Source organism: Oceanobacillus sp. J11TS1, assembly GCF_018333215.1.
GTDB lineage: Bacteria > Bacillota > Bacilli > Bacillales > Amphibacillaceae > Oceanobacillus.
Window position 1 is genome coordinate 57,672 of sequence record NZ_BORO01000011.1, and the last position, 57,671, is coordinate 115,342.

Genomic DNA, 57,671 nt, shown 5'->3' on the forward strand with positions numbered 1-57,671 from the left:
CCGGCTGTTATTTGGTTTTGCAGACGGCACCTAATCAATCTAAATACGGAAAGGAGCTATACTAAAATGACAAATTATTTTAATGTAATTAATCCAGCTACAGGGGAATTCATTCAAGAAGTAAAAATAGATAGTGAGGAAGAAATTATACAGGCCATCAAAAAAGGGCATGAAAGTTTTAAAACGTGGTCAAAAATCAATGCGCATGAACGTTCACGATTAATAAAAAAATGGTCAGAAAAAGTAACAGAGAACAAGCAGGAAATAGCGGAAATCATGACAAAAGAAAATGGTAAACCATTAAGTGAATCATTAGGAGAGGTTGACTATTCGGTCTCCTACCTTGATTGGTATGCCGAAGAAGCTAAGCGAATTTACGGAAGAACGATTCCAGCGAATACGGAATCTAAACGAATAACGGTTACAAAAGAACCGATTGGACTTGTTGCAGCAATCACACCATGGAACTTCCCTGCAGCTATGATGGCGAGAAAAGCAGCACCTGCTCTTGCAGCGGGATGTACATTCATCGTTAAACCTGCAACGGAAACACCGTTAACAGGTATGAAATTCATTGACCTGGCTCATGAAGCAGGTATTCCAAAAGACGCTATCCAATATGTAAATGGACGCGGCAGTCTTATTGGCGATATATTCACAAATAGTAAGTACATCCGAAAAATCACGTTTACAGGCTCAACTCCTGTCGGAAAGGAATTAATCAAAAATAGTGCCGACACGATGAAGCATGTCACCATGGAATTAGGCGGTCACGCTCCCCTAATTGTGGCCGAGGATGCAGATCTTGATTATGCAGCGAAACAAACCGTTGGAACGAAATTTAGAAATGCAGGACAAACTTGTGTCTGTGCTAATCGAATTCTTGTTCATGAAAATGTGGTCGATGAATTCACCGAAAAATTTGTTGCTGAAGTAAAGAAACTTAACGTCGGAAACGGTTTGGAAGAAGGAACAGACGTCGGACCAATTATCAATGAAAAAGGTTATGAAAAAATCGTGGAACAAATCAAGAATGCGAAAGAAAATGGAGCGGAAGTCATGATCGGTGATAAGTATGATGCTGATAAAGAAAAAGGATATTTCTTTATTCACCCTACTGTCTTAAAAGAAGTAACTACAGACATGACAATCATGCAGGAAGAAACATTCGGGCCAGTAGCTCCAATTACAACCTTCAAAACGCTTGAAGAGGCAGTTGAACTTGCAAACAGCACTCCATATGGATTGGCAGCTTATTTCTTTACGAATGACTACCGAACAGGAACCTATCTACACGATCATTTGCAGTTTGGCATTATCGGCTGGAATGATGGCGGTCCATCCGCAGCACATGCACCATTTGGCGGTATGAAAGAAAGCGGGCTTGGACGTGAAGGCGGAATAGAAGGTATTGAACCGTATCTAGAAACAAAATATATGTCCATTGGCGGATTTTAATTATTCGCATCAGTCATCTATTAAAAATGGGTCAAAACCAAAATCTATGGTTGATATTAAAGAATAAATATGTTAATTACGTCTAGCTAGAGCGGAGGAAAAACACGGAGACTCCTATGGGAAAGCGCAATGGTCTTCGGTGGGGCGAGTAATCGCAGTCCCAGTGTGAAGACCCCGCAGAAAAAGTGATCTTCTTTTTCGAGGAGGCTGAGCGCAAGCCCATGGAAAGCGTAGTGTTTTTCCGTAGTGGTTGCTCATAACAAATTCAATATAATTTGTTATCCATAGATTTTGGTGAAGAGTCTTAAAAATTAATAAAAAAGAGGGCCAATTCTATAAAAATAGGGTTGGCTCTTTATACCCTACAAATAATTACATAATGAGCCCTATCTAAAACGCTTTTCTTTCAGTCTCAATTCCGCTGTAGAGTTGATTTAATTAATATCACTAGCTCATCTGGTACTATTAAAACTTTAATTCTGGTACTTTTTATCACATAAAAAAATTGTAAAATTAAAATCAAATTGAATATTTAAAACGGTGGATAATATTGTAAACGCATAAATAATTATGTAAGGGGTGTTTAGATGGAAGATAAGAAATTTTCAAAATCCATGACAATGACCGATGTGTTGTTCCTCTCCACAGGAGCCATGCTTGGATGGGGATGGGTTGTCTTATCAGGGGATTGGATCAGTCAAGCTGGTTTCTTAGGAACAGCTATTGCTTTTCTATTAGGTGGTTTGTTAGTTGTCTTTATCGGGCTCACCTACGCCGAACTGGCAGCAGCTATACCTGAAACAGGCGGTGGATTGGTATTCGTCCTCCGGGCCTATAATCAGAAACTTGGTTATTTAGCCGCATGGAGTGTGCTATTTGGATATGTCTCCGTTATTACGTTTGAAGCAGTGGCATTACCCACTGTGATTGATTACGTCATCCCGGTTAATCATCAAGGATACATGTGGTCCTTGAGTGGATTTGATATCTATCTAACCTGGGCATTAATAGGATCTGTGGGTGCAATTTTGCTCTCGTCTCTTAATTATTTCGGAATTAAGCCTGCCACCATTCTACAAAATGTGTTAACGGCTGCTGTTGTACTGATTGGTTTGGTACTTGTCGCCGGCGGGTTTGGAAACGGTGATATTTCAAATCTTCAACCTTTAATGGGAGAAGGAATGGGCGGCGTGATGACCGTACTCATTATGATTCCGTTTCTATTCGTTGGTTTTGATGTCATTCCACAGATTGCATCAGAAGTGAAAGCTCCTCCAAAATTCATTGGCCGCTTTTTAATTATATCAATTATTGTATCGATTATTTTCTATGTATTAATTGGTTTTGGTGTATCTATCGGATTATCACCGGCAGAGCTAGCAACTACAAATCTAGCTACTGCAGATGCAATGGGGAACCTATTTAATAGTCCAATATTTGCCAATATTATTGTTATTGCAGGGGTTGCCGGTATTATTACAAGCTGGAATGCGTTTATTATTGGCGGAAGCCGAATATTGTACGCGATGGCAATTCGAGATATGATTCCAAGGTGGTTCGCTTATATCCATCCAAAATATAATACACCGACTCACGGCATTATCTTTTTAGGATTGCTCGGTTTTTTCGCACCGCTCTTAGGGCACGCTGCCTTAAACTGGTTTGTCAATGCCGGCGGGATTGGTATTGTGATTGGGTATCTCATTGTTTCTATCTCTTTTATGAAATTACGAAAAACAGAACCAGAATTGGAACGACCATATAAAATAAAGTACTGGAAAACGACTGGTATTCTAGCAATTGTACTAAGTGTTTTATTTATTTTATTATATATGCCAGGAATGCCTTCTTCCCTCATCTGGCCAATGGAATGGCTTATCGTAGGAGGTTGGTATCTAATCGGGATTTTACTATATTTTACAGGTTCCAAGAAAAACACAAAGCAAAAGAATCAGGAAAACAAACATAATGCGGTTTTATAATGAGCGTATCGAACGCTGATAGGTACTCTAAAAGGCTTGAATGCGTAGAATGCGCCTTTCATCGATATTCGTTTTAGCATTACCAATTAAATGAACGCAAATGTACTTCCCCTGATAAACGTAAAACTGAAAGGGGAAGTACATTATTGTAGAAACTCTGAGAATCCTTAAAGATGGAGGATTTCTCTATTTTTTTGTTTTTAAAGCTAATTCCTTAACTAATTCAATGTTGAATTTAAAGTTGTTTTTAAATAATACTAGCCGTCATACTGAAGTCAGATGAAAAACATAAGCGTATGAGCCTACTTGAGCATGGTTCAAATAGGTTCATACGCTTTTATTCCCAAGGTCTTATCACTCAACCTTATATCAATGCTAGCTGCTAACTAGCCAACTTTTGTTTCTTTTCTTCTATTTTTTCCTTTTTCCGTACTTCTCTAAACTTGTTTGTTTCTGCCACAATCACACCCGATAATAAACAGAGAGCAATTAAGTTGGGAACAGCCATCAACCCATTGAAAATATCGGCAATATCCCATACCAATTGGACGGATTGAACTGCACCAAACAATATCACAAGACAGAAAATAATTTTATAATAGATCGTATTCCGGTCACCAAAAATATAACCGAAACATTTCTCTCCATAATAAGACCAGCCGAGGATGGTTGAATATGCAAAGAAAATAAGGCCAAACACAACAATATAGTTACCTACACTAGGCAAGAAAAAGTCGAATGCTTCCCCAGTAATCACAGGGGCTGCATCTCCTCCAAATTGTAAATGAAGACCACTCATTACAATAACAAGACCAGTAATCGTACAAACAATCATTGTATCAAGAAATGTTCCTGTCATGGATACCAAAGCTTGTCGTCCAGGGTAATCCGTCTTCGCGGCAGCGGCAGCGATTGGAGCTGAACCAAGGCCGGCTTCATTAGAGAACACCCCACGGGCAATACCATACCGAATTGCTAAACCAATAGCACCACCGCCTACAGCCTCCGGACTAAATGCAGCCTGAAAGATAACCGCAAAAGCTGCAGGAACTTCTGTAATATTCAAAATAACAATAATAAGTCCACCAACTATATAAAATAAAGCCAGAAATGGTACAAATATGGCCGTAACTCTTCCAATTCCTTTAACTCCACCAAGCAAAACCAAAGCAGTAAGTACCATCAATACAAATCCAGTGACCCAAGGATTAACATTAAAAGTAGCTTGTAAAGATCCTGCCACGGTATTCGACTGTGTCATGTTTCCAATTCCAAAGGATGCTAAAAAACCAAACAATGCAAACAAGACAGCTAGCCATTTCCAGCCTAACCCCTTCTCTATATAATACATGGGACCGCCAGAAATTTCGCCTTTATGATTTACGGTACGATATTTAACAGCTAAGATAGCTTCACTATATTTCGTTGCCATTCCAAAAAAAGCAGCCAGCCACATCCAAAATAACGCACCTACACCACCAAGAAGTACAGCTGAAGCAACTCCGGTCATATTACCAATTCCAAGCGTCGCCGCCATAGCTATCATCAGTGATTGGAAATGAGATATATCCCCTTTTTCATTTTTGTCTCCCTTTTTACTTTTAGAAAAGGTTAATTTAAGCGCATAAGGCAGATCTCTTATCTGTAAAAACCCAAGACGCAACGTTAAAAAAATTCCTGTTCCCACAAGCAATATAAGTGTAATTGGTCCCCAGACAATGCCATTAATAGTATCAACTATTTGCTGTATTCTTTCCACTTCCATATCTCCTCCTTTTGTCCAATCTTCGGTTTTCTCACAAAAATAAAATTAAAGTAATTCCATTTTAAATGAATTTCAACCGGAAATCTATTAGAAAATGGAGAAATATTAAATAATAATTCATTAAAAAAATAGAGGTAGAGTAAATGGATAAATTAACCCGCTGTCTATCAACGGAAACAAATCGGGAATAGTCTTGAAAGCTTCCGTATTCGTTCCTACTCGAATTTTAGAGCAAAAAAACTATCACCTTGAAAACAAATGATAGTTTTTCTTAAATTATCGTTTCTTAAACAATAGATTATATGATTTTCTGCCTAACTCTTTTGAGTCCGAATATCCGATTTATTATATTCTTGTCTTAACTACTCAGCAAGCGAATAGATTACTTCACTGCATTCTAAAGAAACACGTTGAGAGCCAAGTATAATTGTCCTGGTATAAACATTATTTCCGGACCCTAGTCGGAGCCGGATATTCGCACTACCTTCCGATGCGCCATTACTGACCCGCATAGTTACCGTAACTTCAGCTTTTCCTGACTCGTCTGCCTCTAAAACTCCAATACTTTGATAACCATAGTTATCCGGCCAGGTTCCGTCTTCATTTTGTATTTGTGAAACAGCCTTCCCGCCATGAAGATAGATTTGCATTTCTGCATTGTCAATAACTTGTCTAGGTTCCAGATTCATCAACGTTATCGTTGCTTCAAATGGAGTACCATCTACAGGAACTGTTTCCGGTGTATCAATAGAATATATGATATCTTTTGGCGGATTTATCTCAGATCCAAAAGCACCATCAGCAAATGTCGACTGATCATACCATAAATAGCCCTCCGCAGGCTCTCTCCATGGTTCACTTTCAGGCTCCGAAGAAGTTTCGGGGATTTCTATATCCAACATTGGAGACAGGTCATCTAAAGGAAGCTCAACTTCAGAAAAAGTCTGATAATCTTCCTGATTTGCCAGCCAATTCACGATATTGACCAACAACAAACCATTATCTGCATCCGTAAAGCCATCATAGGTACGCTTCATCCCTCCATGCTCTTCGTTGCGATACTTTGGTGTGCTGTCCTCTACTGGAGAAGAATCTCCAATAAATGCAGACTTTCCATCTCCTCTTTTCCCTATAGCTACAAACGGACCTTCATCCGTTCCACCGCCAAAATAAACACCCTGATCGACAGCGTTGCTCCACTTATTTTCAGCTTCCGTTAATCCTTCAGGTAAATAAACAATGCCTTTGGCTATTTCTGGATTCATTATAGCCAAAGTTGATCCTGCGTGAATAGTCACTTCACCGACACCTTCCGTTATATCAAATGCTTCTGCAGAAGGAACGATGTCATTACCGATGGTATTATCAATTGCATTATACCGGAACCGGACTCCAAATTCCTCCTTCAGCCAGTCCGTACTTTCCACTCCGTTCATTGCTTCCTGCTCCCCAGTACTCATTCCTTTTGTCGGATCCTCATATGCTCCGCGCCGCCAACCATTCATTATTTCATTCGAGTCCCAGCGATTAAAATTTCGGTCGGCATTATAATGATCAGCGATAAAAAAGACACCTCCCCCATTCTCAGCAAATGTTGCAATTGCTTTTTGTTCAGACGTCTTAAAAGGAATTTGCGCTTCAGGAATAACAAGTACATTGAAATCTTCCAAATTTTCCAGTGTTAAAGGCTCTGTACTTCTGTGCTCTTGAACAACGTATCCTTCTTCTGCCAGGGCGTGAGCAAAATCGGAGAAAGCTCCATCAATTACCCAGTCGGATTGTCCTGCGGTCTGACCATGACTGTTATCAAACAGAACTTTCATCCCATTTGGCTGTTCAGGGTTCAGCGCGGGAGCAGGATCATTGGGTTCTTCTGCCGCCGCAATACTCCAAAATACATAAAACAACCCGAAACACAAGACTAACATCGTCCCTCTCAAGGCATACTTCATTCTACACACACCTCCCTTTTGAATTTGAAAATGATTTCGAGACAACTTTATCATACCAAAACAGTTAATTAATCACATTAAATATTTAAAAATTTAAACAACTTCACCTTTAAGGCAAACACATGACATAAATTGACTTTAAATTTACTTCCTTTTAACAAAGTTTTGTGTATTATTTGACATATTCCATGTTATAATGATGTAGAATTTCGAAATAACAGGTAATTAAAACTATTACCCATATTTTTTACTAGGAGGTTTTATCAATGACGTGGAAGAAAGCAGGCATTTTTCTATTTGCAGCATCTTTATTGTTTTTAGTAGCATGTGGAGATTCAGATGATTCGGCCGACAACGATAAATCATCAGATGGTGATACATACGTACCCGATTCACTGACAGTACAATTCGTTCCATCTCAAAATGCAGAAACTTTAGAGGCGAGAGCAAAACCTTTAGAAGATTTACTGGAGAATGAACTGGGTATCGATGTTACTGTAAGCGTATCCACGAATTATAATACAGTCGTCGAGGCGTTGGCTTCCGAACAGATTGATGTTGGATTCCTGCCGCCAAATGCATATGTGCAAGCACATGACGAATATGGAGCAGCAGATGTTCTGTTACAATCACAGCGTTATGGTGTAAATGAGGATGGTACAAATACAGATGAACTTGTGGACTCTTATTATTCTATATTTATCACAAAATCTGATTCCGATATTGACAGCATAGCTGATTTAGAAGGCAAAACCATCGCCTTCCAGGATATCACTTCTTCGGCTGGATATGTTTGGCCTGCCGCTGCTTTGTTAGACGAAGGAATTGATCCTTTATCGGATGTGAATCCTCTGGTTCTTCAAGGTCATGATGCTGCTGTTACGGCAGTACTTAACGGAGAAGCAGATGCTGCAGCAATCTTCCAAGATGCGCGCAATGTTGTTTTATCTGATTTCCCTGATGTGTTTGAAGATACAAAGGTTATTGGCCATACAGAAGCAATTCCAAACGATACTATCGCTGTACAGACAAATATGGATGAAGAATGGAAAGAAAAAATCCAGCAAGCATTTATTAATATCGGTAAATCAGAAGAAGGCCGGGAAATCGTTCGAGATATATACACGCATGAAGGCTATGTTGAATCCAAGGATTCCAATTTTGATATTGTCCGCGAATATTCCGAGCGCATTCAGGAACAGTAGAAGCAACATGTACTGACTCCTCTCGAAAACCTTTAAATTTATGTCTTCTTAAAGCCGTAAATTTTAAAGCAAATTATTCTATGATGGTTTATCAAGTAAATAAAGCTTTATAGCATCATTCCTAAAAGGATGTCTAAAAGGGTAAATCCTTTTTATTCATCCTTTTTAAAATCTTCATATCTTGTGTATGCGGGATCTGCATACAGTCAGCTTATGGCGACTGATTTCTGATAAGAAAGTTGGGTAAATATGATTGAATTAAATGACGTTTCTAAAGTCTATTCAAATGGTGTCAAAGGATTAGAAGATGTTAATCTAAAAATTGATAAAGGCGAATTTGTATCAATCGTCGGTTTATCAGGCGCTGGTAAATCTACACTGCTTCGTTCGATAAACCGTCTCATTGATATTTCTTCCGGTGATATAAAAATAGATGAAAAGTCAATCACTTCTGCATCGGAAAAGCAGTTGCGGCTAATCCGCAGAGACATCGGAATGATTTTCCAAAGTTTCAATCTTGTAAAGCGTTCCAGCGTACTGCGCAACGTGCTCTCCGGGCGTGTTGCTTATAATAATACTTTACGGACGCTTTTGAATCTATTTCCACAAAAAGATATTGACCTTGCCTTGAAAGCCTTGGAAAGAGTGAACATATTAGATAAAGCCTATACAAGGTCCAGTGAACTGTCAGGCGGACAGCAGCAACGCGTTTCCATTGCCCGCACATTGGCCCAGGAGGCAAAAATAATCCTGGCTGATGAGCCAACAGCATCACTTGATCCAGTAACTACCAAACAGGTAATGGACGATCTTAAAAAGATCAATACAGAAGATGATGTCACGGTTATTATCAACCTGCATTTTGTTGATCTGGCAAAAGAATATTCAACAAGAATCATCGGTCTCCAGGCAGGAAAAGTCGTATTTGATGGCACACCAGAAGAGGCCACGGAAGAAGTTTTTGAAGAAATTTACGGTCGCTCACTTAAAGAAGATGAACTGCTTGGGGAGGAAATTCTATGATGGACACAAAACTGAATGGACCACTCCCGGCAAAGCCTGCAAGGTGGCCATTTTACTTTTTTCTTATTGGTCTGTTTACAATTGTGTTGCTTAGTGCCGTTTATATTGGAGCAAATCCACTTACTTTTATCCAGAACAGCGACAATATGATTGAATTAATCGTCAGCATGTTTCCACCTGCTTGGTCGTATATAGCAACGACAACGCCGGCCATGCTGGAAACGATCCGTATGGCTTTACTCGGAACTACCATCGGGATGATATTTTCTATTCCTATTATGTTCCTGTGCGCACGTAATATTTTCCGGCTTCGCTGGCTGACGGAGTTATCACGAATTGGTTTGAACGTTTTGCGTACCATTCCTGATCTCCTTTTAGCTGCTATTTTTGCTGCAATTCTCGGTTTCTCACCTCTCGCCGGAATTGTCGCCCTATCTATCTTTTCGATTGGGATTATTGCAAAATTGTCCTTTGAAGCAATTGAAAATATTGATAACGGACCGTTGGAATCAATGGCTGCGGTCGGAGCAAATAAACTGCAATGGATTGCTTTCGGGGTTGTCCCGCAAATACTGCCGCATTTTGTTTCCTATGTGCTTTATACATTTGAAATCAACATCCGTGCTGCAGCTATTCTTGGCTTGGTTGGAGCAGGCGGTATTGGTATCTATTACGACCGCGCACTTGGTTTTTTTGCCTACGATCAAGTTTTGGCACTGATTCTGTATACGTTAGTCGTTGTCATTACCATTGATTTAATTAGTTTGAAGATAAGGGAGAAACTGCTATGAGTCAACGTGATCAACTAAAAAAAGCACGAGCCAAAAAGAGAGGAAAACTCGCACTTCTGCTCATCGGTCTTATTGCTCTATACGTCTGGGCAATCTTTGGAATTGAATTCAAAGGTATACAAGAAACAGCCGGACCTGTTACAAAAAATATATTAAAAGGTTTCACCTCGCCAGATTGGAGTTATGTATACAGCCCTAACGGCGAAGATTTAATCAGGGGGCTGCTGGAAACACTGGCCATAGCCATTGCCGGTATTTTCCTGTCTATTTTACTTGCTATTCCTGTCGGACTTTGGGCAGCCAAAAATTTAAGTAAAAACTCCATCACTTCGCAAAGCGGCAAAGGGGTATTGAGTTTTTTTCGTACACTTCCTGATATTATTCTGGCCCTTCTTTTTATTAAAGTAGTCGGGCCCGGTGCATTTGCGGGGATGCTGGCCCTTGGTATTGGAGCCATGGGTATGCTTGGTAAATTATATGCGGAAGAAGTTGAAGCAATGGATCCGGGACCAGTTGAATCGATTGCGGCTGTTGGAGGGAATAAATTGCAGCAGCTTGCTTTTGGGGTACTTCCTCAAGTAATACCCGGTTTTATTTCCGCAACGCTCTATCGCTTTGAAATCAATATGCGTTCTGCAGCTACCTTAGGACTCATTGGTGCAGGAGGAATCGGAACCTCGTTAATTTTTGCCATCCAAGGGCGCAGCTGGGATCGCGTTGGAATCATTATTATTGGCCTTGTTGTAGTTGTGTTAATCGTCGATCTGCTTTCCAGTGCATTGAGAAAGAGAATTACTTAAAAGAAGGTATAGTACCCTCATTCCATCATCGGTTGTTTACTATTTATCCTGATGTAACTGGCTGGGACTGGGACTGCGATTACTCGTCCCATCGAAGGGCTTTTTTAGACTCCCACTTCGAAAAATGAAGAAGCTTGTAAATTCTAAGCGGGAGATTAACAGCCAGTAACGGTCGGATTGGTACAACTAACTACTCTTTTAATGGGGTGAGTAGTCGTTTTCGAGGGACGGGTAGGGATAAAAAGAAAATCCCCAATGAATGAAGTTTTACGTTATGGAATGAAATAAATGGAGCACCTTATACTGGTCCCAATCGCAAAAAAGGAGCGTGTATATTTTTGAAAAAGAAAAAAATTGCTATCTTATTTACAAGTGATGTCCATGGCAAAATTTCACCCTATAACAGTCAGGATAAAAGCTATGATGGAAAAGGATATGCCAAGGTTTCTTCTGTCATAAACACGGTAAGAAAAGAAGAAGAGAATGTCATTGTCATTGAGAATGGAGATATGCTGCAGGGCACGCCGCTTTCTCATTACATGCTTGCGGAAAAAGAAGATAACAGTCAAATCCATCCGGTTATTTCCGCTTGTAATACCATTCAATATGATGCAGCCGTTATCGGCAATCATGAATTCAATTATGGGCAGGACAAGCTAGAAAAGGTTGTGAATGATTCGGATTTCCCCTGGTTATCTGCCAATATCGTTAAAAAAGGAACTACCGATCCTTACTTCGGGACACCGTATCTAATAAAAGAATTTGATGGATTGACTGTTGGTATCCTCGGATTGACAACCAAAAACATTCCTGTTTGGGAGCCGGATCGTCACATTGATCGTTTCGATTTTCTGGATCCAGTGGAAACTGCACAAAATTGGATAAGCCATTTAAAAGATGAGGAACAGGTGGATGTTATCGTTATTGCCTATCACGGCGGTTTTGAATTTGACCCTGTAACAGGACAATATCTTGCCGTTAGCAACGGAGAAAATCAAGGGAACGAGCTGCTGGCAAGCCTGCCTGAACTGGATGTATTAATTGCTGGTCACCAGCATCTGGTCTATCATGCTGTTACAGAAGACGACACAGCGGTTATCCAGTCTGGAACGAAGGGAGAATTCGTCGGTCGTATTGACTTGGTCTTTGAAAAGGAGCAGAAAGAAAACAATTATACATTAGTACACCGTGAAACGTCACTTATACCAGTAAAAGATGCTACAGCAGACGAAAAAATATTAACAGATATCAAAGAAATTGAAAAAGAAGTAGACGACTGGCTTGATGAAACATTAACAACCGTATCTGATCCATCCACGATGCAGATTGAAGATCCGCTGAAGGACGTATGGATAAAGGAACATCCTATGATTGAATGGGTAAATAAAACCTTTTTGAAAATTACTGGTGCAGATATGGCATCCACAGCCTTTTTTCTCACTCAGGGTATGACATTTGGCAATACACTTACCAGGAGGGATATACACACCTTCTATCCGTTTGCCAATACATTAGTCATCATGGAGGCAACTGGAGAAGAAATTCGGGCCTCCCTTGAGTTCAGTGCATCCTTTTTAACATTAGATGCAGATGGTAACCCTGCGGTAAACGAGTCTTGGAAGTATCCTCGCCTCCTCAGCTATAACTATGACATGTGGGAAGGGATTCAATATACTGTTAACCTATGGAAACCACAAGGCGAACGGATTACTTCCCTTACATTTAACGGAGAAGCACTTGATCCAAATAAAAAATACCGCGTCGCAACGAGTAGCTACCGGGCAAGCGGTACAGGCGGCTATGACATGTTTGCTGAAGATAAAATCATCAAAGAATTCCCGTTCGGTATAACCGAAATGCTGATTGAGGAATTGAAAAAAACAGAAGCGTTTATTCCGCAAACTAACCAAAATTGGAAGGTATTGATGTAACATTCTTCTGTTGCATTAAAAATACCGGCTATTTCTATGAATAAATAGGAGGAGCCGGTATTTTTAATAATGTACTGTTATTTTGTATAGAAAATTCTCGCTCTCAAAAGGCTCCAACAATTTCCCTTGCAAGTAATATGAGATGGAGCAAGTGGTTCCCTTTCTTCACTCAAACGTCTGGCCTCAAGTAAATGCATTGAAATATACGTCAATTCATGAAAAATAAAACGGTATTCCCTGCCAGTCCTATTCATTTTGTAAAATCTTCCCTTATCACCTTATAACTTCATCATCTTTATGAAAATCAACGCACAGAAGCTTAAACAATCATTTAAATTTCATCGTGTAAGCCTTCTGAAAAACATCACCAGCTTCTAATTGGTTGATGCCAAATTTTTCTTTTAAATCACCTGTAGCATCCTGTGTATCCGCTATACCGAACCAGGGCTCAATACAAACAAATGGCGCAATTGTATTGTTTTTCTCATTATATTTAGACCAGATTCCTACAAAAGGAAAGCCTTTAAATGCTACCTCCACGCCATGATTTGATTTCGCTGAAACAAGTTCTATATTATCGATATGACTGTATATCAGTGCATCGTTTGCAAACAAATCTGGCTTCAGCGTTATTTCCGACAAATTATGACGGACTCCCTTCTCCTGAATCAGAGCATCCTCCAGACCATACTCCACGACTTCTTTATTTTCAGCAGGCGTAAATTTCAGTTGATAATCCTCCAATATTTCATTTCCCAAAAGCGGAATGCGAAAAGCAGGATGTGCGCCAATTGAAAAATACATCTCTGTGCTATTTCTATTTTCTATTTTCCAATCCACGGAAAGAGAATTCTGGTGAAGAGAGTAGGTGATAATTGCTTTAAATTCATAAGGGTAACTATCTTTAAAACGCCCATTTGACACTATTTCAAAGGAGGCATACTCTAAAGAATGTGCGCTCAACTCAAAATCAACATCCCTTAAAAACCCGTGCTGAGATATCTGATATGTATTCCCGTCAAGCTGGTATTGATCTCCTTTCAATCGGCCGACAATCGGAAACAATACCGGTGAAACGCGTCCCCAGTATGTACTGTCACCTGACCACATATAATCTAATTTATTTTTCTTATGCTGTACAGCCCGTATTTCCGCTCCATTACTTTCTATTTCCACTTTTAACCAATCATTTTCAAGTATTTTTATCAATTTTGCTTCGTCCTTTCTGCAATGAAATATAAGATAGAAAAGTGTTTCTCTAATTTATCTTAATGTGTAAAGGTATGTAGCGTCCAGTTTAGCTATCTGTTGCATGTATTTAAGAAAATATTTCAATTTTTATTACAAACAAACCCTTGATATTCACAGCCATTTATATTTTGTCGTTATTTCCCGGGAAATGTTGAAATTTCCTTCGTTCAAGTAAGATAGACTATAGTCTGTTCTCATACCTTCAACGACACTTTCACTTTATTCATTATGAATAGTATGACTTTTTATTGTTTTTTAAATTCACTTTGACATAAGCTATTTATTTCGGTAAACTAACTATGTAATAAATGGAGAGAATAGGAGAAAAAAAGATCATGAAAAAGAAAACATTTAGAATTACTGGACTACTATTTTTATTAATTGCTATCGTAGGATTAACAGCTTGCGGCAAAGAGAAAACCGTTGTTCTTCAAGCAGAAGATTTTGGAATTAACGCGGAAGTCACTATAGAAGCTAAAGGCGATGAAATGACAAAACAAACTGCAAAACAAGAACTTCCTTATGACCTCTTAGATATTGGATCAAAAGAAGAAGCTGAATCATTGGACGACATGCTTCTCGCCGACCTTGAATCGTATAAAGATATCGAAGGTTACGAATATGGTATAGAATATGGGGAAGACTCTCTAACGTTAACCGAGAGTTTTGATTTTGTAGCAGGAGATATTAAAGAATTAAATACCATCCCGGAAGCTGATTTTCCAGAACTAGAGGATAATGAATATTTAAGCTTAGAAGAAACAATTAAATTGTTTGAAGATGATGGGTTCGAAGTCGTAGAAGAAAAAGAAGAATAAAATATTAACGAAAAAGCCGTACACAGATGTCTATTCACCAACAAGAGAAAACACCTCCTAAAGTCGTTAACAACTTTAGGAGGTGTTTTCTCTTTTATTATTTTAATTGGTCTAATTCTTTTAACAATAAAGAAATCCCCCCCTCAATAATTGCCATTAATAACCCGTATATTTTTCTTCATTTGTCCCACACTAACTACCGTTGTTGATTCACATTCTAAATGGATAGGGATGATAATTAATGATGGATAATCAAAAAGGAATGATCACGTCACTAATTGCTGCAGGAGTAGTTGGTGCAGCAGCCTATGGAATTAGTAAAGGTGTACAAAATGGATCATTTCAAAACATGTCACAAAAGCTTTCCAATTCCATGAATAGCTCCACTATGCAAGACATGGCGAAACCGCTTCAAGATATGCTTACAGGCGGTGGCCAAGCAATGGATCAAAGTAATAGTGGACAGAATCAGAATCAAACACAATCATCTTAGGAAAAATGCAGGAGCATTTATTTTAAGATGATACAAAGGGATGGCACATAGCGTCATCCCTTTTTTAAAAATTTGAAGTGGCGTCAGTTTAAGCAGCAGGAAACAAACCAGCTTCAAACCTTGGGAAATAGAAAAAGTTCATTTTCCTATTTCCATGATTGCAATGCACTCAGCGATTTCTCGATAATCAAATCCTGGTCATTATCTAAAGTCGCTACATGGTAACTTTCTTTTAAAGAGATAATCTCTTTTTGTGCTGACGATATTCCTTCCAGTATCGTTTGGGAATTATCCGGTGGAACCACATGATCTTCATTAGAAACAAAAATAAGTGCCGGACAAGTTATTTTTGCTAAATTTGCTTTTGTTTCTTTCATCAGTTTTTTTATTTCACCAATTGATTTTACAGGTGTTTTATCGTAAGCTAACTCCACTGCACCCTCTTTTTTAATATCTGAGCCGATAGCATCTATGAAACGCGCTTCTTGATTTTCGTCCATTGCGGAAATTTCTACGGCTGCATTAATTAATATTATCCCGGCCAGTGAATGTTTCGCTGCTGTATGAAGTGTTAATGTTCCACCCATTGATAAACCACACATGAAAATCGTATCACATCTTTCTTCAAGCCAGGAATATGCCTCTTCAATAGAGTCTACCCAGTCCTGATATGTGCATTTTTCCATATCCTCAGGAGCTGTACCATGCCCTTTTAATCTCGGACCATAAACGGTATAGCCTGCGTCTGCAAAGGCTTTTCCAATTGGATACATACTCTGTGTCGTACCTGTAAAACCATGAGATACAAGGACACCTACTCGATTCCCTTCAAATTGAAATGGTTCTGCACCTTTTAACACTGGATACTGCTCGTTCATTTACTATTCCTCCTCTTGAAACTGAAATATACTTGTTATTTAAGGATAGAATGAATTAGAGAACCTGACAAGTGATAACGCTTTCTTTTTCAAGTATGAAACAGTTCTATCCCTTCAAAAGCTCTGTTATTTTTTTATCAAGATTATTTTTTAGAGCTGTTAATTCCTGCTTCTCAATAATCTGCCTTTCTGATTCTTTAACCTGATAATTATACAGCAAGCTTTCTATGATTGGATGGATGTTTTCAACTGCTCCTTTCCGCTGTTTATCATTTCTTGTATATTTAGTAAAATATACAAGAAGCCGCTACCGCAAATTTATCTTAAAAGAAAGAGGAATTCTTATGAATATAATACTTCGCCAAGAACAACCACAAGATTATCCAAAAACAGAAACGCTCATTGAACAAGCTTTCCGACATGAAGAAATGAGTGATCAACAAGAACATATTCTAGTGCAGCGTATCCGCAGATCCAATGCTTTTATTCCTGAACTATCTATTGTTGCAGTCAATCAGCAGGATGACGTCATTGGACAAATTCTTTTTTCAAAAATAACAATTGAAAATAACGAGCACACAACGGAATCACTCGCACTTGCGCCTATTGCTATACATCCAGATTACCAGAGGCAAGGTATTGGTTCCAGGTTGATGAGGAAGGGCTTAGACGAAGTGAAAGAGGCTGGATATACGTCTGTCATTGTTCTTGGCCATCTCGATTACTATCCTCGCTTCGGCTTTAAGCCAGCCAGTTTATGGGGAATTGAAGCTCCATTTGACGTCCCAGATGAAGCATTTATGGCGCTGGAATTAGAAAAGGATGCGTTAAGATATGTAAGTGGTATCGTTCAATACTCTGAGGCATTTTCTGAATAACAAACAGCTTAACAAGCCTTCCGGTTAATCCACAAATGGCTATTTACACTGATATCTTATCTTTTAAACAAACGTTTTGAGTCTCAAATCCAGCACAACGTTTAGCGCGGTTAAATAGTCTCGTCCTTTATTCATTCACAATTTCACTTTGACATTAATAAGTTAATTGGATACGCTAACTGTATTATTACATTGGATAGGAACAAGGAATAGAATGAAAAAATCCACGTATTCTATTAACCTATCAACCCTTTTTGACTTTGCTATTTTATTTCGATACGATTACCTTAAACTACAATTCATAGGAATAGGAGAAACCGACCATGTTCAATAAAAAAAACTTTAAACTGACAGGATTTATCCTCCTACTTATATCCTTCTTTGCTTTAGCAGCATGTGGAACCGATCAGGAAACAGAGACCTATAAATTAGAAGAAGACAATAATTCCATAGAAACCACGTTTGTGGCTGAGGATGGAGAAATCATCGAGCAGTCAACCGAAAGCATTACCTCCTATGAAAGTATCAGAGGTATAGAGTCTAAAGAAGATGCAGAGGCTCTCCTTGTCCCTTCTGCAGAGCCCTTACAAGGTATTGAAGGTTTAGAGTACAATCTTGATTTTCAGGATGATCATTTTATCGAAACCATTAAAATCGATTTTACAACTGTTGACACTTCAGAAGTGCCTGGACTTGCCGAGTTACTAGAACAAGAGGAAGAGCACTTAAAACTGGAAGATGCGATAAAGTATCTGGAAGAACAAGGCTTTGAAAAAGTAAATTAGAGAACGAAAGCCGCCTGAATGAAATTCGTTTCCATTCAAGCGGCTTTTTATGGATCCTATAGTAAATAAACTAGCGTTCTCCAGTTACAAAGAAATCACTTTTTCCACCTATTGTTAATTCATGAAAGATATCCTTCAGCTTTTCATCTGTTAATGGTATCTCACGCAGAAAGTGTAACTCCTCCCACTGACAGGTTTTCTCTGCATCATGCGGATTGATGATATAGAGGCTATATTTGCGATCTGTAAAACGGAGCATCCCCAAAACATCATCGGTATGGAACAAAACGGAATCACCGTATTTTAACGTGTCATTTTGCTTTCTTTCCGCAATCCATTTCTGACAATGCCTGAAAATTTCTTGATCAAGGTCCTCCCATGGAAAAAATTTGCGGTTATCCGGATCCTGTTCTCCTGTGACACCAGCTTCATCTCCATAATAAATACAAGGAATTCCCGGAGCAATCAGTAAAAAGCTCAGCGCCAGTTTCAGTCTATCTTTATCTTTTCCTAATAAAGTATAAATTCGTTTGGTATCATGTGTACCGATATTGTTCAAATTATTGAAAAGAACATCCTTTGGATAATTCTCTTGGAGTTGCGTTAACCTGTGGCAAAGCTCTTTTGGAGACTTCTCCAATTGCAGTAAATCTAAAACCGTATTTCGGAAGGGGTAGTTCATTGCTCCGTGCAAATGATTCCCTAAAATATATTGTCTTCGTTCATCATAAGAGATTTTATTCGAAGCATCTTCCCAGACCTCACCAATAAGCACCTTTTCTTGATACTGTTCCAACTTATGGCGAATTCCTGCAATAAAGTCATCCGGCAGCTCATCTGCAACATCCAAACGCCATCCATCCACACCTAGCTTGCTCCATTTATCAATCACACTGCTGTTTCCCTGATAAATATAATCTTGAAATTCTTTGTTTGATTTATCTACTTGGGGCAGGTCATCAATTCCCCACCATGATTTATACTCATCCGGATAATTAATAAATGTAAACCAAGGATAATAAGGGCTGTCTTTGCTTTGATATGCTCCCTTATCTTCTCCATACGAGCCATCGTAATTGAAGTAGATACTATTTTTTCCAACATGGCTAAATACGCCATCCAAAATGACATAAATTCCTTCTGCATGAAGTTCCTCTATCATTTTCTGAAACAAAGCTTCGTCTCCAAGCATTGGATCAATTTTCATATAATCCGCTGTATCATAACGGTGATTGCTTGCTGCTTGAAAAATAGGATTAAGATAAATAGCATTTATCCCTAAGTCCTTTAGATAAGGTATTTTCTGCCGGATTCCTTCTAAATTCCCTCCATAAAAATCCCAGCGGAGAATTTCTCCTTTTAGTCCACGTACATACAGGGGGGTATCTCGCATATCACCATAAAGAAAACTATTTCGCTTTGGAGCATTCACTTTTTTATCCAGATTTCCGTTATAAAAACGATCAGGGAATATTTGATAAAACACAGCTTCTCGATACCAATCCGGTGTTTTTTCTTCCTTTTCAAAGCACGTTAACTGATAAGGAATCACTTCATGCCGCTCTTGGTAAAGCTGCCCCTCCCCTTTAGATGGTGAAGCGCCCCAAAACTGAGTGATTTCCTCGTCATTATCGCCCTTCCATTTCCATGAAAAATAGTAAAAATATAAGCCTTTTCCTTCTTCGAGTGTATAGGTATAGGAGAATCGATTATCTCCTATATCCTTCATTTGGTATTTCTTTTCATGATCCTTACTATTCTCTTTTCGAATAATAAACTGCACTTCGATCAATTGACTCACATGAACATCAATTGAAAATGTAACCTTCTCTCCAGCCAGAACAGCTCCAAATGGCTGTTTATAGTCACTTATCCATGAATTATAATAAACACGATGCATAATACTATCCTTTCTCAGCAACAAGTGAATCTTTTGGTTCAATTTTCCAAATATCCTCTGCATATCGGCGAACCGTCTCATCAGAAGAAAATCGGCCAGCATTGGCAATATTGATTAAACTCATCCTTTGCCAGAAGGTGTGATCCCCATAAGCTTTGTCGATTTCTTCCTGCGCTCGTACATAAGAATCAAAATCGCGAAGTAAGAAATATTCATCATTGTGCTTAATAAGTGAATCAAAAATCTCGCGGCCTTCATAGACAATATTCGGGATGGTTCCGTCAATAAATGCATTTAAAACACGGCGAATGACTGGATTTTCATCATACAGCTGTTGTGCAGAGTATCCTTGGTTCTCATAATATTCATAGACCTCTTTCTCGGTGAGACCAAAGATATAAATATTATCATCGCCAACCGCATCTCGTATTTCCACATTCGCACCATCTAACGTAGCAAGCGTAACTGCACCATTTAGCATTAACTTCATATTACTTGTACCGGAAGCTTCTTTAGATGCTAATGAAATTTGTTCACTGACATCGGCTGCAGGAATAATCTTCTCTGCTAAGGTTACATTGTAATTCTCTAAAAAAATCACTTTGATTCTATCATTGATATCCGGATCATTATTGATTAAATTTGCCGCTTCATTGATACATTTAATAATGACTTTTGCATAATGGTAGCTTGGCGCTGCTTTTGCCCCGAAAATAAATACTCGTTTTTGCATATTGCTGCCTGGATTTTCTTTCAAATCTTGATAAAGCTTCATAATATGCAATAGATTTAATAGCTGCCGTTTATATGCATGCAGTCTTTTAATCTGAACATCAAAGATCGCATCTGTGCCAACCTCTATTCCGGTCGTTTCTGCAATATAATCAGCCAGCGCTTGTTTATTGATTTTCTTTGCCTTAGCTAATCTATCTAAAACAACTTGATCGGATTGATAGTTCATCAGTAATTTTAAATCGCCTGAATCCTGTTTCCAAGTCTTTCCGATCGTTTCATCCAATACGTGTGCCAACGGTTCATTGACAATTTGCAGCCATCTGCGTTGCGCAATTCCATTCGTTTTATTATTAAACCGATCTGGGTAAATAATATAAAAATCATGGAGAACAACAAATTTCAATAAATCCGAATGCAGTTTGGCTACACCGTTTGTACTATGGCTGCCGATAATAGACAGATGCGCCATATGGACCTGCCCATCACGAATAATCCGGGTACGTTCTACTAAGTCATGTGGATGGATTTCCTGCATGGAGCGTACATAGCGCGCATCAATTTCCTCAATAATTTGGTACATACGTGGCAATGTACGTCGCATCAATTCAATCGTCCATTTTTCTAATGCTTCAGCCATTATTGTATGGTTCGTATAACTCATCACTTTGACTGTAATATCCCAGGCCTGCTCCCATGATAAATCTTCTTCATCCACCAAAATACGCATCATTTCTGGAACACATAATGCTGGATGTGTATCATTAATATGGATGGAAACATATTCACTTAATTTCTGAATCGGCTTTTGAATCCTTTTCTTATAACGGCGGATAATACTTTGGATCCCTGCTGACACAAAGAAATATTCCTGTGTTAAACGGATTAACCGCCCATGCTCATTGGAATCATCCGGGTAGAGTACAGCTGTTAAGTCCTCTAATTCTCTGCGTCCTTGAATACTTTGGTATTTATCTTCCTCGAAATCAGGGATTTCTACTGACCATAATCGCAAGGTATTTACAACATTATTCTCATAACCTACCATTGCTGTATCATATGGGACTGCCCGAAGAACACGTTCATTTTCATATATGGGTTTTAATTTTCCATTGTTTGTTTTTGTCAAATAAACATGTCCGCCAACCCGAACATTTACAGCCTTACTTTCTCGACGAACTTCCCAAATATTCCCGCTTTGCAGCCATTCATCCGGAAGTTCCACTTGATACCCATCCACGAATCGCTGTTTAAAAAGCCCATAGTCATACCGAATCCCGTTTCCGTTTCCAGGTAGAGCACAGGAAGCAATCGAATCCATAAAGCAGGAAGCTAGTCTTCCAAGACCGCCATTTCCTAATGCCATATCCTTTTCTACTTCCGCTAGTTTTTCTAAATCAATACCAAGATCAGCTAAAGCTTCTCTTGTCATATCTAATATACCTAAATTCAGCAAGTTACTTTTCAACATCTTTCCTGGTAAAAATTCTATGGAAAAATAATAAACCTGTTTTTTCTTTTTATTTACATAATACTTCCACGTATCTCCCCAAGCGTCAGAATAACGAGCCTTTACTAAAGTCCCTAATGTATAGAAAAGCTCTTGTTCCGTGGCATCCTCCAACTCCATTGCATAATTCTCTCTCAGCCTTTGTTTTAATTCTTTTTTAAACATTTCCTTATCTAAAGCCATGTTATAATCCTCTTTTCCGCATTAGCTAAGTCTTGCGTCCAAATCTTCCTTATACAGAAAACTTGGCAAGCCAAGCCTATAAAGGCGCAGGATTGCCCTCGTTTTGCTTATACTATACTCCTTGAATTCTTCTTGCTTTCTTAAAGTGAAACATTCTACTCGCATTACGCTAAGAGAGCTTTTGAATTTTTGCCCTCCTCCTAAAGAAGCTACCCTTCCACCCAAACGGATACTTTCGTTTGTTTTCCAGACGATAAGAAGATGTTCAAAAATCAATAAAACTAACACCGTGAGGAAAGTAATTCTTCTACACATCGTGCGGGCAATGTAGAAATCACCTTAACACATAAGAAACTCGGCATTGGGAACTCCACGCCAGCTCGAGCTTTTAACACACGATTTTTCTCAGCAGATGAGTAAGCGCGGTTCCAACTGGAGCCCTAGGACATTAACGCCGACGCTGCACCAGGTGTTTTCTTTGGGACGAGTAACTGCCGTCCCACAATGTTGCGAAAGCAGCCGGCTGATCCTTTTTATCCTCTGCTTTGCCCCCGTCTTTCAAGTATATTTCTTTATAAAGTGAAAGGTAATGCTCCGTAGATGTTTCCCAACTAAAATCTTGGGACATGGCATTCTTCATAAGCTCTTTCCATACATCCTTTTCTAACTGATATACATGAATTGCTTTTTTCAATGCTTCCATCATATAGTATGGGGTAAATAACGAGAATCCAAACCCAGTACCTGTTTTTTCAATCGGATTATATGGCTCAACCGTATCCTTTAGTCCTCCAATTTCATGAACTACCGGTAATGTGCCATAGCGCATGGAAATTAGCTGTGATAAGCCGCACGGTTCAAATCTAGAAGGCATTAGGAATATATCGGCACCTGCATAAATTTTTTGTGCAAGTGTGACATCAAAGGTAATGTTTATGGAACATTTATTTGGATACCATTCTGAAATCAATTGGAATTGATGTTCAAATGCCGGGTCCCCTGTCCCCAATAGCACAAACTGAACATCATATTGTAATAGGTTCTCTAACTCTTCAAGAACAAGATGAAATCCTTTTTGGTGTGTTAAACGGCTGACTACCGCAATAATAGGAGCATCTTCTCGGATGGGCAGACCCATTATTTCTTGCAATTCTTTCTTACATTTTTTCTTGCCATTTAGATCAGTTAAAGAATAGGTAGTTTTGAGGGCTGAATCTGATTCTGGATTATTAATCTCGTAGTCTAGTCCATTAACGATACCAGATAGTTTTCCTTTTTCCTGTTGCAGAATCCCCTCTAATCCGCATCCAAATTCGGAAGTTTGAATTTCTCGCGCATAAGAATGACTGACCGTATTTACACGATCAGCATATACAATACCCGCTTTTAGAAAATTAATATCATTTTCATAGCGAATAGTCCCGTCATGATATCTTCTATCGCCAACGCCAAATAGATCAGCTAATACCTCCGGGCTGTATTGACCTTGAAACTCAATATTATGAATGGTTAATACGGTGCGGATTGATTGGTAACTTTCAATCCAGTGATATTTTTCATTTAGGAGAAATGGCACCATTGCCGTATGAAAATCATTTAAGTGGATAATATCTGGAATGTAATCAACGACTTGCATCATTTCAATTAAAGCTAGCTGAAAGAAAGCAAAGCGTTCCCCATCGTCATAATAACCGTACAAATTATCTCGATTAAAATAATATAAATTGTCAATAAAATAATATGCGACATTATTCAATTGTAACCGTTCAATTCCACAAAATTGATTTCTCCAGCCTACATCGACAGAAAAGGAAGCTATATGCTCGCACTGTTCTCTATATGCAGCTGGCATTGTTTTGTGAAGCGGCAGTACAACTGCCACTTCGATGTCTTTTTTTGCTAATTCTTTTGGTAGGGCACCAATCACGTCTCCAAGCCCGCCTGTCTTGAAAAATGGTGCACATTCCGCACTAGCAAACAATAATTTCATGTATTTTTTTCCTCCCTCTCATTCTGTGTGGAAATATAACTTACTATCAACATTTCGCCTTTGACATAATAGCTTTCGGGTATTTGCATCTCCCCTGTATAAATTGGCCTGGTTGCGTGATTTATCTTATCCGTCTATTCCGCTGACTACCGCTTCTTTCGTAATTATATCGTTTGTCACGTGCTGATATTTTTCAATAACTACTGGATTTTCTTTTGTTCCAATAATCTGTACGCCTGGGTCAACAACAATGTTCTTATCCAAGATGGCGTTTTGAATCTTAGCCCCCGCACAAATTTTTGCTGATGGCATAATAATCGAATCGATGATTTCTGTTCCTTTTTCGATCACTGTTCCACGTGAAATGGAAGATCCTACTACCTTCCCTTCAACAATACATCCCGTTGCAAATTGACTATTACTTACTTCAGATGAATCAGAATAGTACGTAGGAACTTCGTTTTTTAACTTGGTATATATTTTTTGATTCGAATAGAGCAACGAACTGAATTTTTGTTGATTCAACATATCGAGCGACGCATTATAGTACGAATTCACATCAAAGATATTGCTTAAATAACCTGTATATTCATAGGTTGAACTTTTTACAGTGTGAATTTTTTTACGCAGAAAATCTTGTAAATCAGCAGGCGCTCCTTCGTGTTGCCCTTCTTTTAATCGCTGTATTAACCATTCTGTCTGTACAATATAAATATCCATGCATAGATTCTCTTGCTCTTCTGTTTGGACATGCTCCATAAACGGACGCACTTCTGTAATACGGCCATTATCTGTCAGCGATAACACGATATCGGATTGACATATCATTTCTGGCTTCACTTTTTTATAGACAACGGTCATTTCATTGTTATGCTGCTGATGAATTTTTAATACTGCTCGCAAATCAATGTTACAAATCATCTTGCTGCTCATATATACCGTATACTCTGATTTGGATTTTTCAAGATAATCAATGAGCGGTCGATAATAGCTTGTATTATGTGCTTTGAGTTTCAAAAAGTCTTGATATAAATGGATGAAGAAACGATTATGCACTCCCTCTAAATTCCACTCTTTTCCTCCGCCAATATGATCAAATACAGATTGCGTTTCCCCTTCGTTAAAAATCATATAAACGGTATTTATATTTGCATTAACAATACTGGAAAGCGGAAAATCAATTAATCTATATTTGCAAGCGAACGGTAACGTTGCTAACGGTCTTTCATTCGTTAAAGGGAGTAAAGCATTATAGCGTTGAATATTTCCTAAAACAGCACAAAGTTTATTAGTCCTCATCCATCGTCACTCCAATCACTTCAGAATATCCTACGACTCCTACCTCTTCCGTTCCATCGATGACCGTATTGTCTCCCACAACGGCATCTTCTCCGATAATCGCTCGGTGAATTGTTACATTTTTGCCGATACTGGCTCCTGGCATAATAAAGCTCTCGGTAATTTTGGTGCCTTCCTTTACCTGTACGTCATTTGATAGAATACTATTCTTAATATGCCCTGCAACATAACATCCATCAACAATTAAAGAGTCCGTTACAGAAGCTGTATCGGTCAAAAAGTTTGGCGGCGAAATGGTATTTTTAGAATAGACACGCCATGACTTATCACGAATATCCAAATTCATATTTGGATCAATAAATTCCATATTCGCTTCCCATAGTGAATCAATCGTTCCGACATCTTTCCAGTAACCGTTAAAACGGTATACAAATACATTCTCTCCACTTTCTAGATAAGCAGGAATAACATGTTTACCAAAGTCCAGCATATGATCATCTTTGGAATAGCTATTTAATAAAACATTTCGCAATCTGTTCCAATCAAATATATAAATCCCCATAGATGCCAGATTACTCTTTGGGTTTTCCGGTTTTTCTTCAAATTCAATAATTCGGTCATTTTCATCTGTATTCATGATCCCAAAACGGGAAGCCTCTTTTTCTGGCACTTCAAGAACTGCAACGGTTAAAGAAGCATCATTCTCCTTATGCGTCTCAAGCATTTCCTCGTAGTCCATTTTGTAAATATGATCTCCAGATAAAACAAGTAAATATTCGGGGTTCATTTCGTCGATATAAGCAATATTCTGATAAATAGCATGTGCTGTGCCTTCAAACCACTTGCCGCCATCTGATCCAGCATATGGCTGCAGAATAGTTACACCAGAATTGATTCCATCCAGCCCCCAGCTTGTCCCATTATCAACATGATTATTTAAAGCAAGCGGCTGATACTGGGTAACTACACCAACATTTTTAATGCCGGAATTGGCACAATTACTCAGTGTGAAGTCAATAATACGATACCTTCCTCCAAATGGAACAGCTGGTTTGGCAATATTTTTAGTTAATTTACCTAATCTTGATCCTTTTCCTCCTGCAAGGATCATTGCTAGCATTTCATTTTTCATATCATGTGGTGAAAGCAGCCTTTCACCTGTCCCCCCTTCTATTACTCTTCTAAAATCTGGTATGTTAGTAGAATCTTATTTTGTATTTGTTCCCTGTTGCCAGCGCTTGATTTTTATGTTGACTTAAAAAATTAAGAAAGTGTTCTAAAAATCAAACTTTTTGTGTTACAAAATCATTTGGCAGTTGGACGCTTTCTTGGTATTTTTATGTTTTCTGGCTGTAAAATTAAAGCACCCAAAGCAGGAACGATGGTTTTGATGCAATAAGGATATTCTTTAAAAGGGACATCTTCTGTTTTACAATTTTCATTATGTTCCTCCCATGTCCCTCCAAATTCTTTCATTTCGGTATTCCATATTTCTTTGTAGCTTCCTTGATAAGGAACACCAATACAAAAATCTCTTCGCTCTACTGGTGTCATATTTAAAACAACAATCAGAAAATCATTTTTCTTCTTACTTTTTCGAATAAAACTAAGCACTGATTCGTCCCGATTGTCTGCATCTATAATCGAAATCGTATCAGCACTCTCTTCCAACTCCCATAATGCAGGCTGTTCTTTATAGAAGTGATTCAGACAGGATGTAAAATGCTGCATACTGCTGTTAAGCCCATCATCTAAATCCCGCCACTCCAGTCCTTCATCGTACTTCCACTCTAAAAATTGTCCCCATTCACTTCCCATGAATAAGAGTTTTTTACCAGGGTGAGTCATCATATACGTATATAAATTACGCAATTGCGAAAATTGTTTATATCGATCTCCCCATATTTTATGCATTAAGCTCTTTTTGCCATGCACAACCTCATCATGGGACAACGGCAGAATATAGTTTTCTTGCATCATATACATAAAGGAGAATGTAATTAAATTAAAATGATCTTTACGAAAAACGGGGTCCATCTCATAAAACCTAAGCACATCGTTCATCCAGCCCATATTCCATTTATAATCAAACCCAAGCGCACCTGTTTCCGTTAATCCTGTAATTTTGGTATCAGACGAACTCTCCTCTGCAATCATAATAGCTTCTGGATGAGCCAATTTGATAACTGCATTCAGCTTTTGCAAGAAATAATATCCTTCGTAGTTTCTATTTCCGCCTTCATGGTTCGGCTGCCAAGGTCCATCATCATAATCTAAATAAAGCATACTAGAAACCGCGTCCACACGAATCCCATCAATATGGTACATTTCCAGCCAAAATAGAGCACTCGAAATGAGAAAAGATTGGACTTCTGGTTTCCCTAGATCAAAATTGACAGAACCCCAACGGACATTCGCCGCCCGATCCGGATCCTGATATTCAAATTGAGCTGTCCCATCATACCTCGGGAGTGCGTCATCATTAATACAAAAATGACCAGGAACCCAATCTACAAATACACCGATATTGTTTCTATGGCATTCCTCCACAAAATCCTGAAATTCCTTCGGGGTACCATAATAAGAACTTAAAGCAAAGTAGCCAATTAGCTGATATCCCCACGATGCTCCCAAAGGATGTTCCATTAACGGCATAAATTCAATATGGGTGTACCCCATTTCCTTTACGTAAGGAATTAATTCTTCCTTTAAATCCGCAAAGGAATAGGGGGTTCCATCCTCGTGATGCTTCCAAGAGCTGGCATGGACCTCATAGATATTTATGGGACGTTTAAAGAAATTAGAACGCTTTTTCCTGCCAAACCATAGCCCATCTTTCCATTTTTTCTCTGGAACATGATGGATTACAGCTGCATTTCCAGGTCGCTTCTCAAATGCAATTGCAAATGGATCAATTTTAAAAACCTCTCTGCCATCAGCTTGACGTACTTTATATTTATATAAATCATTTTCTGCGGGTTTTGTTGTGAATACTTCCCAATAGCCATATTCTTCATTCTTTTGCATTGGCAAGGAATTATCCCAATTATTAAAGGTTCCTACAAGCCATATTTGTTGTGCGTTCGGGGCCCATACTCGAAAAACAAAACCTGTTTCCTCGTTCCGCTCCTCTTGGTGATATCCGAAAACATGTTGACTATAAAAATTTTCTCCCGTATGAAACCTTTTTATTGCATCTTCTGTTTCCAAATCCAAATACTCATTTGTTTGCATTCCTTCACCTCGCCACTCTTTCAAGCTTGTTCTGAGGAACTATTTCCCACTTTTTATTTTGTTACATTGGCCGTTTCAGATATAGCTGCTGAAAATACGTTTATTTTTTCTTCTGCTGCTTCATCGCTGTCCGCTTTTACACCAATATAGAACTTGATTTTAGGCTCCGTACCTGAAGGGCGGGCAGCTATCCAGCTCTCATCATCTAAAAAGTATTTTAATACATCTGAAGGTGGTGTATTTAACGCTGTTATAGAACCATCTGCATGTACTTTTTCTTGTGATTTATAATCTTCTGTCGCAACCACTTTTGTTCCTCCAAAAGATTTCGGTGATTCTTCACGTAACTGTTTCATTAAAGCAGCAATTTTCGCTGATCCTTCCAAACCGCTCATGGTTATAGAAATTGTTTTTTCCCGATAATAACCAAATTCTTTAAAAATACCTTGTAACGCATCATATAAACTTTGACCCTTTTGCTTGTAGAATGCAGCTACCTCAGCAATCAAAACGAGCGCTTGAATTGCATCTTTATCTCTGACAAAAGGTTTTACTAAATAGCCATAGCTCTCTTCAAAACCAAACATAAATGTTTGCGAAGCATCTTCCTGATACTGCTGAATTTTTTCAGCGATAAATTTAAAACCAGTAAGCACATCGACCATTTTTGTTTGATATTTTTCTGCAATAGCTGTAGACAGCTCACTTGAAACAATCGATTTCAATGCAACTGCATTTTCCGGCAACGTTCCTTCAACTTTTCGTGCTTTTAAAATATAATCTAACATTAGCGCCCCAATTTGATTCCCGGTTAATACTTTATAAGATTGATCAGGAAGTCTAACAGCAACACCTAGTCGATCAGCATCCGGATCCGTTGCTACAAGCAAATCAGCCTCTTCTTTCTCGCCTAAAGCAATCGCATATTCAAATGCAGAATGTTCTTCGGGATTAGGCGATTTAACTGTGGTGAAATCAGGATCAGCGACACTTTGCTCTTGAACAAAGGAAACCCCTGTAAAACCAGCCTGTTCCAAAGCTTTTTCCCCGAGCATTTTTCCAGCACCATGAAGCGGTGTAAAAACAAGCTTTAGATCTTTTCCTTCTCTAGAAACTAACTCTCTATTAATCGTTACGGTATCTACTTCTTGTAAGTAGGCTTTATCTACTTCTTCTCCAATTATCTTCAAAAGTCCTTTTTCTTTCGCTTCTTCCTCTGATAAAACTTCTATTTTCAATGGATTTTCAACAGAGCGAACATATTTTGTTAAAGCATCTGCATCTTTCGGCGGCATTTGTGCGCCGCTTTCTCCGTAGATTTTGTAACCATTATAGTTTGCAGGATTATGGGATGCAGTAATCATAATACCTGCAAATGTATTTAGATGTCTTACCGCAAAAGACAACTCAGGAGTTGGACGCAGCGATTCGAATACGTATGATGGAATCCCATGACGTGCAAGCGTCTTCGCTGCCTCTATAGCAAACTCAGGGGATTTATGCCTTGAGTCATAAGCAATTGCAACTCCTCTAGATTTCTTTTCTTCAGATTGACTGTCCATAAACCGGGCCAGCCCCTCTGTAGCCTGTCTCACAGTATAGTTGTTCATCCGATTAATTCCTGGACCTAATATACCCCGCATACCAGCAGTGCCAAATTCTAAAGGATGAGAGAAAGCATCTTCTAATTCAGATTCATTATTTGAGAGACTTTCTAATTCTGTTTTAAGCTCCTTATCCAAAGCTTTTTCATTCTTCCATTGTTCGTAGGTAGTTTGATATGACATAGACGTTCCTCCTTCAACATTCAACGCAGATGCATTACCTTCCTGCTATGTAAAAATAATCTTACTGCCTGCAAATAACTATATAAGTTGTTGTAAAGAATTACGCTTTTTTCACATGTATTAAATAATAGCAGCTGTCCTAAAAGAGGATGTTCAAAAAGCCTAGTAAAAATGACAATGCAAACTTTGAAACCCCTTTTATCAACTATTTGAACATACACTTATATAGATATTAAACAAAAAAACATCGCGTTAACCCCATCATATATATGGAATGGTTCGATGTTATAATAATAATAACACGTTGCGATGTTTACGTTCATAATAAGTACCTTTTAAATATACCATGTTTTCTCTCTTTAATTGTTACGAATTATAAACAAAATATTCTAAATTCTGAATCTATAAAAGCAGTTCAATTAAAATTAGAAAACGATTCTCTACTTAGCAGTAAGGAAATTAACTGCATTTATTATACTATAAATCCTTACATAATTATACAGTGAATTCAAGAAAAATGGATAAAAATTATACCTTTCTTCTTATAAATTAGGATTATTTACCTTATCTGACATAAGACGACTTTTTTCGATAGAAATGGAGTTTCTTATAGGGAGCCGCTTCAACGTGTTTCGGCAGGACGGTGAATCCTATTTAGAATTACACGACGCTTTCCGCAACATTGTCCAGATTAATAAAAAAACCAATTACTCCCAAAGCCAATGATAAGGCCTTGAGAGTTATTGATATCTTTATGATGCTGCTTGAGCTTTCTGTGACACAGCTTTATCTTTTTTGCCATGAAGAACGAAATATAGAGCTGCAGTAACAAATACAACAATACCTAACACGATATAAAGTGTGCTGTATCCAGTAATGGGTGCAATAAAGCCGAGCAGATATGGTCCAAAGCCTAATCCGCCATCTAAAAAGATAAAGAAAGTAGATGTCGCTAAGCCCATTCGATGTGTCGGTGTCAGTTTGACAGCAATAGCTTGTGTACAAGATTGCATATTACCAAAGCCAAGTCCGATTAATACACCAGCTAATAATAGAGTAAAGCCGCTATGCGCATTTCCTAAAACAAACATCCCGATAGTAAATAGGATAAATGCAGGGTACATCACCACATTTGCTCCTTTTAAATCCATTAAACGGCCGGTAAATGGACGGGAAAGCAACACAGCAATAGAATAAACAAGAAAGAATACACTTGCTGTACTTACTAGATCAAGCTCTATCGCATAAAAATTGAGGAAGGATAAGACGCTGGAATAGCATAAAGCTAAAATTAGCGTAATAATAGCAATTGGAACAGCTCTTGGCTCTACAAAATGGGAAATACGAAATCCTTTCACTTCTTTTTCTGTCTCAGCTTCTGTAATGGTTGGAATTTTTACGATAAAAGCGGTAAGAAAGCTGATAACACCTATCGCTAAACATAATCCAAATATCCCATTCATACTGGTATGCTGACTCATATATAAACCTACGAAAGGTCCTAAAGCTGTGGATAAGGTAGCACTCATACTATAATAACCAATACCTTCTCCTTTTCGCTCGTTGGGAATAATTTGCGCAACAATTGTACCTGTCGCTGTACTCGCAAATCCAAGTCCAATACCATGGATAAACCGATTAAACAGCAAAAATCCAATTCCGAAATTGAGGAAATAAAGAGCGGTCGCTAAGGTAAATAAAATAACCCCTATAAATAACGTCGTTTTCTGACCTAATTTATTTATGAAACGCCCAATTAGAAGACGACCTACCAAAGCCCCGACAATAAATATGCCGACAACTAAACCAGATTGACTGGGTGATGCATTAAATTCTTCTGCTGCATAGACCCCCATCACAACAACAAGCAAATAAAAAACAAGTGTTAATAAAAAATTAATTGCGGACACAATAATAAAATCTTTTGTCCATAACTTCGAACTACTACTCACTATATAACCCTTCTTTACTTTGAATATTATCTTGAATCTTTATTAAAAATTGAAAAGCATTTTGCTGCTCTTCTTCCGATAACCCTTTGGATATATGATGCTCCAAAGCTGTAATTTCTTTTCTGCATCGTTGATAAACACGTTTTCCTTCCGCAGTCAGTTCAATAATTTTTTCCCTGCGATTCGTACTAGGAACTTCCTTAACGAAACCTAATTCCTGCAAGCGATGAACCCGTCTTGTTATGCTCGGCTTCTCCACTTCATAAAAATTAGAAATATCGACAAGCGTTGATGTTCTCCCATCCTCTAAGTACACAATAACTTGCCATAAGGAATAGGATAGATGATATTTTTCCAACAGCTCATTTAAATGTTTCATTAACGACCGATAAATTTTTATATATTGCCGGAACAGCCCTTCCATTTTCTTCTCCCCTCAATTAATTACCTTGGTTAACTATTAACTTAGGTAACTATACAGGTCATTTAGCCTTTTGTCAATACCTTAAACTACTTCAATAAATATGAAAATTCTAAGATTGTACACCTGTACAAAAGGCGGACCATCATGGACCTTCTAAGTTACATTTTCGTTCTCTAAATCTGCTGCCAATGCTCTGTCTAAAATAAGTGTTCTAAATCGAATTAACTTAACATTTTCTGCACGCTCCATTCGTTTTAATATACCACCCTATTGTATTCTCTCATTTCTGCAAACAAGATATTTTTTCCTGTTTGTTTCATCTGTTAGATAGAAAACGTCTCTTCTTATTAGGTGTAAATAGGCTAGAAAAGGGAATATTATAGGTAAAATCGAAACAGTGAGGGATTATATATGAAGCTAGTATTAATTAGACACGGACAAAGTGAGTGGAATTTAGCCAATTTCTTTACCGGCTGGGCAGATGTGGATTTAACAGAGCATGGCGCTGCGGATGCAAAACATGCAGGACAGGCATTGAAGCACCACGGGTTTCAATTTGATGTTGCCTATACTTCTTATTTAAAAAGAGCAATTAAAACACTAAATTATGTATTAGAAGAAACAGATAGCTTATGGATTCCTGTTCATAAATCCTGGAAACTGAACGAGAGACATTATGGAGCACTGCAAGGATTAAACAAACAAGAAACAGCGGAAAAATACGGAGATGAACAAGTTCATATCTGGCGTCGCAGCTTTGATACTGCACCCCCTCTATTAGAAAAAGAAGATGAGCGTTATCCTGGCAAAGAACAAAAATATAAAGCATTATCAGAGGAAGAAATTCCTCTCGGAGAAAGCCTGGAAACAACAATTAAACGTGTTATTCCCTATTGGGAAGAAGAAATTAAACCAGTTGTAAAAGAGGGGAAAAGCGTTATTATCGCAGCACATGGAAATAGTTTAAGAGGCTTAATGAAATACCTTGAAAATATCAGCGATGAGGATATCGTTCATGTTTCTATTCCAACCGGGGTCCCGCTTGTTTATGAGTTAAATGACGATTTAAAGCCGGTCTCAAAATATTTCATCGATCAAGAAGAATAAGTAAAAACATCTCATAGAAACCATACTTATCATTTGGGGACTTTTTGAACATCCCCTATAAACAAAACTTCATTCAGCAAGATTATATCCTCTCCTGCTGAATGAAGTTTTATTTTACAATCTGCGTGCACCGGTCTCTGGTCCGATATAAATGTTGCGCCGTCCTCTTCCCGTTTGAATCGTCACGACATTCGGATAGGGCTCAGCTAAGATATCATAGGTTAGCCCACCAAAAGCTGCAGGAGTAAGACTCCAATCACTATTTTTCTTTACAGGTTTAACATTTAACCGATACGTTCGCCATGTGGATGCAGATGCGGGCAAATGAACACGTTTCGTTGATTTTGGAGCGGAGTTACTCGGAGATTTACCAGATTTTAATGCATTTAACAATCGTGTATTTTGCGCTGCGGTCCCGGTATAGTATTGAATACCGTAAGATTTAGCCAATTTAGCACGATTAGCAAAGCTCGAATCCTCTCCAATTGATTTCAAATAGTCGACAATGGAATGGGTTTCGTTTCCTGTTGAGGGACTTTTATTTCCCTGGTTACCGGAATTCCCTGAACTATTTTTAGACGGTAATTGGAATATCTTTGCAATGCCTCGCGCATGTCCAAGTGCAATTTGGTCTAAAAATGCATCTGATTTTAATTTAGCTGCATCGGTTGCATGATCGATAAAACCATTCTCTGTTAAAACTGCAGGCATCGTTGATTCGCGCAGCACATGGAAATTAGCTTGATTGCTGCCACGGTTTTGAAAGTCTACTTGCTTCATTATTTCTTCATGCATAATTTGTCGATATTGTGCTGTTGTCCCTCGATTGGAAAGACCGGAATAGATGTAATCCTCATAGCCGGTTCCTGCGCCAGCATTAATATGAATGGAAACAAAATAATCTGCTCCCCACCGGTTTGCACCATTGGTTCGTGCTGTAAGAGATAGCGTACGATCCGTCGTCCGGCTCATGCGAACTTGATGTCCCCGATAATTGTTATTCAAGATATTTCTCACTTTTAAAGCAATAGCCAGTGTTAAATGTTTTTCTTGCAACCCATTGCCTACTGCACCTGTATCACTTCCCCCATGACCAGGGTCTAAATAAATTTTCACCATACTTTATACCTCCTTACTTAAAATGTATTAAAAAAAGAGCTTGCCCGTATGGACGTGCTCCTTAAGGTATTTGCTGATTTTCTATTTTTGATAGTTTTTTGTCTTTATTTTATAGCCTTTCAATCAATAGATTAAATAAGATATTAATCTTACAAACATCCTTCTTTACTGAAAAAAACCCTATAAAATAAAACAGATAAGTAGTTTTTTATCCGCGTCTATTTTATAGGACACCGTTTAATCGACATGTTTCCCCCACCAGGTGGTAGCTTTCTTACTATTTTTTCTCTTGCATGTTGCGATTCATATTTTACAAATTCCTTTCTATCATATTTCCAACTTGTGCAGCGATGGTTTCTGTATCTCCTTCTACCTCTTCTAATACATACGATTCCAGAACTCCCATCACAGCTGTGCCAAGAAATTTTAAAACAATTTGCCGATCTATGTTTTGATTTAATGTTGATTTTTCCAGTTTTTTATCTACTTCTCTCATAATAAAAGTAAGTAATTTGTTGTGGAAAGAAATTCTGCTCGTTCCTTGAAATAAGGAAGCAAAGAAAGCTTTATGCTTTTCAAAATAATCAAACCAGATAATTGTCCCTTCAATCAGCCCTTTATCTCTCTTTTGATCACATATTTCTCCTAATTCCTCTAAATGCTCATCAACAATCTTATCCAGCAAATCGTATTTATCAATATAATGTAGGTAAAATGTTTTTCTGCTTAAATCTGCACGTTCCGTAATATCTTTTATCGTAATACTTTCAAATCCTTCTTCAAGCAGCATCTCTAGGAACGCTTTTCGAATTGCTTTCTGTGACTTCGCAATTCTTCTATCTATTTTTTTCGTCATGAATGATCACCTTTTCGTTTACATATTTGCAGGTTATGGGTATTAGTATACATATAAAACCAGATGGTTATTGCAACTTTTTCGTATAACCTTTACCATTTAGTTTACACGAGGGAATTAAGTAACTCAAGTGTACCTTAATTTATAAGGAGGAACTGATACGATGAAATTCACTAAAAAAGAAGTCAGCTTTCTATCTAACGGAGTTCAAGTAGCAGGAATTTTAAACACACCAGAAAACGCAAGTAAGGAAAACCCGGCGATTGTCTGTGTACATCCGGGAAGCAGCTGCAAAGAACAAACAGCAGGAATTTACGCAGAAAAATTTGCTGAGCGTGGTTACATCACTATTGTGTTTGATGCTTCCTACCAGGGAGAAAGTGGCGGAGAGCCTCGTTATGTGGAAGATCCATCCGCTCGTGTAGAAGATGTTCGCTCTGCAGTAGACTATTTAACAACTTTAGATAATGTGGATAACAATCGCATCGGTATTCTTGGTGTATGTGCCGGAGGAGGTTATGCAGCAAATGCTGCGATGACTGAAAAACGTATTAAAGCTGTCGGCGCTGTGGCAAGTGCTAACATTGGAAGAATATACCGTGAACAAAATCCAATCCAGACACTGGAACAAATCGGTGAGCAGCGTACTGCAGAAGCAAATGGTGCTGAACCTATGATTACACAATGGATTCCAAACAGTCAAGAAGAAAGAGAAGAGGCTGGCATCGATGATATCGATATTAAAGAAGCCATTGATTACTACAAAACTCCAAGAGGTCAGAGTCCAAATTCTCCAAACAAATTAAACTTTGTCAGCATGGAAAAAGTACTCGCATTCGATGCTTTCCATTTAGCAGATCAGCTGCTTACTCAGCCATTGCAAATTGTTGTCGGCAACGTAAAAGGCAGCTTTGGCTCTTACCATGATGGTCATGAACTTTATGAAAAAGCAGCGTCTAAAGATAAGGATATCCTTGTCCTTGACGGAGTAACGCACTATGATTTATATGACCAGCCGGAACCGGTCGGAAAAGCTGTTGATAAGCTGGAAGAATTCTATAAAAAATATCTTTAAAAGGATGTTCACAGCGTCCCAAATAATAAGCAACGAATTTCTGCGTTGATTTTCTTGCTTCTAACCTGGCTACGTTTGTGAATACGCACTTTAAATATTAAAAAACTCGTATCCGCCTTTTATTTAGCGGGTACGAGTTTTTTGCTTTGCTTATTTCAGTTTTCCCCATTTAAATCAATTGCCTGCTGCAGCACTTTATCTCCCTGCATCATTCCATAAGCCATCTGATCAATGACAGCGACTTTTACACCTTGTGGTTCCAGACTTTCTTTAATTTTACCTTCTAAATAACGAACTTGCGGTCCAACGAGAACAACCTGCAAACCTTCCAGTTGATTCTTCAGCTGCGATTCCGCTACCGCTTCAATATCTGCTTCAAAACCTTGTTTTTCAGCAGCTTCTATCATCTTCTTTACAAGCATTGATGTCGACATACCTGCTGAGCAAACTAAACGTATTTTCATATTATTTCTCCTCCAAGCGCTTTATTTTTTGATGCATATCTATCATTTCTACAGCTAAATCTTTTACTGTTAACGCATTCATTAAATGATCTTGTGCATGAATAAGAATCACAGAAAGCTCCGTCGTTTTCCCATTCGCCTCATCATGTAATAGATTTGTTTGCATATGATGCGCTTCTGTAAAAGCCTCATCAGCTGCCTCCATTTTCTGTGCCGCTTCCTCAAATCGACCGTTTTTAGCAAGCTGCAATGCTTCCATCGCATCTGACCTGGCATTCCCAGCATGTAAGATAATTTGAAAAGAAAGCATTTGCACTTCTTCTTTTGTCATTGTCATGATTACTGTCCTCCCATTTTCTCTTTCATCGCACGAACACCTGCCATAATGAACGGTACATATATAATAACCGCAACAGCTAAATTGATAAGTTGAAGAATAATCCCTCTGACGCTGCCCCCTGTTACTAAGTAACCGCTTAAAATTGGCGGAGTTGTCCATGGCAAGATAGCTACTGTTTTTGGCACAAGTCCTGTGGACAACGCGATATAAGAAATAACAGTTAGTGTTACTGGCACAAGAATGAACGGAATTAAGAAAATTGGGTTTAATACAATTGGCAGACCAAATATCACCGGCTCATTTATGTTAAAGAGTCCCGCTGGAGCAGACAATTTTGCGACTTCTCTATACGGATGATTCTTCTCTTTTCGTATAACAATAAAGATAGCAATCAATAACGCAATCGTTGTACCGGACCCTCCCATAAAGACAAAGGAATCCAAGAATGGTTTGGTAACAACATTTGGTACATCAAACGCGGACATCCCTTGTTGAAAGAGATTCGCATTTTGCTCAATTAGCGGCAGATAAACCGGCTCAATCACGGATCCAATAATATTTGTGCCGTGTAAACCGAAGAACCAAAGTAAATGATTTAAAAAAGAAACCACCAATGCTGCCGGCAACGTATTTCCAAGACCTTGCAGCGGCTCTTGGATTACATTAAAGATAACCTCAAACATACTGATTTCAACAAATACACTAATTAGTGCCTGGAACAAACCGACTAGCGCAAGAATAATCATTGCCGGGATTAAGGCAGCAAAAGAACGTGTTACGCCTTCTGGTACACCCTCGGGCATCTTAATGGTAATATTCGCTTTGACAAGCAGGCGAAATAATTCTGTTACAAGAAGTGCAAGAATAATAGCCACAAATAAACCTTGTGCCCCTAACCAAGCAAAGTTCAATCCCCAGTCCGCTGTTTCCGGTACTAGAATAATATAGGAAGCAATGGAAATTAAACCAGCCGACAGACCATCTAATTCATAGGTCTTAGCTAAATTATAAGCGATTGTGAATGAAATAAGTAGTCCAATAACTGCAAATGTTCCATTCCAAACACTTCCGCCTAACTTCTGCCAGTTTCCTTCCCCAAAAATATTGTTTAAAATCTTGACTAAATCGAAGCTGCCGAATGCAGGAAAATTATTAATTAATACAGCTAAGGAACCAATGATAATTAAAGGCATAATAGCTACAAATCCATCACGGATTGCAACTAAATGACGCTGTGAACCGATACGGCCAGCAACTTCAATGAATTTTTGCATAAATTTATTATTCATTTTTCCTTCCCCTATCTATTAAAATTGTGGTCGAACGAAACTTGAGTTAGTGGTGTTTTTCCCACTAAATCTTAGTTGAGTTAATCAGGAAATATAGCGTCTTTTTTCCTCTTTCTTATTTTGATATTTCGCCTCTATTCTTTATGGGAAAATTACGGACGCTTAAATTGTGGTAAGTAGTCTATATGTGCTTCTAAAAGTTCATCTAAAACAATTTTTGCTTTTTTCTCATCTTGAATCAAAGGATTTACTAAAAATGCATTATATGCATCCTCATAATCACCTGAAATACTTGCTTTAATTACGAGCTCTTCCATTGCTTTCATATTTTGAATCATTCCTCGCATCGGTGCGGGAATTTCACCAATCGAAATTGGTTTGGGACCATCCTTTGTAATGACGCAATTTGCTTCAATAACTGCATGATAAGGCAAATCAGAAATAGTACCATGGTTCCTAGTATTTACTGTTTGAATATCATTTCTATCATTATAAATCGAATCCATTAAACTGCAGGCAACTTGACTGTAAAAAGCTCCTCCGCGCTGTTCTAATTCCTTAGGTTTCTCCCTAAGACTTTCCTGTTTATACAGATTAAACAGAGACTCTTCTAATTCCTGAACAACTTCTGCACGTGTACCGTTTTCTGCATAAGCTTTTAAATCCTTTTCCAATACCATTTCTGATTGGAAGTAATATTGATGATATGGGTTCGGTAATAGCTTCGTAGATTTGATGAATATCTCTGACCAATCTAACGGCATAATGTTCGCTGGACTATAATCAAACTCTTTTTGGATCAGTTTTTGGAATACATCCTCTGTACGATCCTCGCCATCCACCAAAACACGGTCTCCAAATACAAAATGGTTTAACCCGATAAATCGAATCAATACATCCTCTGGAGGCACTTGCAATAATTCCGCTGTAGAATGACGCATATTAAATGGGATATTACATACACCAATTACTTTTTTATGTGCGGAATGGTTAAGTAATGCTTCTGTAACCATGCCTGCTGGATTTGTAAAATTAATCATCCATGCATCCGGACAAAGTTCGTGTACTTCTTCAGCTACTTCCATTAGCACTGGAATAGTTCGAAACGCTTTCATTATTCCGCCAGCACCATTTGTTTCTTGTCCAATCAACCCATGTTTTAACGGGATGCGTTCATCTTGCGCTCTAGCAACTAATCCGCCAACCCGCATCTGTGTTGATACAAAATCTGCTCCTTTTAAAGCATCTCTCCGATTCAACGTCCACGTTAATTTTATATCGACACCTGCTTCATCGATCATTCTATTTCCTAATTGACAAATTGTCTCTACTTTTTCTTTGCCCATTTCCACATCTACTAGAACAATCTCAGAGACTGGAAATGTAGGCTGCCTCTGAATGAGTCCTTCTAAAATTTCCGGAGTATAACTGGATCCTCCGCCGATAATTACTACTTTTAAAGACATAATTAATTGCTCCTTCAACCCTGTTTTGTAATCGCTTTTATTAATCTGTTTAAAATGTATCATACAAATTATTATTTGTCTATACGAATTTTCCGCAAAAAGTAATAACAATTGTTTTTTTTAGCATCGTCTTGTAAACTAGCATTATAAAAGAATCCATGTAATGGTGAATTTCTTACCAATAGGAAAGAATACGCTTACTGATTCTACCAGAAATAAGAGCGAAATAAGAGTTCTTCGTTTTTAGTCATATTCATTCTTTTATCCCTTGTCCTTTTATACTCAAAAGGGTATGATTTTTTTAAAGTGTCGCAAAAGGAGTACGGAGCTTATGGAAAAAAATCAATCGCTACACACCTACATCAAAGAGGAATTGTTACATCGTATTAAAACAAATCAATATCAGCCCGGAGAAAAAATCCCTCCTGAACTGGAATTATGCAAAAGCTTTAATGTAAGCCGTACCACCGTTCGTACTGCGTTAAACCAACTTACATTAGAAGGGTATTTAGTACGGCAGCAAGGCAGAGGCACATTTGTTGCGGATAAGAAAGTGAAACAAGCCCTATCACAGACAATCAGAAGGTATAGTGATCAGTTAGTCGATCAAGGGAAGCGTCCAGAAATTGAAGTATTAGACATCTCTGTGGTAGCTGCCAATGAGTTACTATCCACCCATTTAGGTGTTAACCTGCAGGATCCCATTCAACGTATTGAACGCGTCCGTAAAGCAAATGGGGAAACGACACAATACGAAGTTGCTTATGTTCCTTGGTCTGTTGCACCGGGAATCACAGCCGAACATGCTGGCAGTTCCCTCTATAAATCATTAGATGAGTTCTTCCATGTATGGATTGCGAAAACCTCAGAAAATATCGAAATAGCCATTGCAGACGAACAAATATGCAAATATTTAGAATGTGAACAAGGTCTTCCTTGTTTTTACATTGAAACACTGGCAGAGGATGAAAACGGAAAGAAAGTCGAATTCTCCCGCTCCTTCTTTCGAGGGGATAAGACAAACTTTTCTATTGAACGTACCTATTCTAAATAAAGTGAAACTTCCTTCAGTGAGGGTTTTCTTTCATCCCCCACTGAAGGTTAGTTGAACGAATCGGGCCGTTACTGGCTGTTAGATCTCCCATTTAGAAATATAATTTTTTACTCATTTCTTGAAGTGGGAGTCTTATAGCCAGTTACACTGTGATAAAAATTAAATATCAGGAGTGTTTTTATGAGAGTAGAAATAAATGCAGATGATTTCGGACTGACCAAAGGTGTTACAGATGGAATTATTCAAGCACATCAAGATGGATGTGTTACTTCAACCACTTTAATGATGAATGGTTTGGCAACCGATTATGCTATAGAAAAAGCAAAAGAAAACCCCGCATTAAAAGTCGGGATTCACCTTGTCCTAACCTGGGGAAGCCCCCTTCACTCATCTGTTCAAAATCTAGTAAACACAGATGGGACATTTAAGTTCACTAGCAGTTTCAATGATAATGATTTGGCAGCTCTGGAGATTTCCGAGATTGAACTAGAATGGCGTACGCAACTAGATGCTTTTTTAGCAACAGGGTTATCTCTTGACCACATTGATAGTCATCATCATGTTCATGGTTGGCCGCCTTTAAAAAATCTCGTTATCCAACTCGCAAAAGATTATGAGGTTCCTGTAAGATATGTTGATTCCTTAGCAGACCATCCAGAAATTTGTTGGACCGATAAAGTATGGTTAGGCTTTTACAAAAAAGGCGTCACCGATGATTTATTCGACGTCATCCAAAATGAAAAGGTATCATCTATTGAAGTAATGACGCATCCAGGCCGGGTGGATGAGGATTTAAGGACCATTAGCTCATACACGGATCCACGTGAGAATGAAATAGAAATTTTGAGCCGGATAAAGGTTCCTGACTGGGCAAAATAAGTTAAATAAAAAAGAAATCCAAACCATTCATATTCTAGCGAAAGAATTAATAATGGTTTGAATTTCTTTTTTTAGCAGATGCTTTCTTATGTGAACAAATAGCTAATAATCGTTAGAAGCAAAGCAAGGCCCATAATACAGCTCACAATCATGAAATGACGGCGGCGTCCCATAGCGACAACAGCAATATATTCCCTGACCATCGCATTCGGCCAATAATAAAATGCTGTTTTCGAACCAATACCTTGACTATCCAACCCTGCTTTTCTTGCATGAATCCCAAATGAAAATTATTCGTTGCAAAAATGCTCTGATAGGCTCCTTCTCCATTCATTTTATCCATGATTTTTTTGGAAAATAGCATATTTTCATAGGTGTTTACCGATTTGTCTTCTTTAATCGTGTCTTCGATCGGTATCCCTTTTTCTATCGCGTAGCTTTGCATCGCCTCTGCTTCAGAAAGTCCTTCATCTGGTCCCTGTCCACCGGAAAAGATAATTTTCGGTGGGGCAGTCACTTTTCTCTGTCGATAATAAAATGCAATTGCTTTATTAATTCTGCTTGCCAACAATGGAGGTACACGGTCATTGATCAACCCGCTCCCCAATACGATAATAAAATCTTGATTCCGCTTCGGACGACTCCATTGATTCAGTCCATATGCTGTTAAAAAGTTAAACATATGTAAAAAAACATAGATAACAACCAATCCTGCTCCTCCAAAAAGCGGCTGTACATAATCAGGGAAAAACCGTGTCGGATTGACCATATTAATAATTACTAATGTAAGTATACCTATGGCCATGATAAGTGTTAAGGAATTTCTGAACCGTTTTCCTTCCTTCTCCATTAACACTTTAGCATTGTAAAATAAACCAGCAATGAGTGCCAACACCCCAAACGGAATTAAGACAATAAGAAGTATCAATGGAAAAGCTAACACAACATATTGATAGGGACCGTCCACGTAGATAGAAAAGAAAACACAAAAGAAAAAGAATGTGATTAAAAAACTATTAAATAAAAGACCGTTAACTAATTTTCGCGGATCCCGCAAATAACTAATTAGAAAAAGGATAAAAAATAAAAGGGGGATGGAAGCAATAAAATATACCAAATGCACTCACCTCTTTCTAGCTGCTACAACAACCTTCTCTGCTACTAGGGAAGAAGGAGATTCTTTTATTATAAGCTTTTCCGTAGATCAAATCATTATTTGTTTCAAATTAGTTGTATGGTAGTATATAACCATACAACGAGAAAAGGAGGAGATTTTACATGCATAAACGAGTCTATTTCTTCATCATTCTCTTTCTTTTAACAGCATGTACACCCTCTACTAGTTCCAACATAAGCAGTTTGCATTCACAAAAAAACATCTCCTTAACCGAAAAGGAAACAGATTGGATTCGCCCTCAAATTACAATTTCCACAATTGGAGATATCTTAATCCACGATCGTGTCTATGACGATGCTTGGAACGGCGAAACATATAATTTCAAACCGATGCTTGCTGCAGTTGCGGATTATTTACGGGAAGCCGACATCACTGTTGCTAATCAAGAAACAATTATGGGCGGTGAATCTATAGGGCTATCAGGGTATCCCAATTTCAATAGCCCAGTCGAAATCGGGGACGCCTTACAAGATGCAGGGGTCGATCTTATCACCATGGCAAATAACCATACCTTAGATCGAGGCGAAGAAGCGATTCAAAATGCAATTGCTTATTATGAAGAAATCGGCATACCTTATACCGGAAGTTTCAAAAATACCGAAGACCAAGCTGAAATTAGAGTACTGGAAACAGATCAGGATATTTCTATTGCTTTTCTCAGCTATACATATGGAACAAACGGCATGGCCATACCAGAGGGAAAATCCTATCTCGTAAATCTGATTGATCGCAAACAGATAAAAGAGGAAGTGGAAAAAGCCGATGAGCTTGCAGATGTAACCATTGTCAGCCTGCATTTCGGCGTGGAGGAAGAACGAATGCCTGATCAGGAACAGAAAGATTTAGCACAATATGCTGCAGACCTTGGCGTTGATGTCGTAATTGGCCATCACCCTCATGTTCTCCAGCCGATCGAATGGCTGGAAGGAGAAGAAGGAAACCAAACATTAGTCGCCTATTCTTTAGGAAACTTTCTCTCCGGTCAATATGCGTTCTATAACCGTATTGGCGGTATATTTGAATTTGATTTGGTAAAGAAAGCAGATGAAGTAGTTGTTCAAAACCCTCGATTCCTGCCGACCTTTGTGGAGTTTGAAGAAGAAGGAGATGCCATATCAAATGTTCAAGTAGTTCCATTAGAACAGGAGTCAGAGGAGAAAATAGAGAATCTAGATGAAGTCTTATCTGAGATTTATGCGCATATGACGCAATGGATGCCCGAATTAGACTGGATAGCAAAATCTAATTAGCAGAAAAAGGGAGGATTTTCTTTACGAAGTATTCCTCCCTTTCCTAATTATGCAAGATTAAACTCTAACACACCCACAAAAACTCATCTGTCTCTTTACCACTCTGTATGAAAATTACCTTCTCTATCAATACGTTGATAGGTGTGCGCGCCAAAATAATCACGCTGTGCCTGAATTATATTTGCACCGCTTTTTGCAGATCGATAGCCATCATAATAAACTAAGGAAGCATTAAGGCACGGTAAAGCTAATCCCGTTTCCATCCCTTTGATAACTACTTTACGTAAAGCAGTTTGGGAGTTATTCAATACCGTTTTGAAAAATGGAGAGAAGAAGAGATTGGGCAATTCCTTATTTTCCTTAAAGGCATCGCTGATTTCATTTAAAATACCAGCACGAATAATACATCCTCCACGGAAAATCAATGCAATTTCATCTAAATGCAAATCCCAATTATATTGCTCAGATGCTTGTTTATACTGATAGAATCCTTGCGCATAAGTACAGATTTTCCCCATAAAGAGCGCTTGCCGAACCAGCTCAATCCATTCCTTCTTGTCAACTTCCTCTACTAATTGGTTTGGACCGGTCAATTCTTTTTCTGCAACCATGCGTTCTTCCTTTACAGTAGATAAAAATCGCATAAATACAGATTCTGTGATAATCGATAGGGAAACACCAATATCCAGTGCATTTTGGCTTGTCCATTTCCCGGTTCCTTTTTGACCTGATTTATCTAAAATCACATCTACCATAGGCTGGTTCGTCTCTTTATCAACATGTGTTAAAATATCGCTCGTAATTTCCAAAAGATAGCTTTCTAATTCGCCTCTATTCCATTCCTCAAAAATAGCTGCAATTTCTTTCACATCAAGATCTAGTCGATCGCGTAAAAATTGGTAGGCTTCTGTGATAAGCTGCATATCTGCATATTCAATCCCGTTATGCACCATTTTGACATAATGACCAGATCCTTCTTTGCCAAGATAAGAACAGCATGCCTTTCCATCTACTTGCGCTGCAATTTTTTCTAAAATAGGCGCAACCTGTTGATAAGCTTCTCTATCTCCGCTCGGCATGAGCGCAGGACCATTTAATGCACCCTCTTCTCCGCCGGAAACACCGACACTGATAAAATGGAATCCTTCTTCTTTTAAATTGCGATATCTTCGATTAGAATCCTCGAAATTGGAGTTTCCTCCATCCATGATAATATCTCCTTGGTCAAGCAATGGAAGAAGACTATCGATAACAGTATCGACAACCGCACCAGCTGTTACCATAAGAAATATTTTTCTTGGTTTTTCCAAGGAATTTACGAAGTTTTCTAGCTGGTAATGTGCTTCAATGTTCTCTCTTTGATATTTTGCTTGAAATGCATCCGTTAAATCCGGCGTGTAGTTATAAACTGCTACTTTTTCTCCCTTATTTTCCATGTTCAGGGCAAGATTCGCCCCCATGACACCTAAACCAAAAACACCAATTGAATTCATTTTTTTACCTTCTTTCCTTTAAACGTCCTCTTTAAACAAACAGGCTCAACGCAAGCGTAAACACAAGCCCAGCAACAGAAACGACTGTTTCTAATAAAGTCCATGTTGCAAACGTTTCCTTCATAGATAAATTGAAATACTCTTTGAAAATCCAAAATCCTGCATCATTTACATGAGAAGCAATAAGACTTCCTGCTCCTGTAGCCAATACCATCAATGCCAGATTCACATCGTACCCTTGCATCATAGGAATAACCATACCTGCTGTTGTTAGTGCCGCAACTGTTGCAGAACCTAATGCAATTCTAAGAATAGCGGCAATCAACCATGCTAGTAAAATTGGTGACATACTAGTTCCATTAAAGATATTCGCTACGGCATCACCAACTCCGCCATCAATTAATACTTGTTTTAAGGCTCCACCGCCGCCAATTACTAGAAGCATCATACCAATACCGCGAATCGATTCTTCTGCCGATCCCATTAAATTTTTCATTGGAATCTTACGCGCTATTCCCATGGTGTAAATTGCTAGTAGTAACGATAGTAGCAGCGCCGTTGTTGGCTGACCTATCATTCGCATTATCTCAAAGAAGAGGTTGTCAGAAACCTTCCCAATATCTTGAATTAAGTCAACAACTGTTGTAATTGCCATCAAAATAACCGGAAAGAGAGCTGTTATGGCACTAGTCGCAAACCCTGGTGTCTCCTCTTCTTTAAAAGTTTTCACACTTCCAAGTGATTTTAAATTACCAACTTTTGAAAAGGCTTCTGGCACTAATTTTTTAGCCAGCTTTGTAAATAATGGACCGGCAAGAATGACTGTTGGAACGGAAATGATCATTCCATAAATAAGTACCATTCCAATATTTGCACCATATTGCTGAGCAATAACAGTTGGCCCAGGATGAGGCGGCAAGAAACCATGGGTTACCGATAAAGCAGCCGTCATTGGCAGACCAAGATGCAATAAAGGTACTTTAAGTTCTTTCGCAATTTGATAAACAATCGGTATTAATAATACAAGACCAACTTCAAAGAACAGGGCCACACCGATAATAAAGGATGCAACAACCACAGCCCATTGAATACGTTTCTCTCCAAATTTATTAATTAGTGTAAGGGCGATACGCTGTGCTCCCCCAGCATCAGCGATTAATTTACCTAAAATCGCACCGAAACCAAAGATTAACGCAATATCCCCTAGTGTTCCTCCAAGTCCACCTTCCACAGCGGCAACAATATCACCCAGAGGCATTCCGAGTGCTAATGCTGTTAAGAAGGAAACGACAATCAAGGAGATGAATGTATTTAAATTCCATTTCATGATAAGCAATAACAATACAAGTACTGCTAGCGCAACTACAATAAGCGGATATATATTTTCCATTATCATGTTTCCTCAACCCCTGACTTTAATTCGTTTTATTATCTATTATCTGATGCTTTCTTTTCCTGAAAAGCTGCAATCTGTTCATATTCCTGTTCGAGTGAACGTGAAATATTAATAAAGATTGGCATTAACTCCCGATAAACTTGAAGATGCTCTGGATTTGGTTCATGTTGATGCGTATATCCGATTAACTTCTCTACCACATCAAAGGAATCAATTTTACCCTCTGCATATAATCCTAATAAACAAGCTCCTAAACAAGAAGATTCATAGCTTTTTGGAACAACGACATTCTGATCAAAAATATCAGCCATCATTTGACGCCATAATTCCGATTTTGAGAATCCACCTGTAGCTTTTATAGACTTCACAGGGACATCCATTACTTCTGCCAATGCAAGAAAGACAGTATATAAGTTAAAGATAACCCCTTCTAAAGCAGAACGAACCATATGCTCTTTTTTATGATTAAGCGTTAAACCAATAAATGATCCGCGGACATTTGCATTCCAAAGCGGTGCACGTTCGCCTGCTAAAAATGGATGGAATAGCAGGCCGTTAGATCCCGGCTCCACTTGACTTGCAATAGCTGTTAACACTTCATAAGCATCCATATTTAAACGCTTTGCCGTTTCTACTTCGCTCGCGGCAAGCTCATCACGTATCCAGCGCAATACCATACCGCCATTATTTACCGGGCCCCCGATCACCCAATGATCTTCTGTTAATGCATAACAAAAGATACGTCCTTTTTGATCCGTACGAGGTTTCGGAATAACTGTGCGAATAGCCCCGCTCGTACCAATCGTAATCGCAACATCTCCTTCTTTAATCGCATTTACACCGATATTAGATAACACACCGTCACTTGCTCCAATAATAAATTTGGTGTCTGGTGCAATACCTAGATCTCCTGCGATTTCTGGGTCACAATTCGAAAAGCTCTCCGTAGTCGGTACAAGCCTTGGCAGCTTATCCTCTGAAATACCAGTAATCTTTAAAGCCCCCTTGTCCCAAGCAAGCTCTTCAAGATTCATCATCCCCGTTGCTGATCCAAGAGAGTAATCCATCACATATTCTCCAAATAATTGATAGAAAACATATTCCTTAATACCAATATATTTTTTTGTCTTTACAGCTATTTCTGGATGCTCTTGTTCCAGCCATGTAATTTTGCTTAATGGAGACATTGGGTGAATTGGTGTACCAGTCCGTAAATAAACTTCATGTCCATTCCATTCATTCTTGATTTTATTTGTCCAATGGGAACTGCGATTATCTGCCCAAGTGATACATGGTGTAATTGCTTTGTTGTCCTCATCCATCGCAATTAAACTATGCATCGCGCTGCTAAAAGAAATAAAGGAAAGATCCTCTTTATTAATTGCCGATTCCATCATGGCTTGTCGAATTACATAGCGTACTGCTTGATAAATTTCTTCTGGATTTTGTTCTGCCGTACGAACATCCGGCGTATGCAAATCGTACCCTCGATTACTATGTGCAATAATTTCACCTGTTTCCCGATAAAGCACTGCTTTTGTACTCGTTGTTCCAATATCCACACCGAGCATAAATTTATTGTGTTCCAATTTTATCCCTCACCATTCTTTTAAAATAGGTTGATTTCCTCTATCTGCTTATCCTTTGTAATATTGATCTATTTAACAATAAAGGAATCGCTTACATTCCCTACCTTATTTATCTGTCTTTGAGCCTTCAACTTCACTTAGCTAAACGTGATCTATTTTTTCACCAAACAAATCCGTTGCCTCATGAATATAAAGGGTTTTCATACTATATTTTTTAATTGATTGAATACTTGTATACAAGTATCCTATCATTAATTATCTTAATTGTAAACGCTCTTATTAAAATTTCATTTGGAAATTTTTGTTTATCCCCTTATGTAGAGCTATTCTGCAGGAAGTCATTTTCATTTCATAAAAAAACAATGCACTTCCCGAATTGCCGCAACTATTTTTCTTTTCGTTCATTGTTTCCTAATTAGAAAGCTCGCATTCGTGCTTTTCTTATACTTTACTTTAAGTGTGTTCAAAAAGGAGGATAAAAAGGACCAAGAAGTTCGAGGCGGCGCAGCCTTTGAGTACCGGAACGTATTCAAAAAATACGTGAGGAACGGAAAAGCAAGCCAACGAAGAAATTCGAAGTGTCATTTTTACCGGACTTTTTGAACATCCTCTTTAAGAAATTTACCGCTTTAAAATATACTGGTCTCTCACACAAATTCTATCTTTCTGACACACAAAAAGGACGTTCTCCAATAAAGTAAATTCGAGAACATCCCTTTTTAAGCATTTCATTTTCTTATCCGATTTATCTTTCGTAATTCAAATCTTCTCCATTTGTCTGGATTACTTTTTTATACCAGTCAAATGAATCTTTTTTAGAGCGTTTCATTGTTCCGTTACCTTCATTATCACGATCTACATAAATCATTCCGTACCGTTTTTTCATCTCACCTGTTGTAAAGGATACAATGTCAATGATTCCCCAAGGTGTATACCCCATCAATTCTACTCCGTCATAATTTACAGCTGTTTCTAGAGCTTCAATATGAGAGCGAAGATAATTAATTCGTGCTTCATCATGTATCGAACCATCTTCTTCAATGGTATCTACTGCTCCAAAGCCATTTTCTACGATGAACATTGGTAATTGATAACGATCATAGAAACGGTTTAAGGTATAACGCAGTCCAGTAGGGTCGATAGCCCATCCCCAGTCACTGGATTGAATATATGGATTGTCTACACCGTGAGGCAGACCTCCATCCGTTTTTGTGGAGGTTTCATCCGGTTCTACTTCATTGCTTACTGTAGTTGACATATAATAACTGAAACCAAGGTAGTCGACTTTACCATTTAACAGAATTTCATCGTCTCCATCTTCCATCACGATGTTATAGCCTTTTCGTTCAAATTCTTTACGTGCATAACTTGGATAATAGCCACGCACCTGCACATCTGGGAAGAAATAACGATCACGCATATATTCTTCAGCAAGCATCACATCTTCTGGATTAGAAGAATAAGGATAAATTGGTACATGCGAAACCATCGCACCAATTTGGAAATCCGGATTGATCTCTTTCCCCTTCGCTACTGCTAATGCACTTGCTACAAGTTCATGATGGGCAGTTTGATACATGACCTCTTTCGCATTTTCTCCTTCTTTTAACAGAACACCTGAATTGGTCCAGAGGAATAATGGATTACGTACATCCATTTTATTATTGATTTCATTAAAGGTCATCCAATATTTCACTTTATCTTTATAGCGATCAAACACAACCTCAGCAAACTTCACAAAATAATCGACAACTTTTCTGCTGCGGAAACCGCCATATTCTCGAGCTAAGTGCAATGGCATTTCAAAGTGAGACAAAGTAATGACCGGCTCAATGCCATATTTAATTAATTCATCAAATACATTGTCATAAAATTGCAATCCTTCTTCGTTCGGTTCTGCTTCATCTCCTTGTGCAAAAATCCGCGACCAGCCAATAGACGTACGCAAGCATTTCAAGCCCATTTCTGCAAATAAAGCAATATCCTCTTTGTAATGATGATAGAAATCAATTGCTTCATGATTGGGATAAAATTCATTCGGCTCTACTTTATCTGTAATTCTCCTAGGAACTCCATTAGCTCCCGCTGTCAACACATCCACAACACTTGGACCTTTTCCTCCAGCATTCCAGCCACCTTCGAATTGATGGGCAGCTAATGCACCGCCCCATAAGAAATCTTTTGGTAATTTACTCATTATTAGTCCTCCTTCAAATTTACTTAACGATGTTAAATAGTTTGTCACCTGTTTTTATTTCATCCGTATCTTCTGTAATGACTTCCTGATATTCTGCCATATTTGTAATGATTACTGGCGTGATTGTCAAAAGACCTTTTTCGCGTATCATCTTTTTATCAAATGTGATTAATTTATCTCCTTGATGAACTCGCTCGCCATCTTCTACATGTACAGTAAATGGTTCGCCATTAAGTTCTACGGTCTCTAAGCCAACATGGATTAATATTTCAATTCCGCTATTGGTACGTACACCAACCGCGTGTTTCGTTGGCGCAATAAATACAATCTTCCCATCTGCTGGGGCTGATACCTCATTGCTGTCTGGTTCAATGGCAACCCCTTGCCCCATTGCACCAGAGCTAAATACTTGATCTGGAATATCAGACAGCGCTGCTATCTTTCCAGTTAGCGGAGAAGCAATTTCCTCATCGTTTTGCAAAGCACGTTCGCCTGGAATTTCTTCCGTTTCTTCTTTTTCATTTGCCTGTTTTGCAGTATCTTCCCCAAAACCAAAGATTTGTACTAAAATGATTGGTAAAACAACTGCAATAGCAGCACCGATTAAAATACCCCAGATCGACATTGGATACTCGCTGTCAATCGCATTGACAATCGTTATCGGACTTGGTAATCCAGCATACGCAAAGTAACTCGGTTTAAAGAAACTTGCGACAATCGCACCAATTGCTCCTGAAATACACCCATAAATAAATGGCTTCTTGAATCGAAGGGTTACCCCATAAATTGCTGGTTCGGTAATCCCAAAGATACCAGTAATCCCTGCTGATGTACTTACTTTTTTGATTTCCTTATCTTTCGCTTTAAGCAGTACACCAACCACAGCGCCGACTTGCGCAATAACAGCTATGGTTTGATATGCCTGGAATGAATCCATGCCGTATTGGTCAAAGTTGGCAAGAACCATTGGTGTAACGCCCCAATGAACTCCAAATATAACAATCACTTGCCAAAATCCTCCGATAATAGCCCCCGCAAGTGCTGGGAATACATCGGCCAGATAATTATATCCATTGGCAATTGCATTTGCACCGCCTGTTGTTAATGGTCCAATAATCAATAGAACAAGTGGAACCATGATGAGAATACTAAAGAATGGAACAAACAAAGGGCGAATTACTTCTGGTATTTTCTTGTTTAAAAACTTTTCTACATATGATAAAAGCCAAACTAAAAATAACGGCGATAAAACAGAAGATGTATAGGTTGTTTCGGATAATGCGATACCTAAAAACGTAACTGTTTCTCCATTGGCAACACGTTCAGCTATGCCAGCCCACTCTGGTGTTACTAGCGCCGCTGTCGCAGCAATCGCTATATACGTATTCACTTTAAAATGTTTCGCAGCTGTCATCGCTATAAAAATAGGCAAAAACGTAAAAGGTGCCCAAGACATCATACTCAGAACTTCATACGTACCTGTATTTTCAAAAGCAGGAAAAATGAGATTAATCAAAATCAAAGAACCTTGCAGAATACCTGCTGCAGCTAAAATATATACAAAGGGAGCAAATACTGCTGACATGGTAGCAATAACACGGTTTAATATGGTTCCTTTGTGATTACTTTCCCCGTCTTCCTCTACTACCCCTTCTCCAACTAAATCTGCAAAACTTTCATAAACTTCTCCCACATGCTGGCCAATAACTACTTGAAACTGCCCATTGTTCTCTAATACCGTAATAACACCAGGCATGGCAGCAACAGCTTCTTTAGCTTTTGGTTTTGAATGTCTTAATACAATACGAAGTCTAGTAGCACATCGCGTAGCGCTGATAACGTTTTCTTTTCCACCAATAGCTTCCAAGATATCGCCAGCTAATCTATTGTAATCCCTTACTTTTTCAGCCATACTTTATTCTCCTTGTTATTAATTTGATACTTACATTATAATTGTACCGTTACAATTTTTCAAGTACCTAATAATTTTATTATCCATGCATTAGATTATAATACATAAAACAATATGGTATAATAGGTTTCATCACTAATCAAAAAATGAAGGGCAACATCAAGATGACTAGGTACTATTAGGGAATACATATGGTAACAAAACGATGGGATTGGGATTACTCGCCCCTATCAAATCTCATCCTTGCAATCGCAATGAATTACAACTGCCTCTAGTTTGTTAACCATCAATCTTGGTATAGAGCCAAAATTAAAATGAACCAAATTCTATTTCCATTCTTTATATGATGGAAATCAGTTTTATTCATGTACGAAATAAGCAGGAAGCTTTCATTGAAATGAGGTGCACATATGTTGAAATATCAGCAGATAGCAATTGAAATTGAATCGTATATCGAAAAACATCAGATGCAGCAAGGCGAAAAACTTCCCGTGCTTGAATCTTTGATGAAGGAATTTAAAACGAGCAAAAGCACGATTGTGAAAGCATTAGATTTATTAGAAAAGAAGGGAATCATTTTCCAAGTAAGAGGAAGCGGTATATTTGTAAGAAGAAAGAAACGAAATAATTATATTAACCTATTATCTAACCAAGGATTCCAGAAGGATTTAGATCAATTTAACATTACATCAGAAATGCTTGAGCTAGAAATCCAGAAGCCGACAGAAACAGTCGCACAAAACTTGCATGTCGATATGGATCAGGATATCTATTATGTAAAACGTATTCGATATATTGAGGGAAATACACTTTGTTTGGAAGAGTCTTTTTTTAATAAAGCTATTGTTCCCTATTTGAATAACGAGATCGGGACATCATCCATTTTCCGGTATATTGAAGATGCACTAAGTCTGAAGATTGGATTTTCTGATATGTATATGCATGTTGGCAAATTAATTGATCAAGAAGCAAGTTATTTGCAACTGAAGGGCGGCGATCCTAAACTCACCATGGAGAGCATTTTCTATCTGACAAACGGAACGCCATTTGATTATTCAAAAGTAACTTACAACTATAATCAAGCACAATTTTATATTTTAGGTACAGGGATTTAAGCAAGTCATCGATCTTAAACAAAAACTGCCAGGAAGCATTTCTCTTCCTGGCAGTTTTTGTTTTATTTCTTTAATCGTTCCTCTGCGGCTTCCTGCAGTTTAAACTTTTGAATTTTACCGGTTCCAGTCAGCGGCCATTCAGATGCTTCAACAAACCAAATATATCTCGGAATTTTAAAACGCGCTACATGCTCACGGCACAGATTTCTGATTTCTTGTTTAGAGCAGCTCTCACCTTGTTTTAACTCAATAAACGCCGCACCTGTTTCCGTTGTTAATTGATCTGGCACCCCGACAATATATACTTGGTTCACTGCTGGGTGCATGGAAATAATGTCCTCTACTTCTTTCGGAGCGACCGTTTCTCCAGAGACTTTATAAAGGTCTTTACTTCTTCCTAATAAACGAATATATCCGTTTTCGTCAATTGTTCCTAAATCACCGCTGCGAATATATCCTTCTTTATCAATGGCAAAAGACGTTTCCTCCGGTTTTTTATAATAGCCTTTTGTGACGACATTGCCTCGCACTGCTAATTCACCAACAGAGCCACTCGGCAATGTATTCCCCGAGTCTGGATCAATAACTTTGTACATGACACTTTTATCGCCAAACTCCGGATGACCTGCAACACCCGCTGTTTTTACTTTCCCTACGGTTGTTGAGATAGTTTCTAAAGAGTCACCGATTTCGGTAAGCATGGTTGTAGAGGATGCTTCTGTCCCTCCGCAGCCTGTACCAATTTCGGTTACCTCTAATTTCTCTACTGCCCGCTTCCATAACGGAACGGGGGAAGGTGCTGCACAGCATAACAGCGCATAAAGATGTTCCAAATTGGTTTTTTCCACTTCCGGACGGTTCAATAAAGCTACTAGCATGGATGGAACAGCCAGAAAATCATGCACTTGATACTTTTCCATTAAATCTAGTGATTGTAGCGGTTGAAAAGCATGACAGGTTACCATCCCTCCTCCTACAAAGGAAGCAGCCAACAAGCCTTCTTGTAGAAAATAAACATGATACATGGGCAGCGGCACATAAATTCGTCTTCCTGTTTCATATGCTCTAGTCAAACACGTCGCAAATCCGGAACGAAGCAGCATATCATCAGTAAGCATTACTCCTTTTGGTAAACCTGTTGAACCAGACGTATAAATAATCGCAGCACAAGCATCTGGCGCATCTGTTTCTTTCCAACGTTTATTCAAAGCGGCATCTTCCACTTCTTTACCACCTTGTAAAAATACGTTCCAGTCCATATAAACTGACGGAAAATCTGCCCCTTTATTCGGTATACAAACCGCTTTTTTAAAAGGGCTTTCTGCATCTTCTTGAAGATTAGAAACAACTTCCTTTAACGCTTCCGCATGATTTTGTTTACTCGCAAATTGATGTGTAATCAGCCAATTTGTATCGGATTGATGTAGCATATAAGTTAATTCTTCCTTTTGAAGTTGCGTGTTCAGTGGCACAACAACTGCACCAACCAAAGAAGAAGCAATAAATAATGCGACGTAGTCCGGTTCATTTTCCATTAAGATCGCTACATGATCTTCTGGGGACACTCCTAAATGAAGCAGAGCCTTTGCATAATCCCGTGCTTTCCCCCAAATTTCTTCATACGTCACGACCTCATCCGGCATCATGATCAATGGGTACTTGCTATATTGCTGACATTGTTTATAAAAATGCGTTGCAATCGTCCGCTTTTCCCAATTTGGGTACATTGTTCCCAGCGCAGCTTTTCTCTCCTCCACGCTTGCATGGCCTTGTCGTGCCTCTTGCATTGTTATCTCTCCATTTCATCTTTTATCTTTATTCGAGTTAAAGCGCTTGCCAAATCACAATTCCATTTTGCCCTCCGAAACCAAAGGAATTACTCATTGCAGTCTTAATCTGCTGCTTTCGGCTTTTATTTGGAACAATATCTAATGGGGCTTGTTCATCTCGATTTTCTGAATGAAGGGTCGCTGGCAGAATTCCAGTTTCTATTGCCTTTATCGATGCGATGCTTTCAATCGCTCCAGCCGCTCCTAATAAATGTCCAACACTGCCTTTAATAGAGCTGACCGGCATATTGTCTAACTTCTCTCCAAATACCGTTCTTAACGCCTTTGTTTCCGCAATATCCCCAGCTAGTGTCGATGTCGCATGCGCATTAATATAATCAATATCCGCCGGTTCCAATTGTGCTGAACGAAGCGCTCGCTCAATAGCCAATGCGGCACTTGCTCCTGTCGGGTCTGGCGATGTATCATGATAAGCATCATTGGAAGCTCCGTAGCCTTTTAAAATTGCGTGGATATGCGCTCCCCTCGCTTTGGCACGGTCTAATGGTTCAAGAGCAAATAAACCTGCTCCTTCTCCCATCACCATCCCTGTCCGCCCAGCATCAAACGGCCGAGACCAAGTTGAAAAATCTTCTGGTCCTTTTGTTGCTAACGCCCCTGCATCTCCTAAGCCAGACAGAAATACATTTGACCAGAGACTATCGACACCTCCAGCAAGAATATAATCCACATCATCCCGGAAAAACCAATAAGCAGATTCACCAATGGCGTTTGCAGAAGCTGCACAAGCTGTTACATATGTATTGGATGGGCCGCGAAAACCGTATTGAATAGATATGGTACTTGCCGCTGCATTTGGAATAGACTTAGAAATCATACGCGGGCCCACTCTTTTTGCTTTTCCTGTTGCTAATTTTTCAGAGGCCTGCTCCAAAGACTGTATTCCACCAAAAGCCGTCCCAATCGCTGTTCCGAATCGATTTCGGTCTACACCGTCTATAAAGGATTCCCCATCATGCTTTAATAGCCCTGCATCTTTTAATGCTTCATTTGCCGCAATCAATGCCAGCTGTGTAAAATAA

General features: G+C 38.5%; 42 protein-coding genes and 2 pseudogenes (1 of these 44 only partly in view). 17 read left to right on the forward strand and 27 right to left on the reverse strand.

Annotation, left to right across the window (positions count from 1 at the left end; all coding sequences use genetic code 11):
* The first annotated feature begins 66 nt into the window (after positions 1–66).
* On the forward strand, positions 67–1,458 hold the full coding sequence (locus tag KI343_RS10520; protein ID WP_212926379.1) for an NAD-dependent succinate-semialdehyde dehydrogenase: 1,392 nt from the start codon (positions 67–69) through the stop codon (positions 1,456–1,458).
* A gap of 587 nt (positions 1,459–2,045) precedes the next feature.
* Positions 2,046–3,440: an APC family permease gene (locus KI343_RS10525; protein ID WP_212926380.1), complete on the forward strand. Its 1,395-nt coding sequence runs from the start codon at positions 2,046–2,048 to the stop codon at positions 3,438–3,440.
* A 382-nt stretch (positions 3,441–3,822) separates the two neighbouring features.
* Here KI343_RS10525 and KI343_RS10530 read toward each other — a convergent pair whose 3' ends face one another.
* Entirely contained in the window at positions 3,823–5,205 is a 1,383-nt protein-coding gene (locus KI343_RS10530) for an alanine/glycine:cation symporter family protein (protein ID WP_212926381.1), read from the reverse strand.
* Positions 5,206–5,567: 362 nt separating this feature from the next.
* On the reverse strand, positions 5,568–7,157 hold the full coding sequence (locus KI343_RS10535) for a motility-associated ABC transporter substrate-binding family protein (protein WP_212926382.1): 1,590 nt from the start codon (positions 7,155–7,157) through the stop codon (positions 5,568–5,570).
* Between the two features lie 266 nt (positions 7,158–7,423).
* On the opposite strand from KI343_RS10535, the gene KI343_RS10540 reads away from it, so the two are divergent.
* From KI343_RS10540 to KI343_RS10560, 5 genes are all read left to right on the forward strand, one after another.
* Complete coding sequence (locus KI343_RS10540) at positions 7,424–8,362, forward strand: phosphate/phosphite/phosphonate ABC transporter substrate-binding protein (RefSeq protein WP_212926383.1); 939 nt, start codon at positions 7,424–7,426, stop codon at positions 8,360–8,362.
* Between the two features lie 249 nt (positions 8,363–8,611).
* A complete protein-coding gene (phnC, locus tag KI343_RS10545) occupies positions 8,612–9,385 on the forward strand; it encodes a phosphonate ABC transporter ATP-binding protein (protein WP_212926384.1) in 774 nt (257 codons plus the stop codon).
* Positions 9,385–10,176: a phosphonate ABC transporter, permease protein PhnE gene (phnE, locus tag KI343_RS10550; RefSeq protein WP_212926434.1), complete on the forward strand. Its 792-nt coding sequence runs from the start codon at positions 9,385–9,387 to the stop codon at positions 10,174–10,176. The genes phnC and phnE (KI343_RS10550) overlap by 1 nt, the downstream gene beginning before the upstream one ends.
* Positions 10,173–10,976: a phosphonate ABC transporter, permease protein PhnE gene (gene phnE, locus KI343_RS10555; protein WP_212926385.1), complete on the forward strand. Its 804-nt coding sequence runs from the start codon at positions 10,173–10,175 to the stop codon at positions 10,974–10,976. Before phnE (KI343_RS10550) ends, phnE (KI343_RS10555) begins: the two co-directional genes overlap by 4 nt.
* 338 nt (positions 10,977–11,314) lie before the next feature.
* Positions 11,315–12,907, forward strand: coding sequence for a bifunctional metallophosphatase/5'-nucleotidase (locus KI343_RS10560; protein WP_212926386.1), 1,593 nt, complete (start codon positions 11,315–11,317; stop codon positions 12,905–12,907).
* 327 nt (positions 12,908–13,234) lie between these two features.
* Here the strand turns inward: KI343_RS10560 and KI343_RS10565 are convergent, their stop codons facing one another.
* Positions 13,235–14,116 carry an aldose 1-epimerase family protein gene (locus KI343_RS10565; RefSeq protein WP_244856884.1) on the reverse strand — a complete coding sequence of 294 codons (882 nt, stop codon included), beginning with the start codon at positions 14,114–14,116 and terminating at the stop codon, positions 13,235–13,237.
* A 377-nt stretch (positions 14,117–14,493) separates the two neighbouring features.
* Between KI343_RS10565 and KI343_RS10570 the strand changes: the two genes are divergently transcribed.
* On the forward strand, positions 14,494–14,976 hold the full coding sequence (locus tag KI343_RS10570; protein WP_212926387.1) for a DUF1307 domain-containing protein: 483 nt from the start codon (positions 14,494–14,496) through the stop codon (positions 14,974–14,976).
* Positions 14,977–15,217: 241 nt separating this feature from the next.
* Positions 15,218–15,469: a hypothetical protein gene (locus tag KI343_RS10575; RefSeq protein WP_212926388.1), complete on the forward strand. Its 252-nt coding sequence runs from the start codon at positions 15,218–15,220 to the stop codon at positions 15,467–15,469.
* A 146-nt stretch (positions 15,470–15,615) separates the two neighbouring features.
* Here KI343_RS10575 and KI343_RS10580 read toward each other — a convergent pair whose 3' ends face one another.
* On the reverse strand, positions 15,616–16,347 hold the full coding sequence (locus tag KI343_RS10580) for an alpha/beta hydrolase (RefSeq protein ID WP_212926389.1): 732 nt from the start codon (positions 16,345–16,347) through the stop codon (positions 15,616–15,618).
* Between the two features lie 344 nt (positions 16,348–16,691).
* On the opposite strand from KI343_RS10580, the gene KI343_RS10585 reads away from it, so the two are divergent.
* Both KI343_RS10585 and KI343_RS10590 read left to right on the forward strand, forming a co-directional pair.
* Entirely contained in the window at positions 16,692–17,225 is a 534-nt protein-coding gene (locus tag KI343_RS10585) for a GNAT family N-acetyltransferase (protein ID WP_212926390.1), read from the forward strand.
* Between the two features lie 323 nt (positions 17,226–17,548).
* A complete protein-coding gene (locus tag KI343_RS10590) occupies positions 17,549–18,010 on the forward strand; it encodes a DUF1307 domain-containing protein (RefSeq protein WP_212926391.1) in 462 nt (153 codons plus the stop codon).
* 70 nt (positions 18,011–18,080) lie between these two features.
* Here the strand turns inward: KI343_RS10590 and KI343_RS10595 are convergent, their stop codons facing one another.
* The 9 genes from KI343_RS10595 to KI343_RS10635 all read right to left on the reverse strand — a co-directional run bounded on the left by KI343_RS10595 (position 18,081) and on the right by KI343_RS10635 (position 33,021).
* Positions 18,081–19,952: a glycoside hydrolase family 13 protein gene (locus tag KI343_RS10595; protein WP_212926392.1), complete on the reverse strand. Its 1,872-nt coding sequence runs from the start codon at positions 19,950–19,952 to the stop codon at positions 18,081–18,083.
* Positions 19,915–22,335 (reverse strand): glycogen/starch/alpha-glucan phosphorylase, encoded by a 2,421-nt coding sequence (locus tag KI343_RS10600; RefSeq protein ID WP_212926393.1) that lies wholly within the window; start codon positions 22,333–22,335, stop codon positions 19,915–19,917. The genes KI343_RS10595 and KI343_RS10600 overlap by 38 nt, the downstream gene beginning before the upstream one ends.
* 448 nt (positions 22,336–22,783) lie before the next feature.
* Positions 22,784–24,325, reverse strand: a complete 1,542-nt coding sequence (glgA, locus tag KI343_RS10605) for a glycogen synthase GlgA (RefSeq protein ID WP_212926394.1) — start codon at positions 24,323–24,325, stop codon at positions 22,784–22,786.
* 126 nt (positions 24,326–24,451) lie between these two features.
* A complete protein-coding gene (glgD, locus tag KI343_RS10610; protein WP_212926395.1) occupies positions 24,452–25,624 on the reverse strand; it encodes a glucose-1-phosphate adenylyltransferase subunit GlgD in 1,173 nt (390 codons plus the stop codon).
* Positions 25,614–26,756, reverse strand: a complete 1,143-nt coding sequence (locus KI343_RS10615) for a glucose-1-phosphate adenylyltransferase (protein ID WP_212926396.1) — start codon at positions 26,754–26,756, stop codon at positions 25,614–25,616. The genes glgD and KI343_RS10615 overlap by 11 nt, the downstream gene beginning before the upstream one ends.
* Before the next feature lie 173 nt (positions 26,757–26,929).
* Positions 26,930–28,858 carry a 1,4-alpha-glucan branching protein GlgB gene (gene glgB / locus KI343_RS10620; protein WP_212926397.1) on the reverse strand — a complete coding sequence of 643 codons (1,929 nt, stop codon included), beginning with the start codon at positions 28,856–28,858 and terminating at the stop codon, positions 26,930–26,932.
* A 53-nt stretch (positions 28,859–28,911) separates the two neighbouring features.
* Positions 28,912–30,645 carry a phospho-sugar mutase gene (locus KI343_RS10625; protein ID WP_212926398.1) on the reverse strand — a complete coding sequence of 578 codons (1,734 nt, stop codon included), beginning with the start codon at positions 30,643–30,645 and terminating at the stop codon, positions 28,912–28,914.
* Between the two features lie 752 nt (positions 30,646–31,397).
* Positions 31,398–32,600: an MFS transporter gene (locus KI343_RS10630; RefSeq protein WP_212926436.1), complete on the reverse strand. Its 1,203-nt coding sequence runs from the start codon at positions 32,598–32,600 to the stop codon at positions 31,398–31,400.
* Positions 32,590–33,021 carry a MarR family winged helix-turn-helix transcriptional regulator gene (locus KI343_RS10635; protein WP_212926399.1) on the reverse strand — a complete coding sequence of 144 codons (432 nt, stop codon included), beginning with the start codon at positions 33,019–33,021 and terminating at the stop codon, positions 32,590–32,592. Before KI343_RS10635 ends, KI343_RS10630 begins: the two co-directional genes overlap by 11 nt.
* Before the next feature lie 411 nt (positions 33,022–33,432).
* On the opposite strand from KI343_RS10635, the gene gpmA reads away from it, so the two are divergent.
* Positions 33,433–34,128: a 2,3-diphosphoglycerate-dependent phosphoglycerate mutase gene (gpmA, locus tag KI343_RS10640; RefSeq protein WP_212926400.1), complete on the forward strand. Its 696-nt coding sequence runs from the start codon at positions 33,433–33,435 to the stop codon at positions 34,126–34,128.
* A gap of 564 nt (positions 34,129–34,692) precedes the next feature.
* Here the strand turns inward: gpmA and KI343_RS20125 are convergent.
* Positions 34,693–35,247: pseudogene (locus KI343_RS20125) on the reverse strand (N-acetylmuramoyl-L-alanine amidase family protein); the annotation flags it as partial.
* 310 nt (positions 35,248–35,557) lie between these two features.
* Complete coding sequence (locus KI343_RS10650; protein ID WP_212926402.1) at positions 35,558–36,103, reverse strand: TetR/AcrR family transcriptional regulator; 546 nt, start codon at positions 36,101–36,103, stop codon at positions 35,558–35,560.
* A gap of 163 nt (positions 36,104–36,266) precedes the next feature.
* Here KI343_RS10650 and KI343_RS10655 point away from each other — a divergent pair, with 163 nt between their 5' ends.
* Positions 36,267–37,178 carry an alpha/beta hydrolase gene (locus KI343_RS10655; protein ID WP_212926403.1) on the forward strand — a complete coding sequence of 304 codons (912 nt, stop codon included), beginning with the start codon at positions 36,267–36,269 and terminating at the stop codon, positions 37,176–37,178.
* Between the two features lie 155 nt (positions 37,179–37,333).
* Here the strand turns inward: KI343_RS10655 and KI343_RS10660 are convergent, their stop codons facing one another.
* From KI343_RS10660 to KI343_RS10675, 4 genes are all read right to left on the reverse strand, one after another.
* Positions 37,334–37,642, reverse strand: a complete 309-nt coding sequence (locus KI343_RS10660) for a PTS sugar transporter subunit IIB (protein ID WP_212926404.1) — start codon at positions 37,640–37,642, stop codon at positions 37,334–37,336.
* Position 37,643: 1 nt separating this feature from the next.
* Positions 37,644–37,979, reverse strand: coding sequence for a PTS lactose/cellobiose transporter subunit IIA (locus tag KI343_RS10665; RefSeq protein ID WP_212926405.1), 336 nt, complete (start codon positions 37,977–37,979; stop codon positions 37,644–37,646).
* 2 nt (positions 37,980–37,981) lie between these two features.
* Positions 37,982–39,271 carry a PTS sugar transporter subunit IIC gene (locus KI343_RS10670; protein WP_212926406.1) on the reverse strand — a complete coding sequence of 430 codons (1,290 nt, stop codon included), beginning with the start codon at positions 39,269–39,271 and terminating at the stop codon, positions 37,982–37,984.
* A gap of 152 nt (positions 39,272–39,423) precedes the next feature.
* The gene (locus KI343_RS10675; RefSeq protein WP_212926407.1) at positions 39,424–40,737 is read right to left on the reverse strand and encodes a 6-phospho-beta-glucosidase; all 1,314 of its coding nucleotides are present in this window, start codon (positions 40,735–40,737) and stop codon (positions 39,424–39,426) included.
* Between the two features lie 331 nt (positions 40,738–41,068).
* Here KI343_RS10675 and KI343_RS10680 point away from each other — a divergent pair, with 331 nt between their 5' ends.
* Both KI343_RS10680 and chbG read left to right on the forward strand, forming a co-directional pair.
* On the forward strand, positions 41,069–41,791 hold the full coding sequence (locus KI343_RS10680; protein ID WP_212926408.1) for a GntR family transcriptional regulator: 723 nt from the start codon (positions 41,069–41,071) through the stop codon (positions 41,789–41,791).
* Positions 41,792–41,971: 180 nt separating this feature from the next.
* Entirely contained in the window at positions 41,972–42,670 is a 699-nt protein-coding gene (gene chbG / locus KI343_RS10685; RefSeq protein WP_212926409.1) for a chitin disaccharide deacetylase, read from the forward strand.
* An 86-nt stretch (positions 42,671–42,756) separates the two neighbouring features.
* On the opposite strand, the pseudogene KI343_RS10690 reads toward chbG, so the two are convergent.
* Positions 42,757–43,787 (reverse strand): annotated as a pseudogene (locus KI343_RS10690) (YdcF family protein).
* Positions 43,788–43,948: 161 nt separating this feature from the next.
* Between KI343_RS10690 and KI343_RS10695 the strand changes: the two are divergent.
* A complete protein-coding gene (locus tag KI343_RS10695) occupies positions 43,949–45,097 on the forward strand; it encodes a CapA family protein (RefSeq protein WP_212926410.1) in 1,149 nt (382 codons plus the stop codon).
* Between the two features lie 95 nt (positions 45,098–45,192).
* On the opposite strand, the gene gnd is transcribed toward KI343_RS10695, so the two are convergent.
* From gnd to KI343_RS10720, 5 genes are all read right to left on the reverse strand, one after another.
* Complete coding sequence (gnd, locus tag KI343_RS10700) at positions 45,193–46,590, reverse strand: decarboxylating NADP(+)-dependent phosphogluconate dehydrogenase (protein ID WP_212926411.1); 1,398 nt, start codon at positions 46,588–46,590, stop codon at positions 45,193–45,195.
* Between the two features lie 31 nt (positions 46,591–46,621).
* The gene (locus KI343_RS10705; RefSeq protein ID WP_212926437.1) at positions 46,622–47,980 is read right to left on the reverse strand and encodes a gluconate:H+ symporter; all 1,359 of its coding nucleotides are present in this window, start codon (positions 47,978–47,980) and stop codon (positions 46,622–46,624) included.
* A gap of 38 nt (positions 47,981–48,018) precedes the next feature.
* Entirely contained in the window at positions 48,019–49,557 is a 1,539-nt protein-coding gene (gene gntK / locus KI343_RS10710) for a gluconokinase (RefSeq protein WP_212926438.1), read from the reverse strand.
* A gap of 763 nt (positions 49,558–50,320) precedes the next feature.
* On the reverse strand, positions 50,321–51,772 hold the full coding sequence (gene bglA, locus KI343_RS10715) for a 6-phospho-beta-glucosidase BglA (protein ID WP_212926412.1): 1,452 nt from the start codon (positions 51,770–51,772) through the stop codon (positions 50,321–50,323).
* A 19-nt stretch (positions 51,773–51,791) separates the two neighbouring features.
* Positions 51,792–53,684, reverse strand: coding sequence for a beta-glucoside-specific PTS transporter subunit IIABC (locus KI343_RS10720; RefSeq protein ID WP_212926413.1), 1,893 nt, complete (start codon positions 53,682–53,684; stop codon positions 51,792–51,794).
* 410 nt (positions 53,685–54,094) lie between these two features.
* Here KI343_RS10720 and KI343_RS10725 point away from each other — a divergent pair, with 410 nt between their 5' ends.
* Complete coding sequence (locus tag KI343_RS10725) at positions 54,095–54,799, forward strand: GntR family transcriptional regulator (protein ID WP_212926414.1); 705 nt, start codon at positions 54,095–54,097, stop codon at positions 54,797–54,799.
* 62 nt (positions 54,800–54,861) lie between these two features.
* Here the strand turns inward: KI343_RS10725 and KI343_RS10730 are convergent, their stop codons facing one another.
* Together KI343_RS10730 and KI343_RS10735 are read right to left on the reverse strand one after the other, a co-directional pair.
* Positions 54,862–56,586 (reverse strand): class I adenylate-forming enzyme family protein, encoded by a 1,725-nt coding sequence (locus KI343_RS10730; RefSeq protein ID WP_212926415.1) that lies wholly within the window; start codon positions 56,584–56,586, stop codon positions 54,862–54,864.
* 37 nt (positions 56,587–56,623) lie between these two features.
* On the reverse strand, positions 56,624–57,671 hold the 3' portion of the coding sequence (locus KI343_RS10735; protein WP_212926416.1) for a beta-ketoacyl-[acyl-carrier-protein] synthase family protein. Its footprint extends 212 nt past the window's final position; only the last 1,048 of its 1,260 coding nucleotides appear in the window; its start codon lies beyond the right edge, outside the window; it ends in the stop codon at positions 56,624–56,626.

What these genes read in the sequence shown, in the direction of transcription:
- phnE (WP_212926385.1), top strand. Translation starts at nt 10,173, where the DNA reads ATGAGTCAACGTGATCAACTAAAAAAAGCACGAGCCAAAAAGAGAGGA.
- bglA (WP_212926412.1), bottom strand. Translation starts at nt 51,772, where the DNA reads ATGAGTAAATTACCAAAAGATTTCTTATGGGGCGGTGCATTAGCTGCC.
- KI343_RS10660 (WP_212926404.1), bottom strand. Translation starts at nt 37,642, where the DNA reads ATGAAAATACGTTTAGTTTGCTCAGCAGGTATGTCGACATCAATGCTT.
- KI343_RS10570 (WP_212926387.1), top strand. Translation starts at nt 14,494, where the DNA reads ATGAAAAAGAAAACATTTAGAATTACTGGACTACTATTTTTATTAATT.
- glgA (WP_212926394.1), bottom strand. Translation starts at nt 24,325, where the DNA reads ATGAAATTATTGTTTGCTAGTGCGGAATGTGCACCATTTTTCAAGACA.
- KI343_RS10575 (WP_212926388.1), top strand. Translation starts at nt 15,218, where the DNA reads ATGATGGATAATCAAAAAGGAATGATCACGTCACTAATTGCTGCAGGA.
- KI343_RS10665 (WP_212926405.1), bottom strand. Translation starts at nt 37,979, where the DNA reads ATGACAATGACAAAAGAAGAAGTGCAAATGCTTTCTTTTCAAATTATC.
- KI343_RS10695 (WP_212926410.1), top strand. Translation starts at nt 43,949, where the DNA reads ATGCATAAACGAGTCTATTTCTTCATCATTCTCTTTCTTTTAACAGCA.
- KI343_RS10635 (WP_212926399.1), bottom strand. Translation starts at nt 33,021, where the DNA reads ATGGAAGGGCTGTTCCGGCAATATATAAAAATTTATCGGTCGTTAATG.
- KI343_RS10600 (WP_212926393.1), bottom strand. Translation starts at nt 22,335, where the DNA reads ATGGCTTTAGATAAGGAAATGTTTAAAAAAGAATTAAAACAAAGGCTG.
- KI343_RS10535 (WP_212926382.1), bottom strand. Translation starts at nt 7,157, where the DNA reads ATGAAGTATGCCTTGAGAGGGACGATGTTAGTCTTGTGTTTCGGGTTG.
- KI343_RS10680 (WP_212926408.1), top strand. Translation starts at nt 41,069, where the DNA reads ATGGAAAAAAATCAATCGCTACACACCTACATCAAAGAGGAATTGTTA.
- KI343_RS10650 (WP_212926402.1), bottom strand. Translation starts at nt 36,103, where the DNA reads ATGACGAAAAAAATAGATAGAAGAATTGCGAAGTCACAGAAAGCAATT.
- KI343_RS10670 (WP_212926406.1), bottom strand. Translation starts at nt 39,271, where the DNA reads ATGAATAATAAATTTATGCAAAAATTCATTGAAGTTGCTGGCCGTATC.
- KI343_RS10540 (WP_212926383.1), top strand. Translation starts at nt 7,424, where the DNA reads ATGACGTGGAAGAAAGCAGGCATTTTTCTATTTGCAGCATCTTTATTG.
- KI343_RS10585 (WP_212926390.1), top strand. Translation starts at nt 16,692, where the DNA reads ATGAATATAATACTTCGCCAAGAACAACCACAAGATTATCCAAAAACA.
- glgD (WP_212926395.1), bottom strand. Translation starts at nt 25,624, where the DNA reads ATGAGGACTAATAAACTTTGTGCTGTTTTAGGAAATATTCAACGCTAT.
- glgB (WP_212926397.1), bottom strand. Translation starts at nt 28,858, where the DNA reads ATGCAAACAAATGAGTATTTGGATTTGGAAACAGAAGATGCAATAAAA.
- KI343_RS10705 (WP_212926437.1), bottom strand. Translation starts at nt 47,980, where the DNA reads ATGGAAAATATATATCCGCTTATTGTAGTTGCGCTAGCAGTACTTGTA.
- KI343_RS10675 (WP_212926407.1), bottom strand. Translation starts at nt 40,737, where the DNA reads ATGTCTTTAAAAGTAGTAATTATCGGCGGAGGATCCAGTTATACTCCG.
- gnd (WP_212926411.1), bottom strand. Translation starts at nt 46,590, where the DNA reads ATGAATTCAATTGGTGTTTTTGGTTTAGGTGTCATGGGGGCGAATCTT.
- chbG (WP_212926409.1), top strand. Translation starts at nt 41,972, where the DNA reads ATGAGAGTAGAAATAAATGCAGATGATTTCGGACTGACCAAAGGTGTT.
- gntK (WP_212926438.1), bottom strand. Translation starts at nt 49,557, where the DNA reads ATGCTCGGTGTGGATATTGGAACAACGAGTACAAAAGCAGTGCTTTAT.
- phnE (WP_212926434.1), top strand. Translation starts at nt 9,385, where the DNA reads ATGGACACAAAACTGAATGGACCACTCCCGGCAAAGCCTGCAAGGTGG.
- KI343_RS10580 (WP_212926389.1), bottom strand. Translation starts at nt 16,347, where the DNA reads ATGAACGAGCAGTATCCAGTGTTAAAAGGTGCAGAACCATTTCAATTT.
- KI343_RS10525 (WP_212926380.1), top strand. Translation starts at nt 2,046, where the DNA reads ATGGAAGATAAGAAATTTTCAAAATCCATGACAATGACCGATGTGTTG.
- KI343_RS10520 (WP_212926379.1), top strand. Translation starts at nt 67, where the DNA reads ATGACAAATTATTTTAATGTAATTAATCCAGCTACAGGGGAATTCATT.
- KI343_RS10725 (WP_212926414.1), top strand. Translation starts at nt 54,095, where the DNA reads ATGTTGAAATATCAGCAGATAGCAATTGAAATTGAATCGTATATCGAA.
- KI343_RS10655 (WP_212926403.1), top strand. Translation starts at nt 36,267, where the DNA reads ATGAAATTCACTAAAAAAGAAGTCAGCTTTCTATCTAACGGAGTTCAA.
- KI343_RS10590 (WP_212926391.1), top strand. Translation starts at nt 17,549, where the DNA reads ATGTTCAATAAAAAAAACTTTAAACTGACAGGATTTATCCTCCTACTT.
- KI343_RS10720 (WP_212926413.1), bottom strand. Translation starts at nt 53,684, where the DNA reads ATGGCTGAAAAAGTAAGGGATTACAATAGATTAGCTGGCGATATCTTG.
- KI343_RS10625 (WP_212926398.1), bottom strand. Translation starts at nt 30,645, where the DNA reads ATGTCATATCAAACTACCTACGAACAATGGAAGAATGAAAAAGCTTTG.
- KI343_RS10615 (WP_212926396.1), bottom strand. Translation starts at nt 26,756, where the DNA reads ATGAAAAATGAAATGCTAGCAATGATCCTTGCAGGAGGAAAAGGATCA.
- KI343_RS10530 (WP_212926381.1), bottom strand. Translation starts at nt 5,205, where the DNA reads ATGGAAGTGGAAAGAATACAGCAAATAGTTGATACTATTAATGGCATT.
- phnC (WP_212926384.1), top strand. Translation starts at nt 8,612, where the DNA reads ATGATTGAATTAAATGACGTTTCTAAAGTCTATTCAAATGGTGTCAAA.
- KI343_RS10730 (WP_212926415.1), bottom strand. Translation starts at nt 56,586, where the DNA reads ATGCAAGAGGCACGACAAGGCCATGCAAGCGTGGAGGAGAGAAAAGCT.
- gpmA (WP_212926400.1), top strand. Translation starts at nt 33,433, where the DNA reads ATGAAGCTAGTATTAATTAGACACGGACAAAGTGAGTGGAATTTAGCC.